The 55,417-nt window shown below is 65.3% G+C and carries 56 protein-coding genes, 1 tRNA gene and 2 pseudogenes (2 of these 59 only partly in view); 35 read left to right on the top strand and 24 right to left on the bottom strand.

The features are described from left to right. The 8 genes from ACFQZZ_RS26760 to ACFQZZ_RS26725 all read left to right on the top strand — a co-directional run. Positions 1-64 carry the final stretch of an MCE family protein gene (locus ACFQZZ_RS26760; protein ID WP_378686315.1) on the top strand. The gene continues 956 nt to the left of window position 1, outside the view, so only the last 64 of its 1,020 coding nucleotides appear in the window; the start codon falls outside the window, past its left edge; the stop codon is at positions 62-64. 1 nt (position 65) lies between these two features. After that, positions 66-1,334: an MCE family protein gene (locus tag ACFQZZ_RS26755; RefSeq protein ID WP_378686313.1), complete on the top strand. Its 1,269-nt coding sequence runs from the start codon at positions 66-68 to the stop codon at positions 1,332-1,334. Next, complete coding sequence (locus ACFQZZ_RS26750) at positions 1,331-2,584, top strand: MCE family protein (RefSeq protein ID WP_378686311.1); 1,254 nt, start codon at positions 1,331-1,333, stop codon at positions 2,582-2,584. Before ACFQZZ_RS26755 ends, ACFQZZ_RS26750 begins: the two co-directional genes overlap by 4 nt. Beyond that, positions 2,581-3,822 carry an MCE family protein gene (locus tag ACFQZZ_RS26745; protein WP_378686309.1) on the top strand — a complete coding sequence of 414 codons (1,242 nt, stop codon included), beginning with the start codon at positions 2,581-2,583 and terminating at the stop codon, positions 3,820-3,822. Before ACFQZZ_RS26750 ends, ACFQZZ_RS26745 begins: the two co-directional genes overlap by 4 nt. A gap of 131 nt (positions 3,823-3,953) precedes the next feature. Then, positions 3,954-4,712: a hypothetical protein gene (locus ACFQZZ_RS26740; RefSeq protein ID WP_378686307.1), complete on the top strand. Its 759-nt coding sequence runs from the start codon at positions 3,954-3,956 to the stop codon at positions 4,710-4,712. A gap of 12 nt (positions 4,713-4,724) precedes the next feature. Continuing rightward, on the top strand, positions 4,725-5,450 hold the full coding sequence (locus ACFQZZ_RS26735) for a hypothetical protein (RefSeq protein ID WP_378686305.1): 726 nt from the start codon (positions 4,725-4,727) through the stop codon (positions 5,448-5,450). Between the two features lie 428 nt (positions 5,451-5,878). Next, positions 5,879-9,388, top strand: a complete 3,510-nt coding sequence (locus ACFQZZ_RS26730) for a DNA-directed RNA polymerase subunit beta (RefSeq protein WP_378686304.1) — start codon at positions 5,879-5,881, stop codon at positions 9,386-9,388. Between the two features lie 105 nt (positions 9,389-9,493). Beyond that, entirely contained in the window at positions 9,494-13,447 is a 3,954-nt protein-coding gene (locus tag ACFQZZ_RS26725) for a DNA-directed RNA polymerase subunit beta' (RefSeq protein WP_378686302.1), read from the top strand. Between the two features lie 93 nt (positions 13,448-13,540). Here the strand turns inward: ACFQZZ_RS26725 and ACFQZZ_RS26720 are convergent, their stop codons facing one another. Continuing rightward, entirely contained in the window at positions 13,541-14,995 is a 1,455-nt protein-coding gene (locus ACFQZZ_RS26720) for an ATP-binding protein (RefSeq protein WP_378686301.1), read from the bottom strand. 336 nt (positions 14,996-15,331) lie between these two features. On the opposite strand from ACFQZZ_RS26720, the gene ACFQZZ_RS26715 reads away from it, so the two are divergent. Beyond that, complete coding sequence (locus ACFQZZ_RS26715; protein ID WP_378686299.1) at positions 15,332-15,802, top strand: PaaI family thioesterase; 471 nt, start codon at positions 15,332-15,334, stop codon at positions 15,800-15,802. Between the two features lie 71 nt (positions 15,803-15,873). Here the strand turns inward: ACFQZZ_RS26715 and ACFQZZ_RS26710 are convergent, their stop codons facing one another. Beyond that, a complete protein-coding gene (locus ACFQZZ_RS26710) occupies positions 15,874-16,884 on the bottom strand; it encodes an aldo/keto reductase (RefSeq protein WP_378686297.1) in 1,011 nt (336 codons plus the stop codon). Between the two features lie 100 nt (positions 16,885-16,984). Here ACFQZZ_RS26710 and ACFQZZ_RS26705 point away from each other — a divergent pair, with 100 nt between their 5' ends. Then, positions 16,985-17,842, top strand: coding sequence for a helix-turn-helix transcriptional regulator (locus ACFQZZ_RS26705; protein ID WP_378686295.1), 858 nt, complete (start codon positions 16,985-16,987; stop codon positions 17,840-17,842). A 76-nt stretch (positions 17,843-17,918) separates the two neighbouring features. On the opposite strand, the gene ACFQZZ_RS26700 is transcribed toward ACFQZZ_RS26705, so the two are convergent. The 3 genes from ACFQZZ_RS26700 to ACFQZZ_RS26690 all read right to left on the bottom strand — a co-directional run bounded on the left by ACFQZZ_RS26700 (position 17,919) and on the right by ACFQZZ_RS26690 (position 19,392). Next, on the bottom strand, positions 17,919-18,047 hold the full coding sequence (locus ACFQZZ_RS26700) for a hypothetical protein (RefSeq protein ID WP_378686294.1): 129 nt from the start codon (positions 18,045-18,047) through the stop codon (positions 17,919-17,921). Positions 18,048-18,290: 243 nt separating this feature from the next. Further along, a complete protein-coding gene (locus tag ACFQZZ_RS26695; RefSeq protein WP_378686293.1) occupies positions 18,291-19,175 on the bottom strand; it encodes an NAD(P)-dependent oxidoreductase in 885 nt (294 codons plus the stop codon). A gap of 94 nt (positions 19,176-19,269) precedes the next feature. Further along, a tRNA-OTHER gene (locus ACFQZZ_RS26690) sits at positions 19,270-19,392 on the bottom strand. A 139-nt stretch (positions 19,393-19,531) separates the two neighbouring features. Here ACFQZZ_RS26690 and ACFQZZ_RS26685 point away from each other — a divergent pair. Together ACFQZZ_RS26685 and ACFQZZ_RS26680 are read left to right on the top strand one after the other, a co-directional pair. Then, a complete protein-coding gene (locus ACFQZZ_RS26685; protein ID WP_378686292.1) occupies positions 19,532-19,864 on the top strand; it encodes an ArsR/SmtB family transcription factor in 333 nt (110 codons plus the stop codon). Then, positions 19,861-20,343, top strand: a complete 483-nt coding sequence (locus ACFQZZ_RS26680; protein ID WP_378686290.1) for an SRPBCC family protein — start codon at positions 19,861-19,863, stop codon at positions 20,341-20,343. The genes ACFQZZ_RS26685 and ACFQZZ_RS26680 overlap by 4 nt, the downstream gene beginning before the upstream one ends. An 82-nt stretch (positions 20,344-20,425) precedes the next feature. Here the strand turns inward: ACFQZZ_RS26680 and ACFQZZ_RS26675 are convergent, their stop codons facing one another. The 6 genes from ACFQZZ_RS26675 to ACFQZZ_RS26650 all read right to left on the bottom strand — a co-directional run bounded on the left by ACFQZZ_RS26675 (position 20,426) and on the right by ACFQZZ_RS26650 (position 24,151). Next, the gene (locus tag ACFQZZ_RS26675) at positions 20,426-21,415 is read right to left on the bottom strand and encodes a pirin family protein (protein ID WP_378686288.1); all 990 of its coding nucleotides are present in this window, start codon (positions 21,413-21,415) and stop codon (positions 20,426-20,428) included. Beyond that, a complete protein-coding gene (locus tag ACFQZZ_RS26670) occupies positions 21,412-21,723 on the bottom strand; it encodes a GNAT family N-acetyltransferase (protein ID WP_378686286.1) in 312 nt (103 codons plus the stop codon). Before ACFQZZ_RS26670 ends, ACFQZZ_RS26675 begins: the two co-directional genes overlap by 4 nt. Positions 21,724-21,767: 44 nt before the next feature. After that, on the bottom strand, positions 21,768-22,061 hold the full coding sequence (locus tag ACFQZZ_RS26665) for a putative quinol monooxygenase (protein ID WP_378686285.1): 294 nt from the start codon (positions 22,059-22,061) through the stop codon (positions 21,768-21,770). Positions 22,062-22,091: 30 nt separating this feature from the next. Continuing rightward, on the bottom strand, positions 22,092-23,105 hold the full coding sequence (locus ACFQZZ_RS26660) for an aldo/keto reductase (protein ID WP_378686284.1): 1,014 nt from the start codon (positions 23,103-23,105) through the stop codon (positions 22,092-22,094). A gap of 2 nt (positions 23,106-23,107) precedes the next feature. Then, positions 23,108-23,644 carry a MerR family transcriptional regulator gene (locus ACFQZZ_RS26655; RefSeq protein ID WP_378686282.1) on the bottom strand — a complete coding sequence of 179 codons (537 nt, stop codon included), beginning with the start codon at positions 23,642-23,644 and terminating at the stop codon, positions 23,108-23,110. Between the two features lie 138 nt (positions 23,645-23,782). Further along, complete coding sequence (locus tag ACFQZZ_RS26650) at positions 23,783-24,151, bottom strand: VOC family protein (protein WP_378686280.1); 369 nt, start codon at positions 24,149-24,151, stop codon at positions 23,783-23,785. A 58-nt stretch (positions 24,152-24,209) separates the two neighbouring features. Here ACFQZZ_RS26650 and ACFQZZ_RS26645 point away from each other — a divergent pair, with 58 nt between their 5' ends. Further along, entirely contained in the window at positions 24,210-24,413 is a 204-nt protein-coding gene (locus tag ACFQZZ_RS26645; RefSeq protein ID WP_378686279.1) for a hypothetical protein, read from the top strand. 59 nt (positions 24,414-24,472) lie between these two features. On the opposite strand, the gene ACFQZZ_RS26640 is transcribed toward ACFQZZ_RS26645, so the two are convergent. Then, positions 24,473-24,964, bottom strand: coding sequence for a SixA phosphatase family protein (locus ACFQZZ_RS26640; protein WP_378686277.1), 492 nt, complete (start codon positions 24,962-24,964; stop codon positions 24,473-24,475). A gap of 179 nt (positions 24,965-25,143) precedes the next feature. Between ACFQZZ_RS26640 and ACFQZZ_RS26635 the strand changes: the two genes are divergently transcribed. Next, a complete protein-coding gene (locus ACFQZZ_RS26635) occupies positions 25,144-26,814 on the top strand; it encodes an FAD-dependent oxidoreductase (RefSeq protein WP_378686276.1) in 1,671 nt (556 codons plus the stop codon). A gap of 60 nt (positions 26,815-26,874) precedes the next feature. Here the strand turns inward: ACFQZZ_RS26635 and ACFQZZ_RS26630 are convergent, their stop codons facing one another. Beyond that, on the bottom strand, positions 26,875-27,645 hold the full coding sequence (locus ACFQZZ_RS26630; protein ID WP_378686274.1) for an acyl-[acyl-carrier-protein] thioesterase: 771 nt from the start codon (positions 27,643-27,645) through the stop codon (positions 26,875-26,877). A 139-nt stretch (positions 27,646-27,784) separates the two neighbouring features. On the opposite strand from ACFQZZ_RS26630, the gene ACFQZZ_RS26625 reads away from it, so the two are divergent. Continuing rightward, positions 27,785-27,976, top strand: coding sequence for a hypothetical protein (locus ACFQZZ_RS26625; RefSeq protein WP_378686272.1), 192 nt, complete (start codon positions 27,785-27,787; stop codon positions 27,974-27,976). Between the two features lie 45 nt (positions 27,977-28,021). Here the strand turns inward: ACFQZZ_RS26625 and ACFQZZ_RS26620 are convergent, their stop codons facing one another. Both ACFQZZ_RS26620 and ACFQZZ_RS26615 read right to left on the bottom strand, forming a co-directional pair. Continuing rightward, positions 28,022-29,170, bottom strand: coding sequence for a transglycosylase SLT domain-containing protein (locus ACFQZZ_RS26620; RefSeq protein WP_378686270.1), 1,149 nt, complete (start codon positions 29,168-29,170; stop codon positions 28,022-28,024). Continuing rightward, positions 29,167-29,463: a type VII secretion target gene (locus ACFQZZ_RS26615; RefSeq protein WP_378686268.1), complete on the bottom strand. Its 297-nt coding sequence runs from the start codon at positions 29,461-29,463 to the stop codon at positions 29,167-29,169. The genes ACFQZZ_RS26620 and ACFQZZ_RS26615 overlap by 4 nt, the downstream gene beginning before the upstream one ends. A 162-nt stretch (positions 29,464-29,625) precedes the next feature. On the opposite strand from ACFQZZ_RS26615, the gene ACFQZZ_RS26610 reads away from it, so the two are divergent. Further along, positions 29,626-30,600 (top strand): NADPH:quinone oxidoreductase family protein, encoded by a 975-nt coding sequence (locus ACFQZZ_RS26610; RefSeq protein WP_378686266.1) that lies wholly within the window; start codon positions 29,626-29,628, stop codon positions 30,598-30,600. 82 nt (positions 30,601-30,682) lie between these two features. After that, entirely contained in the window at positions 30,683-31,792 is a 1,110-nt protein-coding gene (locus ACFQZZ_RS26605) for a winged helix DNA-binding domain-containing protein (RefSeq protein ID WP_378686263.1), read from the top strand. A 30-nt stretch (positions 31,793-31,822) separates the two neighbouring features. On the opposite strand, the gene ACFQZZ_RS26600 is transcribed toward ACFQZZ_RS26605, so the two are convergent. Beyond that, positions 31,823-32,347, bottom strand: coding sequence for an Lrp/AsnC family transcriptional regulator (locus ACFQZZ_RS26600; RefSeq protein ID WP_378686261.1), 525 nt, complete (start codon positions 32,345-32,347; stop codon positions 31,823-31,825). Positions 32,348-32,495: 148 nt separating this feature from the next. Here ACFQZZ_RS26600 and hppD point away from each other — a divergent pair, with 148 nt between their 5' ends. The 7 genes from hppD to tuf all read left to right on the top strand — a co-directional run bounded on the left by hppD (position 32,496) and on the right by tuf (position 39,626). After that, entirely contained in the window at positions 32,496-33,698 is a 1,203-nt protein-coding gene (hppD, locus tag ACFQZZ_RS26595; RefSeq protein ID WP_378686260.1) for a 4-hydroxyphenylpyruvate dioxygenase, read from the top strand. A 58-nt stretch (positions 33,699-33,756) separates the two neighbouring features. Then, positions 33,757-34,284 carry a DUF3558 domain-containing protein gene (locus ACFQZZ_RS26590; protein WP_378686259.1) on the top strand — a complete coding sequence of 176 codons (528 nt, stop codon included), beginning with the start codon at positions 33,757-33,759 and terminating at the stop codon, positions 34,282-34,284. An 11-nt stretch (positions 34,285-34,295) separates the two neighbouring features. Next, entirely contained in the window at positions 34,296-34,862 is a 567-nt protein-coding gene (locus ACFQZZ_RS26585) for a DUF3558 domain-containing protein (protein ID WP_378686257.1), read from the top strand. Between the two features lie 370 nt (positions 34,863-35,232). Next, on the top strand, positions 35,233-35,607 hold the full coding sequence (rpsL, locus tag ACFQZZ_RS26580; RefSeq protein WP_019049359.1) for a 30S ribosomal protein S12: 375 nt from the start codon (positions 35,233-35,235) through the stop codon (positions 35,605-35,607). Between the two features lies 1 nt (position 35,608). After that, positions 35,609-36,079, top strand: a complete 471-nt coding sequence (rpsG, locus tag ACFQZZ_RS26575; RefSeq protein ID WP_040739280.1) for a 30S ribosomal protein S7 — start codon at positions 35,609-35,611, stop codon at positions 36,077-36,079. A 138-nt stretch (positions 36,080-36,217) separates the two neighbouring features. Next, entirely contained in the window at positions 36,218-38,320 is a 2,103-nt protein-coding gene (gene fusA, locus ACFQZZ_RS26570; protein WP_378686254.1) for an elongation factor G, read from the top strand. Positions 38,321-38,435: 115 nt separating this feature from the next. Then, entirely contained in the window at positions 38,436-39,626 is a 1,191-nt protein-coding gene (tuf, locus tag ACFQZZ_RS26565) for an elongation factor Tu (RefSeq protein WP_378686252.1), read from the top strand. Between the two features lie 75 nt (positions 39,627-39,701). On the opposite strand, the gene ACFQZZ_RS26560 is transcribed toward tuf, so the two are convergent. Further along, the gene (locus ACFQZZ_RS26560; protein ID WP_378686251.1) at positions 39,702-40,253 is read right to left on the bottom strand and encodes a hypothetical protein; all 552 of its coding nucleotides are present in this window, start codon (positions 40,251-40,253) and stop codon (positions 39,702-39,704) included. Positions 40,254-40,447: 194 nt separating this feature from the next. On the opposite strand from ACFQZZ_RS26560, the gene ACFQZZ_RS26555 reads away from it, so the two are divergent. Both ACFQZZ_RS26555 and ACFQZZ_RS26550 read left to right on the top strand, forming a co-directional pair. Next, positions 40,448-40,675, top strand: coding sequence for a hypothetical protein (locus ACFQZZ_RS26555; RefSeq protein WP_378686249.1), 228 nt, complete (start codon positions 40,448-40,450; stop codon positions 40,673-40,675). Positions 40,676-40,754: 79 nt separating this feature from the next. Next, positions 40,755-41,844 (top strand): annotated as a pseudogene (locus ACFQZZ_RS26550) (elongation factor G); the annotation flags it as partial. 119 nt (positions 41,845-41,963) lie between these two features. Here ACFQZZ_RS26550 and ACFQZZ_RS26545 read toward each other — a convergent pair. Together ACFQZZ_RS26545 and ACFQZZ_RS26540 are read right to left on the bottom strand one after the other, a co-directional pair. Then, positions 41,964-42,392: a type II toxin-antitoxin system VapC family toxin gene (locus tag ACFQZZ_RS26545; protein WP_378686247.1), complete on the bottom strand. Its 429-nt coding sequence runs from the start codon at positions 42,390-42,392 to the stop codon at positions 41,964-41,966. After that, positions 42,361-42,579 (bottom strand): hypothetical protein, encoded by a 219-nt coding sequence (locus ACFQZZ_RS26540; protein WP_378686246.1) that lies wholly within the window; start codon positions 42,577-42,579, stop codon positions 42,361-42,363. Before ACFQZZ_RS26540 ends, ACFQZZ_RS26545 begins: the two co-directional genes overlap by 32 nt. Before the next feature lie 95 nt (positions 42,580-42,674). Between ACFQZZ_RS26540 and ACFQZZ_RS26535 the strand changes: the two are divergent. Continuing rightward, positions 42,675-42,803, top strand: a pseudogene (locus ACFQZZ_RS26535) (hypothetical protein); the annotation flags it as partial. 138 nt (positions 42,804-42,941) lie between these two features. Further along, positions 42,942-43,763: an alpha/beta fold hydrolase gene (locus ACFQZZ_RS26530; protein ID WP_378686244.1), complete on the top strand. Its 822-nt coding sequence runs from the start codon at positions 42,942-42,944 to the stop codon at positions 43,761-43,763. 7 nt (positions 43,764-43,770) lie between these two features. Here the strand turns inward: ACFQZZ_RS26530 and ACFQZZ_RS26525 are convergent, their stop codons facing one another. The 3 genes from ACFQZZ_RS26525 to ACFQZZ_RS26515 all read right to left on the bottom strand — a co-directional run bounded on the left by ACFQZZ_RS26525 (position 43,771) and on the right by ACFQZZ_RS26515 (position 46,036). Next, positions 43,771-44,934, bottom strand: coding sequence for a lipase family protein (locus ACFQZZ_RS26525; protein ID WP_378687097.1), 1,164 nt, complete (start codon positions 44,932-44,934; stop codon positions 43,771-43,773). 116 nt (positions 44,935-45,050) lie between these two features. Further along, positions 45,051-45,680, bottom strand: coding sequence for a TetR/AcrR family transcriptional regulator (locus ACFQZZ_RS26520; protein ID WP_378686242.1), 630 nt, complete (start codon positions 45,678-45,680; stop codon positions 45,051-45,053). After that, a complete protein-coding gene (locus ACFQZZ_RS26515; protein ID WP_378686240.1) occupies positions 45,680-46,036 on the bottom strand; it encodes an SPW repeat protein in 357 nt (118 codons plus the stop codon). The genes ACFQZZ_RS26520 and ACFQZZ_RS26515 overlap by 1 nt, the downstream gene beginning before the upstream one ends. Positions 46,037-46,278: 242 nt before the next feature. Here ACFQZZ_RS26515 and ACFQZZ_RS26510 point away from each other — a divergent pair, with 242 nt between their 5' ends. The 3 genes from ACFQZZ_RS26510 (at position 46,279) to ACFQZZ_RS26500 (ending at position 49,054) form a co-directional block, all read left to right on the top strand. Then, entirely contained in the window at positions 46,279-47,478 is a 1,200-nt protein-coding gene (locus tag ACFQZZ_RS26510) for an NAD(P)/FAD-dependent oxidoreductase (RefSeq protein WP_378686238.1), read from the top strand. A 9-nt stretch (positions 47,479-47,487) separates the two neighbouring features. Beyond that, a complete protein-coding gene (locus tag ACFQZZ_RS26505) occupies positions 47,488-48,249 on the top strand; it encodes a glutamate racemase (RefSeq protein WP_378686236.1) in 762 nt (253 codons plus the stop codon). 61 nt (positions 48,250-48,310) lie between these two features. Continuing rightward, entirely contained in the window at positions 48,311-49,054 is a 744-nt protein-coding gene (locus ACFQZZ_RS26500) for a DNA alkylation repair protein (RefSeq protein ID WP_378686234.1), read from the top strand. 96 nt (positions 49,055-49,150) lie between these two features. Here ACFQZZ_RS26500 and ACFQZZ_RS26495 read toward each other — a convergent pair whose 3' ends face one another. Then, positions 49,151-50,206 (bottom strand): 2Fe-2S iron-sulfur cluster-binding protein, encoded by a 1,056-nt coding sequence (locus ACFQZZ_RS26495; protein ID WP_378686232.1) that lies wholly within the window; start codon positions 50,204-50,206, stop codon positions 49,151-49,153. An 88-nt stretch (positions 50,207-50,294) separates the two neighbouring features. Continuing rightward, complete coding sequence (gene mftR2, locus ACFQZZ_RS26490) at positions 50,295-50,918, bottom strand: mycofactocin system transcriptional regulator MftR2 (protein ID WP_378686230.1); 624 nt, start codon at positions 50,916-50,918, stop codon at positions 50,295-50,297. A 292-nt stretch (positions 50,919-51,210) separates the two neighbouring features. Between mftR2 and mftA the strand changes: the two genes are divergently transcribed. The 4 genes from mftA to mftG all read left to right on the top strand — a co-directional run. Beyond that, positions 51,211-51,396, top strand: a complete 186-nt coding sequence (mftA, locus tag ACFQZZ_RS26485; protein ID WP_378686228.1) for a mycofactocin precursor MftA — start codon at positions 51,211-51,213, stop codon at positions 51,394-51,396. A gap of 14 nt (positions 51,397-51,410) precedes the next feature. Further along, entirely contained in the window at positions 51,411-52,982 is a 1,572-nt protein-coding gene (mftC, locus tag ACFQZZ_RS26480) for a mycofactocin radical SAM maturase (protein ID WP_378686227.1), read from the top strand. Between the two features lie 231 nt (positions 52,983-53,213). Then, a complete protein-coding gene (gene mftF / locus ACFQZZ_RS26475; RefSeq protein ID WP_378686224.1) occupies positions 53,214-54,614 on the top strand; it encodes a mycofactocin biosynthesis glycosyltransferase MftF in 1,401 nt (466 codons plus the stop codon). Between the two features lie 32 nt (positions 54,615-54,646). Next, on the top strand, positions 54,647-55,417 hold the 5' portion of the coding sequence (gene mftG / locus ACFQZZ_RS26470; RefSeq protein WP_378686222.1) for a mycofactocin system GMC family oxidoreductase MftG. 714 nt of this gene lie beyond the right edge of the window; 771 of the gene's 1,485 nt are visible here — the first part of the coding sequence; the start codon lies at positions 54,647-54,649; its stop codon lies off the right edge, out of view.

Genomic DNA, 55,417 nt, shown 5'->3' with positions numbered 1-55,417 from the left:
TCTGCCGGAGATTCCGGGCTATCGGCCGCCGGTGCGTTCTCTCGGCCCGCTGGAAGGTAACTGACATGGCGACGAGCTGGCGCGGTGAACCGTTGACCGCACTGCGGTCCTCCAGTCGCGGCACCAAGGTGGCTATCGCGTTGGTCGTGGTGGCGGCGCTGTTCGCGGCCGGGGTGCTGTGGTGGCTGTTCGACCGGATGACCACGACCAAAATCACCGCGTACTTCGATCGCTCCGTCGGCATCTACGAGGGTTCCGACGTGCGGGTCCTCGGGGTGCCGGTAGGCAGGGTCTCCTCGGTCGAGCCGCAGGGCGAGCAGGTCAAGGTCGTCATGGACGTCGACCGCAAATACGACGTGCCCGCCGACGCCAAGGCCGCGCAGATCACCCCCTCGGTGGTCTCCGACCGATTCATCCAGCTGACGCCGGTGTACACCGGCGGGCCGAAGATGGGCCGCACCGCGACCATTCCGCGGGACCGCACGGTCACGCCGGTCGAGGTCGATGAGCTGTACAAGAGCATCACCGAGCTGTCGGATGCGTTGGGCCCCAACGGTGCCAATGCCGAGGGCGCGGTGAACGAGCTGGTGCGCACCTCGGCGGCGAACTTGGCGGGCAATGGAGAGGCGCTGGCCAACAGCATCACTCAGCTCTCGCGGGCGGCGCGGTATCTGTCCGACGCGCGCGGGGACATTTTCGAAACGGTCAAGAACTTGCAGTCGTTCATCACGATGCTGGCCCAGAACGACTCGCAGGTGCGCCAATTCAACGTGCAGCTTGCCGATCTGTCCGGGTTCCTCGCCGACGAACGGCAGAACCTCGGTGAGGCCCTGAACCTGCTGTCGATCGGGCTCGGCGATGTCGCCAGGTTCATCGACAACAACCGCGACCTGATCGCCGACAACGCGCAGGCGCTGACCTCGCTGACCAAGACGCTCGCCGACCAGCGCGACGACCTGGCGGCCGCGCTGCCGGTACTGCCGCTGGCTTTGAGCAACCTGATCAACGTGCACAACGCCGAGTCGGGCACGCTCGACATGCGGGCCAACTTCACCGATCTGCAGGACCCGTTCGGTGTCGTGTGCAAGATGCTCGACCTCGGCAAGCTGATGCCGGGCGATCCGAAGTTCGAGGCCATCGGCAAGCAGATGCGCCCGCTACTCGAGCACTGCAAGGAGATCACCGACCAGATCACCGCGGGTGTGAAGACGCCGACGCTGATCCTGCCGTTCGGCATCCTCAGCAACGAGAACCAGCAGCGCGACCCGGTGCCCGGCACCGTTCCTGGTACCCCGTCCGACCAGCTTCCGCCGTCGCAGGGAGGTGGCCGATGAGCCGCAACAGGATTCGTTCGCATCGGCTGCGCCATGGCGTCGCGGTCGTGGCGCTGAGCGCGGTCGGCCTGCTGGTCGCCTCGTGCGCCTCCGACGGTATCTACAGCGTTCCGCTGCCAGGTGGCGCCGATATCGGTGCGCATCCGATGCGCATCGACATCCAGTTCGACGACGTGCTCGACCTGGTGCCGCAGTCCGCGGTGAAGGTCGAGGGCGTACCGGTCGGCCGGGTGGAGGAGATCGTCCTCGGCAAGGACCAGTGGACCGCGAGCGTGCGCGCCGTTGTGAACGGCTCGGTCGAGCTGCCCGCGAACGCGCGGGCCGAGGTGAAGCAGACGAGCCTGCTGGGCGAGAAGTTCATCGAGCTGTCCAAGCCCACGGCGGATCCGGACACGAAGAAGCTGACCAACGGCTCGGTGATCCCGATCGAAAACACCCGCTACGCCACCGAGATCGAGCAGGTACTCGGCGCGATGTCGTTGCTGCTCAACGGTGGTGGCGTCGCCTACCTGCAGCCCATCGTCACCGAACTGAATCGAACCATCGGCGGCCGCGAGGAGCGGGTGCGTTCGCTGCTCGAGCAGGCGAACACACTGATCGCCGGGCTGGACGCGCAGGTCGACAACATCACAAGGGCCATCGATGGTCTTGCCACGCTGAGCAGCCGGGTGGCCACCCAGACCGATCAGATCGGCAAGATTCTCGACGAGCTGCCCGAGGGCATCAAGATCCTCAATGAGCAACGCCCCCAGTTGATTTCGCTGCTGACACAACTGGATCGGGTCGGCCAAGCCGGCTTCGACGTGTTGAACACCTCGAAGAACGACCTCATCACCGATCTGCGCGCACTGCGGCCCACACTGCAGGAACTCGGCCGTGCCGCACCGGATCTGGTGACCGCGCTGCCGCTGGTGCCGACCTATCCGTTCCCCGACTCGTCGCTGGAGGGCACCTTCGGCGGCCAGGTGAACACCTGGCTTTCGGTGGATCAGCAGATCGGCGTCACGCTGACCAATCTCGGCGTCGGCATGGGTGATCCGGTGTACATCCCGCCGATCGGTCCCGCGGTGCCGGTGAATCCGACGAACCCGTACTACAACGGCAACGGCCCGCGACCGGGCTGGCCGACGGTGTCGATTCTGCCGCTGCCGCCGAACATGGCCTTCGCGCCCGCCAACGGCCCGGCACCGGCCTCCGATCCGCTCGGGGCGATTCTCGACCAACTCGGTGTGGGAGGTGGTCCGCGATGACCCGTCTGGTCCGCAACCAGCTGATCCTCTTCGTGGTACTCGCGGTGGTAGGCGTGGTGCTCGTCAGCGCCAAGTACATCCGCCTCGACAACATGCTCGGCTTCGGCCTGTACACGGTGAAGGTGGAGACGGCGCAGACCGGCGGCCTCTACAAGGGCGCCGAGGTGACCTATCGCGGCGTTCCGGTGGGCCGGGTCGGCGATCTGGAGCTCTCCGACACGGGCGTGGTGATGAACCTCGTCATCGACTCGAGCTCGCCGGACATCCCGGCCTCGGCCAAGGCCGTCGTCGCCAATCGCTCCGCCATCGGCGAGCAATACGTGGACCTGCAGCCCGATACCGATCGCGGCCCGTATTTGAAAGACGGTTCGGTGATCACTTCGGCGACCACGCCGGTGCCGATCGAGCAGCTGATCGCGAGTGTGGACGGCTTCACGAGCACGGTCGATCTCGACGCGCTGAACATCACCGTCACCGAACTCGGCAAGGCCTTCGACGGCAAAGGCGACGACCTACAGGTGCTCGTCGAATCGCTGAACAACTTCACCGCAACGTTCAACGAGACACTGCCGCAGACGATCCAGCTGATCAAGGACGGCCGCATCGCGCTCGGCACCCAGGTCGAACAATCCGGTGCCATCCGGGAATTCAGCAATGGCCTCGATCTGCTGAGCGCCCAGTTGCGCGCAAGCGACCCGGATCTGCGCAGGCTGATCGGGACGGGCACTGATGCGGGTGAGCAGATCGGTGCACTACTGAACGAGAGCGGTGGCGCACTGACCGAGGATCTGGCGAACCTGCGGCAGCTGCTGCAGTCCATCTCGCCCAAGTTCTACGCGCTGCGTCCGCTGCTGCAGATGTTGCCGCAGCTGTCCATCGGCGCCTCCTCGACCGCGCCGGGCGACGGCACCAGCCACTTCGGCCTGGTGCTCGAGGCCAACAACCCGCCCGCCTGCACACAGGGCTACGAGGGGACCACGGCCATCCTCGAGCAGATGAAGCGGGAGAACCCGGACTTCGACGACACACGCGACGAGTTCCCATTCAATCGGGACGCGAAATGCACTGTGCCCTTTGGTAATCCGACTGCGGTGCGCGGTGGGGAGCGGGCCGACCTCGCCGACCCGAGCATCGTGCAGCCGTGGGACTCCAACCCCAAGACCGATCCGGAAAAGCTGAACCTGAACCCGATCGCCGTCCAGATGGCGACGCTGCTGGGGGTCACGCCCAAGCGGTGACCAGGACCGACGCGGCTTCGCCGCGATAATTACTGACGTTAGGGTGTGCAGTCGTGAGTGAGCGCAGCGAGCGAACCATGGGCACAGCGCCACGGGGCACGACGGAACCGAGCGTCAGCGAGGTGCAGTTTGTGAGCCCCGATCTTTCCAAGGAAACGCCGGAACATACCGAGGCCGATTCCACGGAATCCGAAGCCGCGGCGGCTGCCCCTTCCGAGCCTGCCGCCGAGTCGCCGACCGCTGAGCCGATCGCGCCGCTGGCCGATTCCGTGCCTGCCGACACCGGCTCGGGTGGCCGCCCGCCGTTTGCCGTCAGTGTGGCCGCAATGGCTGCGCTTGTCATCGCGCTGGCGGTGGCGACCTGGTTCGGCGCGGGCTGGGTGCGCGCGGCCTACTTCACCGACGGCCCACGCGCCGAAGCGCGCGATGCCGCGCTCACCGATGCAAGACAGGCCGCGATCAACCTGATGTCGCTGGACCCGTCCGACGTGGACGGCTCCATCGAGAACATCGAGTCGTCGATGACCGGGCAGCTGCTCGACGAGGCGACCAAGGGCCAGCAACAGCTCAGGACGACGGCAACAGAGGCCAAGACCAAGCTGGCGGCGAAAGCTCTCGGCGCCTCGTTGACCTCGTTGAACTCCGAGCGTGACCGGGCATCGGCACTGGTGGTGCTACAGGTGACGCGCAGCGTGCCCGATGTCGCACCTGTCAGCTTCCGGCAGACCTGGACCCTGGATCTGATCAAGGTCGGCGACGTCTGGAAGGCGGAGCAGGCGAAATCGCTCGGACAGCCGGTGCCGCTGGATGCGCCGACGAAGGTCGACCCGGCCCAAGCGCAGGTGCCCGGTGCCCCGGCGCCCGCGCCCCCGATCAAGCCCGGCTCGTAGGAGGACCGATTCATGGCATCCAAACGACCCGTCAACCGGGTTACCCCTAGGAATCGGCCTGCTGCGGACCGTGCCGGGTCGCAGACCGCGGCTACGCGCCGGACCGGCGGCCCGCGCCGCGGCGCCGACGAGCAGCGCACCGCGAGTACCCGCCGCCCCCGGGTCGCGGGCAGCGTGGAGACCTCCGACCACGGCAAGCCGCAGCCGAACGCCCCGCGCCCGCCTCGGCGGCTCCTACGCCCCATGGGCTCGGGCTGGCGGTTAGTCCTGACGTGCGTCCTCGCGACGGCATTACTCACCGCGTTCGCTGTGCTCGCGGCGTTCCGGCCGGGCGTTGACGATTCCAACGAGGCATTCGTGAACACCAAGGCCACCGAGGAAGTGAGCGCGGCCGCCGAGCACGCGCTGCGCACCGTGTTCGCCTACGACGTGAAGCAGCTCGACGGCTACAAGGACGCGGTGCGTCAGGTCGTCACCGGGCAGATGCTCACCGACTTCGACAAGTTCGCCGACACCAACATCGCGGCCATAAAACAGGCGCAGACCAGCGCCGATGTCGAGGCCACGCCAATTGGAGTGACCTTGCTCACCGATGATCGGGCCGAGCTGATGGTGAACCTGGTCGTCAGCGCGAACAAGGACGGTGTCGCGCAGGAAAGCGCGTCCGGTCCGGTCGTGCTTCGCATGCAGAAAAAGGACGGTCGCTGGCTCGCCAGCGACATCGTCGATCGCAATTGAGCCGCTCAGGCGGGTGATCTTGTAGCGCGGCAGGCGATCTCGGTGCGGCCCTGGTCGATGCTGCCACTTGACGAGTTTCGCCAGACCCGTCACGCTATTCACAACAGCGGCAGCTGTCACAGTGGCTCCAAGCGCCCCGTGGCTCCCGGACGCAGCCAGCGATTCGGACCCGGCGCGTCAGCCATTTCGGTCACGGCGCGCCGCCACGCGGAGGCTCGTTCTGGTGGTACTTTGACACCTCGGCGTATATGGGTGTAGGTTTGGACGTTGCGCTGGCTGCCTCCTGTCCATACCTCGATTCGCACACGTAAGTTCCACCCTTCCGGTGTTACTTCCGCTGTTGCCTGTTCGGGTTTCGTTCGGGTTGTAACCAGCGGAATTCGTAGCAGACAAGCGACGGTCGCGGACCACCACGCGACGCGCGTGAGGTGCTGGAAGGACGCATCTTGGCAGTCTCCACCCAGACCAAGGCACTTGCCGGAATCCCCGGAGCCCCATTGAGGGTGTCTTTCGCGAAGATCCGTGAACCCTTGGAGGTGCCCGGACTTCTCGATCTACAGACGGACTCATTTGCATGGTTGATCGGATCGCCTTCATGGCGTGAAAAAGCCGCGCTCCGCGGTGACGGCGGGCTAACGGGGGGTCTCGAGGAGGTGCTCGAGGAGCTCTCGCCGATCGAGGACTTCTCGGGCTCGATGTCCCTGTCTTTCTCGGATCCTCGTTTCGAAGAGGTCAAGGCCTCCATCGACGAGTGCAAAGACAAGGACATGACCTACGCGGCGCCGCTGTTCGTCACCGCTGAGTTCATCAACAACAACACCGGTGAGATCAAGAGCCAGACGGTCTTCATGGGTGATTTCCCGATGATGACCGACAAGGGCACGTTCATCATCAACGGCACCGAGCGCGTCGTCGTTTCGCAGTTGGTGCGTTCGCCGGGTGTCTACTTCGACAACAGCGTCGACAAGAGCACGGAAAAGGACCTGCACAGCGTGCGCGTCATTCCGAGCCGCGGCGCCTGGTTGGAGTTCGACGTCGACAAGCGCGACACCGTCGGTGTCCGTATCGACCGCAAGCGTCGGCAGCCGGTCACCGTGCTGCTGAAGGCGCTGGGTTGGACGACCGAGGAGATCGTCGAGCGTTTCGGCTTCTCCGAGATCATGATGTCGACGCTGGAGAAGGACAACACCGCCGGTCAGGACGAGGCGCTGCTGGACATCTACCGCAAGCTGCGTCCGGGCGAGCCGCCGACCAAGGAGTCCGCGCAGACCCTGCTGGAGAACCTGTTCTTCAAGGAGAAGCGCTACGACCTGGCGCGCGTCGGTCGCTACAAGATCAACAAGAAGCTGGGTATCCACCTCGGCGAGCCGATCACCGCGTCGGTGCTCACCAAGGAAGACATCGTCACCACGATCGAGTACCTGGTGCGTCTGCACTCGGGTGATCGCATGATGACCGCGCCGGGTGGCGCGGAGGTTCCCGTCGAGGTCGACGACATCGACCACTTCGGCAACCGTCGCCTGCGTACTGTCGGCGAGCTGATCCAGAACCAGATCCGGGTCGGCCTTTCGCGGATGGAGCGCGTGGTCCGCGAGCGGATGACGACTCAGGACGTCGAGGCGATCACGCCGCAGACCCTGATCAACATCCGTCCCGTCGTGGCCGCGATCAAGGAGTTCTTCGGAACCTCCCAGCTCTCGCAGTTCATGGACCAGAACAACCCGCTGTCGGGTCTGACCCACAAGCGCCGCCTTTCGGCCCTTGGCCCCGGTGGTCTGTCCCGTGAGCGCGCCGGTCTGGAAGTCCGTGACGTCCACTCCTCGCACTACGGCCGCATGTGCCCGATCGAGACCCCGGAAGGCCCGAACATCGGCCTGATCGGTTCGCTGTCGGTGTACGCGCGGGTCAACCCGTTCGGTTTCATCGAGACTCCGTACCGCAAGGTCGTCGATGGCAAGGTCACCGACGACGTCGTGTACCTGACCGCCGACGAGGAGGACCGGCACATCCGTGCGCAGGCCAACTCGCCGGTCGACGTCGAGGGTCGCTTCCTCGAGGACAAGGTCCTCGTCCGTCGTCTCGGTGAAGAGGTCGAGTTCGTCTCGGCCGCCGAGGTCGACTACATGGACGTGTCGCCGCGCCAGATGGTGTCGGTCGCGACCGCGATGATTCCGTTCCTCGAGCACGACGACGCCAACCGTGCCCTGATGGGTGCGAACATGCAGCGCCAGGCGGTTCCGCTGATCCGTTCCGAGTCCCCGATCGTGGGTACCGGTATGGAGCTGCGCGCTGCCGTCGACGCGGGTGACGTGGTCGTCAACGAGAAGTCCGGTGTGGTCGAGGAAGTTTCCGCCGACTACATCACCGTGATGGCCGATGACGGCACTCGCAAGTCCTATCGGATGCGTAAGTTCGCGCGTTCGAACCAGGGCACCTGTGCCAACCAGCGTCCGATCGTGGATGAGGGTCAGCGGGTCGAACAGGGCCATGTGCTTGCCGACGGTCCGTGCACCGAGAACGGTGAGATGGCCCTTGGCAAGAACTTGCTCGTGGCGATCATGCCGTGGGAGGGCCACAACTACGAGGACGCGATCATCCTGTCGCAGCGTCTCGTGGAAGAGGACGTTCTCACCTCGATCCACATCGAAGAGCACGAGATCGACGCCCGCGACACCAAGCTGGGCGCCGAGGAGATCACCCGGGACATCCCGAACGTCTCCGACGAGGTGCTGGCCGATCTCGACGACCGCGGCATCATCCGTATCGGCGCCGAGGTTCGTGACGGCGACATCCTGGTCGGCAAGGTCACCCCGAAGGGTGAGACCGAGCTGACCCCGGAGGAGCGGTTGCTGCGCGCGATCTTCGGTGAGAAGGCGCGCGAGGTGCGTGACACCTCGCTGAAGGTGCCCCACGGTGAGTCGGGCAAGGTGATCGGTATTCGTGTGTTCTCGCGTGAGGACGACGACGATCTGCCTCCGGGTGTCAATGAGCTGGTGCGCGTGTATGTGGCGCAGAAGCGCAAGATCCAGGACGGTGACAAGCTCGCCGGTCGCCACGGAAACAAGGGTGTTATCGGCAAGATCCTCCCCACCGAGGACATGCCGTTCATGCCTGATGGCACCCCGGTCGACATCATCCTGAACACCCACGGTGTGCCGCGTCGTATGAACATCGGCCAGATCTTGGAGACCCACCTCGGGTGGATCGGCAAGGCAGGCTGGGACGTCGGGGCCGATGCGGATGGCGCGAACCGTCCGGATTGGGCCAAGGCGCTGCCGGAAGAGATGCTGGCGGCTCCGGCCGACTCCAACATCGCGACCCCGGTGTTCGACGGTGCCCGCGAAGAGGAGCTGACCGGTCTGCTCGCTTCGACCCTGCCGAACCGCGATGGTGAGCGCATGGTCGACGAGAACGGCAAGTCGACCCTGTTCGACGGTCGTTCCGGCGAGCCGTTCCCGTACCCGGTCGCGGTCGGCTACATGTACATCCTGAAGCTGCACCACTTGGTCGACGACAAGATCCACGCCCGTTCGACCGGCCCGTACTCGATGATCACGCAGCAGCCGCTGGGTGGTAAGGCGCAGTTCGGTGGTCAGCGCTTCGGCGAAATGGAGTGCTGGGCCATGCAGGCCTACGGCGCGGCCTACACGCTGCAGGAGCTGCTCACCATCAAGTCCGATGACGTTGTCGGCCGCGTGAAGGTCTACGAGGCGATCGTCAAGGGCGAGAACATTCCGGAGCCGGGCATCCCGGAGTCGTTCAAGGTGCTCCTCAAGGAACTCCAGTCCCTGTGCCTCAACGTCGAGGTGCTGTCTTCCGACGGTGCCGCGATCGAGATGCGCGATGGCGACGACGAGGACCTGGAGCGCGCGGCGGCGAACCTGGGCATCAACCTGTCCAGGAACGAAGCAGCCACCGTCGACGATCTGGCGAACTAGGCGGTCGGCCGGATGTCGTTCTTTTCGAACGGCATTCGGCCCCGCGTTCCACCAACTAGTGAACTTTTTGCTCGAATTCGACCCGAATAGGGGAAAGGAAGTTACGTGCTAGACGTCAACTTCTTCGATGAACTCCGGATCGGCCTGGCCACCGCCGAAGACATCCGGCAGTGGTCCTTCGGCGAAGTGAAGAAGCCGGAGACCATCAACTACCGTACGCTCAAGCCGGAGAAGGACGGGCTCTTCTGCGAGAAGATCTTCGGTCCTACCCGGGACTGGGAGTGCTACTGCGGCAAGTACAAGCGCGTCCGCTTCAAGGGCATCATCTGTGAGCGCTGTGGCGTCGAGGTAACTCGCGCCAAGGTGCGTCGTGAGCGGATGGGCCACATCGAGCTGGCCGCTCCTGTCACCCACATCTGGTACTTCAAGGGCGTGCCTTCGCGCCTCGGTTACCTGCTCGACCTGGCGCCGAAGGATCTGGAAAAGATCATCTACTTCGCCGCCTACGTCATTGTCGGCGTCGACGACGAGCTGCGTCACAACGAGCTCTCCACCCTCGAAGCCGAGATGGAGGTCGAGAAGAAGGCCGTCGCCGATCAGCGCGACGCCGATCTGGAGGCCCGTGCCCAGAAGCTCGAGGCCGACCTGGCCGAGCTCGAGGCCGAGGGTGCCAAGTCCGATGTCCGCCGCAAGGTCAAGGACGGCGGCGAGCGCGAGATGCGTCAGCTCCGGGATCGGGCCCAGCGTGAGCTGGACCGGCTCGAGGAGATCTGGACCACCTTCACCAAGCTGTCGGTCAAGCAGCTCATCGTCGATGAGGTGCTCTACCGCGAGCTGGTCGACCGTTACGGCGAGTACTTCACCGGCGCCATGGGTGCGGAGTCCATCCAGAAGCTGATGGAGAACTTCGACATCAACGCCGAGGCCGAGAACCTGCGGGAGACCATCCGCAGCGGTAAGGGCCAGAAGAAGCTGCGCGCGCTCAAGCGCCTCAAGGTCGTCGCGGCCTTCCAGTCCAACGGCAACTCGCCGATGGGCATGGTGCTCGACGCCGTTCCGGTGATCCCGCCGGAGCTGCGTCCGATGGTTCAGCTCGACGGTGGCCGTTTCGCCACCTCCGACCTGAACGACCTGTACCGCCGCGTGATCAACCGCAACAACCGCCTCAAGCGACTGATCGACCTCGGCGCGCCCGAGATCATCGTCAACAACGAGAAGCGGATGCTGCAGGAGTCCGTGGACGCGCTGTTCGACAACGGCCGTCGTGGACGTCCGGTCACCGGACCGGGTAACCGCCCGCTGAAGTCCCTGAGCGATCTGCTCAAGGGCAAGCAGGGTCGTTTCCGTCAGAACCTGCTCGGCAAGCGCGTCGACTACTCGGGCCGTTCGGTCATCGTCGTCGGTCCGCAGCTGAAGCTGCATCAGTGTGGTCTGCCCAAGCTGATGGCGCTGGAGCTGTTCAAGCCGTTCGTGATGAAGCGTCTGGTCGACCTGAACCACGCGCAGAACATCAAGTCCGCCAAGCGGATGGTCGAACGTCAGCGTCCCCAGGTGTGGGATGTCCTCGAAGAGGTCATCGCCGAGCACCCGGTGCTGCTCAATAGGGCACCGACGCTGCACCGTCTGGGAATCCAGGCCTTCGAGCCGCAGCTCGTCGAGGGCAAGGCGATCCAGCTGCACCCGCTCGTCTGTGAAGCGTTCAACGCCGACTTCGACGGTGACCAGATGGCCGTGCACCTTCCGCTGTCCGCGGAGGCGCAGGCCGAGGCCCGCATCCTGATGCTGTCCTCGAACAACATCCTGTCGCCCGCATCGGGTCGACCGCTCGCCATGCCGCGTCTGGACATGGTGACGGGTCTGTACTACCTGACCCGCAAGGTGGACGACGAGATCGGTCAGTACCAGGCCGCCACCAAGTCGGCCAACGAGCACGGCGTCTACTCCTCGCCCGCCGAGGCGCAGATGGCCGTCGATCGTGGCGAGCTGACCGTGCGGTCGCAGATCAAGGTGCGGCTCACCGAGCAGCGCCCGCCGCGCGAGATCGAGGCGGAGCTGTTCCCGGACGGCTGGAACCGCGGCGACGCGTGGCTGGCCGAGACCACCCTCGGTCGCGTGCTGTTCAACGAGTTGCTGCCCGCGGATTACGCGTTCATCAACGAGCAGATGCCGAAGAAGCGTCAGGCGACGATCATCAACGATCTCGCCGAGCGCTACCCGATGATCGTGGTCGCGCAGACCGTCGACAAGCTCAAGGACGCCGGTTTCCACTGGGCGACGCGTTCGGGTGTGACGGTCTCGATGTCCGACGTGCTTGTGCCGCCGGAGAAGGCCGAGATCATGGAGCGCTACGAGGCGCTTGCCGATCAGATCGAGAAGAAGTACCAGCGTGGTGCGCTCGATCACACCGAGCGCAACAGCGCACTGGTGAAGATCTGGCAGGAAGCGACCGAAGAGGTCGGTACCGCTCTGCGTGCGCACTACCCGCCGGACAACCCGATCATCACGATCGTCGAGTCGGGCGCGACCGGTAACTTCACCCAGACTCGTACCCTCGCCGGTATGAAGGGCCTGGTTACAAACCCGAAGGGTGAGTTCATCCCGCGGCCGATCAAGTCCTCGTTCCGCGAGGGCCTGACGGTTCTGGAGTACTTCATCAACACCCACGGTGCCCGTAAGGGTCTGGCCGACACCGCGCTTCGTACCGCCGACTCGGGTTACCTGACCCGTCGTCTGGTGGACGTCTCGCAGGACGTCATCGTGCGCGAGCACGACTGTGCGACCGAGCGTGGCATCGTCGTCACGATCGCGGAGAAGCAGGCCGACGGCTCGCTGATCAGGGACGCGCACGTGGAGACCTCCGCGTACGCACGCACCCTGGCATCGGACGCGGTGGACAGCAAGGGCAACCTCGTTGTCGCGAAGGGCGCCGACCTCGGCGATCCGGCGATCGAGGCGCTGCTGGACGCGGGTGTCACCGAGGTCAAGGTCCGCTCCGTGCTGACCTGCACCACCGGCACCGGCGTGTGTGCGACCTGCTACGGCCGCTCCATGGCGACCGGCAAGCTGGTCGACATCGGTGAGGCCGTCGGTATCGTCGCCGCGCAGTCCATCGGTGAGCCCGGTACCCAGCTGACCATGCGTACCTTCCACCAGGGTGGTGTCGCGGGCGAGGACATCACCGGCGGTCTGCCGCGTGTCCAGGAGCTGTTCGAGGCCCGCGTGCCGAAGGGCAAGGCTCCGATCGCCGAGGTCTCCGGCCGCGTGCGGATGGAAGACGACGACCGCTTCTACAAGATCACCATCATCCCGGATGACGGTGGCGAAGAGGTTGTCTACGACAAGCTCTCGAAGCGTCAGCGTCTGCGTGTCTTCAAGCACGACGACGGCACCGAGCGTCTGCTCTCGGACGGTGACCATGTCGAGGTCGGCCAGCAGTTGCTGGAAGGCGCGGCGGATCCGCACGAGGTGCTGCGCGTGATGGGCCCCCGTCAGGTGCAGATCCACCTGGTCCACGAGGTCCAGGAGGTCTACCGCTCGCAGGGTGTGTCGATCCACGACAAGCACATCGAGGTCATCGTGCGCCAGATGCTGCGTCGCGTGACGATCATCGATTCGGGTGCCACGGAGTTCCTGCCCGGCTCGCTCACCGAGCGTTCCGAGTTCGAGGCCTCCAACCGTCGCGTCGTCGCCGAGGGCAACGAGCCCGCGGCCGGTCGCCCGGTGCTGATGGGTATCACGAAGGCGTCGCTCGCGACCGATTCGTGGCTGTCGGCGGCATCGTTCCAGGAGACCACTCGAGTCCTGACCGACGCGGCGATCAACTGCCGCTCGGACAAGCTCATCGGCCTCAAGGAAAACGTGATCATCGGCAAGCTGATCCCGGCAGGTACCGGCATCAACCGTTACCGCAACATCACGGTGCAGCCGACCGAAGAAGCCCGTGCCGCGGCGTACGCGGTGCCGTCCTACGACGACACCTACTACAGCCCGGACAGCTTCGGCGCCACCACCGGTGCCGCGGTCCCGCTGGACGATTACGGTTTCAGCGACTACCGGTAATTCGGTAGCCCTGCAACAGCATTCGGCCCCCGTTCCGTTTCGGAGCGGGGGCCGATTTGCGTCCAGAACAGTTGATTTACATGCTGTGGTGAGTCACTTCGCGACGGAATAGAGAGCATTCAGGTCGATAAGAAGCGCCTGATCGGAGGTACGGAGGTGCTTATCGAAACCCGCGCCGCTGTAGCAGGTCAGCACGGTCGTGCTGGTGTCATATCCCTTGACCGACAGCAAGTCTCGCGCCCGCTGAAGTCGGTCCAGATGGCCGAGTGCCATTGTGCGATCCCATTTGACCTCGCCGAGCGACAGGATGCGGCGCGGACGTCCTGGTTCCTCCGGGGCCAGTACCGCGACATCGACCTGGATCTGCGTTTTCCGTTGCGGATCTTTCACCGTCGCGGCAGCGACCTGTCCCGGCAGTTCGCCGAAAACGTGCGGTTCCGCAGACATCGCCCAGTCGCGGCAGATTCCTTCGAAGTGCGGGCCGACCACTTGTGACAGAAAGGTGGCCTGCGAATTTCGCCATGCGGCTTCCTGATTGCCGCGTTCCAGCGGAGTCCAATGACGGCGCATGATCGCTTCGTAGAAGACGATGAGTGGTTCGGCGATTCGGTAGACCGGCTTTCCCTTGTTGAACGGATCGGTCTCGCGGACGATCAATTGGGCGTCCTCGAGCACTGACAGTGGGTGCGCCATATCGGTGGAGTTGCGCCCGATTGCACTCGCGATTCCACCACGCGTCGCGTTTCCGCTTGCGATAGCGCCGAGAACAGCGTGATACAAAGCCACATCGCGGATCTCGGTTTCCTCGGCCAGTAGGTACCGCGCCTCACGAAAGAGCGGAACCTGCGGGTTGAGCACCGTCCGCAGCACCCATGAGTCGAAGTCGGCGAGCGAGTCCGGGGCATCGCCTGCGACAAACTCGCGGCGGTAAGCGGGCGTGCCTCCAACGATCGAATGGACGAGGACCGCAAGGCGCGGATCGTCGATACCCCAGAACGAGCCGGATTCTCGATAGCCGAGTGGTTTGACGACCAGTTCCAGACTCGCGCGTCCCCGCAGCGGAGCATTGCCCGATAGCAAGCCGCCCATCACCGACATTGCCGACCCACATAACAGCAGCCGCGATCCGGCTTGACGCGCGTAGCCGCGCGGGTCGAGTGCACGCTGCAGCAGGGATGGCAGCGAGGGGGTCGCCTTGCACAGGTATGGGAACTCGTCGATGACGACGAGGCCGTTGCCGACGACCGCGAACAGCCGCTCGAGCGCCTCATCCCAATCCTTGAATGCGTACCGACCGCCACCCGCGTACTTCGCCACTGCGCGCCCGAATCTCTCCAACGCCTCCATCTCGGTGGCCTCGGTAGCGGTGAAGAAGAAGCCGCCGAGGACCTCTACCAAGGCATCGAGCAGGTAGGTCTTACCCTGCCGTCGGCGACCGCTGACGATGCCCAGCCGTACATCAGGGCTGGTCGATGTCGCAAACCGCACGAGACCGTCCCACTCTCGGTTTCGGTCGAACACCCGACTGGGCTTACGAGGCGCCGTCATAAGTATAACTATACTTCTTATAACTATAGTTATACAGAATATGCTCTCCGGGCATCCGGGCATCCGGGCATCCGGGCATCCGGGCATCCGGGCATCCGGCGTTCGCGCTCGTCGCCGAGGCAACGCGGGCGACCACCTATCTCAAAGGCCGGTTTCTCCGCGAGTCGGCCGTCGTGCACCAAACCGCGCTGTTCGCATCCAGGGCCTATGTGAGCCGCTCGTCAGGTCCGGGGCCGGGCTGACTGGAGCGCCGATGCGTCCATTGCATAGACAACCGCGACAGCCCCAGGTATGAAAGTAGAACGCGTTTCAGTTTTATGGCTGGTGGGAGGTTCGATGGACAGCGCAACCATGGGCGATCTGGTGATGGCCGGGTTTCAGAAGCTGGGGTTCATCCAGTACACCGGTATCGAAGGCGTGGAGTTTGGCCCCGGCCGCAATGTTGTGTCTATCGCGCCGCGCACCGAGCACTTCAACCACAACGGTGATCTGCATGCCGCGGTGTTGTTCGGACTGGCGGAGACGGCGGCGATGGGTGCGTCCATCTCCGGCATTGTCGATCTGATGGGGGAGACGTTCATCGTCGCGAGGGACGGGCGGATCGAGTATCTGGCGCGGGCGAAAGGTGATGCGGGGCCATTCCTGGCGACGTCGGAGGTGTCGGCCGAAACCCTCGGGAAGGTCCGTGCGGATATCGCGGCCCGCGTCGCGATCGAGCTGGAGGTTCCGGTGAGCATTACCGACAACGCGGGAAAGGTCGTCGCCGCAGCGGCATTCACCGCTGTTATTCGCCCGAAGCGGTCATAGGCCGGGACGGCCGCGTGCCACCAGGAGGGTGCGATCACCGGCGATGAATGCGCATCCTCCCGATGTTCGGCTCAGCGCTCGCTGTCGAGCAGGGCCATCTGAGCGGTGGCGTAGCGGTCGCCCGCGATCTGATCGGCGGGTATCGCCGCCTCGATGACGGCCAGATCCTCGGCGCTGAGCCGCACATCCAGTGCGCCGACGGTTTCCGTCCAGCGCTCGCGGCGGCGGGCGCCGATGATCGGGACGATGTCCGCGCCGCGGGTCAACACCCAGGCGATGGCGAGCTGCGCCACCGAAACATCCTTCTCCGCAGCGATTTTCGCGAGCGCATCGACCAGTTTCAGGTTCTGGGTGAGGTTCTCGCCTTGGAAGCGCGGGCTGTGGGCGCGGAAGTCGTTCGCGGCGAATGTCATTTCCCGGCGCACGCTATCGCTGAGCAGGCCACGTGACAGCACGCCGTAGGCAGTGATGCCGATGCCGAGTTCGCGAGCCACGGGCAGGATTTCGGCCTCGATACCGCGGGAGATGAGCGAGTATTCGATCTGTAGATCGGCGATCGGATGCACGGCGGCGGCCCGGCGGATGGTGTCGGCACCGACCTCGGACAGCCCGATATGGCGGACGTAGCCTGCCTCGACGAGTTCGCCGATCGCGCCGATGGTGTCCTCGATCGGGACGTTCGGGTCGAGGCGGGCGGGGCGATAGATGTCGATGTAGTCGACACCGAGGCGTTGCAGGCTGTAGCCGAGGAAGTTGCGCACCGCGGCGGGTCTGCTGTCGAAGCCGTCCCAGGTGCCGCCGGGGCCGCGCAGCGCGCCGAACTTCACGCTGAGCACCACATCCTCGCGGGGACGCTCGGCGATGGCCTTGCCGATCAGCATCTCGTTGTGACCCGCGCCGTAGAAGTCGCCGGTGTCGATGAGGTTGGCGCCGGCGTCGAGTGCGGCGTGGATGGTTGCGGTCGATTCGCTGTCGTCGGCGGCGCCGTACATGCCGGACATACCCATCGCGCCGAGGCCGATACGGCTGACGGCCGGTCCGGTGCTGCCGAGTTGCGTGGTGGAGATCTTCGTTGTCGTCATGGGATAAGCGTGATGCCCAGGCAATGGTTGCGGCAGAGATCGTTTATCGGGGGAGAGGCGATCCCTGGCTCGCGGCCGCTGGTTCGGGGACAGTGGAGGCATGGACCGATCCGGATTGGCCGACTTCCTGCGCCGTCGCCGCGAGCAATTGACGCCGGCCGACGTCGGCCTGCCACCGGGGGTCCGGCGTCGCACTCCCGGACTGCGCCGGGACGAGGTGGCATTGCTGGCCGGTATGTCCACCGACTATTACACCCGGCTGGAGCAGTCGCGGGGTCCGCGTCCGTCCACCCAGGTGCTGGCGTCGCTGGCGCGGGCATTGCGTTTCAGCAGCGACGAGCGAGACCACCTGTATCACCTCTGTGACCACGCGGCTCCCGGCGGCGACCTCGGCGACAAGCACGTCGGACCCGGCTTGCTGCATGTGCTCGCCAAACTGGACGACACGGCCGCCACGGTGATCACCGACCTCGGCGAGGTACTGGTGCAGAACCGGATGCACACGCTGCTGTTGGGCGATCTCGGAAATCGCCGCGGCATGCAGCGGTACTACGCATGGCGCTGGTTCACCGAGCCGCGGTCCCGGTCCATGTTCCCGGAGGACGACTGGGATCGGTTGAGCCGCAACCATGTTGCCGACCTGCGGGCGACCGCGGCGCGCCGGTCCGGTGACGCCGATGTCACCGAATATGTGCGCAAACTGCGTTCCGCGAGTGCGGAATTCGAGCGGCTCTGGAACGAACACGAGGTAGCGGTGCGGGTCGCCGACACCAAGCGGATCCTGCATCCCCAGGTCGGCCTGATCGACACCATCTGCGAAACGCTGCTGACACCGAACGCCGCCCAGCGCCTGCTCGTCTATTGGCCGCGTCCCGGCACGGATGCCGCCGACAAGCTGGATTTATTACGCGTCATCGGAACCCAGACCCTGGTGTCCACCGACGACATCCACGGATGACTCACGTGGTTTTGATCGCGCAGCCGTGGATGGCGTAATCGGCGCCGTGGATCGGGGGCGCGTGATTCTGGCTGCCTCAGCGCTGTAGTTCGTCGGTGAGTCGTTGCAGGTATCCGGCGAACCTGCGCCGATCGTCCGCGTTCCAGGTGGCGGTCAGCCCGGTGGCCGAGCCGACAGGTCCATTCGTTCCGGTGCAGGTCAACAACGACCTCACCCTCGATTTCGACGATCGTGGCCCCGTCGAGCCCGGTCACTACGGTTTCCTCGTCGACGATGACACCTTCGACGCGGTATTGCGGTGGCTCGAGCATGGCCCGCGGTGGAATACGGCTCCGGGCCGGAGCATGGCCGGGACCGCTCGATCAACCGTCTCGCCGGTGGGCGCGGGGTCTATGTGCACGCCCCGACGGTCACAGCTACGAGCTCTTCACAGCGGTCCCGTAGGTGCTCAACCCTTTCTGAAGTGGTCTACCAGGCGGGAGTAGCTGTCGTCCGCATGACCGCTTTCGACCGCGTCCGCGACGAGAGATCTGGTGTAGCCAGGGAATTCGGCGTCGATGCCGCGGGATTCGCTCTCGCGCACCAGGTCTTCCAATGAGGGCAGGTGGTGCTTCAGCGCGCCGAAGGGGGTGGCGTGCTCGCCGCTGTCGATCTCCTCGGCGAGGAACGGTAGGAACGCGGTGAGGTTGGATACCGCTGGACCTGCGTTGGTGAGGAATTGTTTCGTATCGATGCCTGCATCCGACAGCAGGGCGGCGGCGTGCAGGAATCCGTTGAGGATTCCCCACATGGTGTCGTGCACTGCCATTCCGTACAGCGCGGGCACTCCGGCATCGCTGGAAACCAGCCGTCCATTGCCGCCGAGCAGCGCCAGCGCGGAACGGTAACGGTCGTAAGCGGTTTCGGAGCCGCCGAAGAACAGCACGGATTCCCGCTGGCCGATGCCGGGTGCGATGGTCATGATCTGCCCGTGCAGGTACTCCGCGCCATGCTCGGTTGCCCAGTCGGCCACTGCCCTTGCCTCTGAAGAGGTTCCATCGGTCAGGTTCACTACGGTGCGTCCGGCGATCACATCGGCTGCCGACTCCAGAATGTCGCGCGCGACGGCATTGCCCTTCACATTGACGACCACCAACTCGCTCGCCTCGACCGCGTCCCGCGCCGTAGCTGTTTTATGTGCGCCGTTGCGGACCGCCGAATCCGCTCTTCCCGGCGTGCGATTCCACACCGCGGTCGGATGTCCGCCGCCCACAAGGGCATTCGCCAGTGCGGAACCCATTTCGCCCAATCCGAGTACTGCCACTGCCGCTCGTTGTCCGGACTCGCTCGTCATCTCGCATATCCCTTCGTAGTCGGTCGAGCCCCCACGCTAAGAGCTCAACCCCACTCGAGGTCAACATTCGATTGCGGTGCGACTTCTCGGCGGATGCGGCGACCGGCGGGATTCGAACCCGCGGACGGATCGGAGCAGGTCCGCTCGTCTCCATCAAACCGGTACTCGAGGTTCCTTCGAGTACCGGTGTGCATTGGGCCGCTCTGCCACGGGCCGCATCCTGCGGGATTGCGCGATCCCGCTGGCGACATCCTATGAATCGACCACGCCAATTGCCCAACGGTTTTTCCGTGCGAGCGGTCCGACCTTCGGGCAGGGCATTGACAGGGTCGCCAGGCAGGTTAATACTGAACTAGATGGTTCAGTATGACTTCCTCGACGAGTCGTTCGGGGCGCTGTCGGATCCCACTCGACGCGGGATCCTGCAACACCTCGGGTATGGGCCCGCGTCGGTCAGTGAGTTGGCTGAGCGCTTCGAGATGACCCTCACCGGCATCAAGAAGCACATCCACCTGCTGGAGGCCGCGGGCATGGTTGTCACGGAGAAACGCGGACGGGTCAGGTATTGCAGGCTCGGTGCGAATGTCTTCGATCGCGAGTTGGCGTGGATGCAGGAACATCGGCGCACGGTGGAAGCCCGGATGGACCGTCTCGGCGAATTTCTCGAGCGAACGGAGCACGACCAATGAGCACGGACACCACAATCGGCGCCACGATTACCACTCCCTTGGATCGTGAGATCCACATCGAGCGGATCTTCGACGCGCCCCTGGACCGAGTGTGGAACGCCTACAGCCGGATCGAGCAGCTGGTCCAATGGTGGGGCGGCGGCGACCGTTTCGACGTGGAGCGCTGGGAATTCCGCAAGGGCGGGCACTATCGCTTCGTCCAGCATTCCGACGGTGAGGTCCACGGTTTCGAGGGACGATTCCGCGAGGTCACCCCGAAGGAGCGGATCGTGCAGTCCTTCGAATGGGACGGCATGCCCGCCCATATCGCCATCGACAGCACCACTTTCGTCGATCTCGGCGACGGCCGGACGAAGGTGGTGACCGTCAGCCAGTACCACACCCCGGAGGAGCGCGACGGAATGCTGCAGTCCGGTATGGAGATCGGGCTCAACGCGAGCTACCGGGCGCTGGACGCGTTGCTCGCCAAGGGCGCCTGAAAAGCGCGAAAGGTCTTCCTGCGCCAAGCGATCCGGCCCCGCCTCGTCGATCGAGGCAGGGCCGGATTGTCGAACGGCGAATTCAGGTCCGAGCCGGGCCGATTCGCCGCTTGCGCGGCTTCAGATGCAGCCCGGGCAAGGGCGGCGCCGGGATCCGCTGCTCGGGCGGGTGGCCCGCGATATCGGCGAAACGCTCGACATTCCGGTTCTCCCAGTCATTTCGAGCCGTAACGATGTCTTCGTGACTGCGGCCGACGAAGTTCCACCACATCACCAGATCCTCGCCGAACGGTTCACCGCCGATCAGCGCGAAATGCGCGCCGCTGGTACTGGTGAGGGGCAATTCGGTGCGCCCGGAGCCCAGGTATAGCAACGGGCCCGCGCTGACCTCGGCCGCCGCGGCCGTGACGGTTCCTTCGATCACCATCAACGCGTATTCGAAGCCGGGTTCGAGCGGAAGCGTTGTCTCGGTGCCGGGCTCGATCCGCACGTCCGCGGCGACGATGGGCGTGTAGGCGATCGCCGGTGAAGTGCGATCGCCGAGCGAGCCGATCAGCACGATGGCCCGTACCCCGGGCGCTTCGTAGACCGGCAGTTCGCGATGCTGCTCGAAATGCGGTTCGATCCCGGTTCGGTCACCGGGCAGTGCGATCCACAGCTGCAGCCCGTGCCCGGAATGCGCGCCCGCGACCTTGTATTCCGAATGCGCGATGCCACGGCCGGAGGTCATCAGGTTCAGCTGACCCGGCTGGATCTCCACATCGGACCCGACCGAGTCACGGTGCCTGATCCGGCCGTCGAACGGCCACGTCACTGTCTGCAGACCGATATGCGGGTGCGGGTCGATATCGGGCGACGCACCCGTCTTGGTGACGGTGGGCGACCCGAAATGATCCAGGAAACACCAGGCTCCGACCGTCGGCAGATCGCGTTGCGGCAGTACGCGTTCCACGAAAACGCCGCGGACGCCGCCGAGCGGCACTTCGCGAGCCGGGAAGAACTCGGTCACCGGACCCGGGCACGGTCCCGCCTCACACAGTGCTTCCTCGGGATGCGGATCGAGATCGCTCACCGGGTGATGCCCTTGCCGACCACGTGTTCGTCGTACTGCGGGTGCTTCTCCAGGTAGGCCTTGATGAACGGGCACAGCGGCCGGATCACGCGACCACGCGCGATGACGTCCCCGACGGCCTGCTCGGCGAGGACGCTGCCGAGGCCCTTGCCGGAGAAGGCACCGTCGACCTCGGTGTGAATGAACACCGTCTCGTCGTCGTGCTCCTCGAACTCGCTGAAACCGGCGAGCTCGCCGCCATAGAAGACCTCGTAGCGGTTCTTCTCGTCGTTGCGGACGACCTTGCTCTCCGGGCCCGATTCGGTCATGTTCGCCTACTCCTTCCGCGTGTACCGGGTGGGGGTGTTCTGGTTCAGGAGATTTCGCTGAACCGCCGAATCTGGAACGGCTCGGCCAGGATTTCCTGCAGCTCCGCGGCGCCCTGTTTCAGATGCGGCGTTTGGAAATGCGCCGCGAGAGCGGCCTCGTCGACCCACTCCTCGAGCAGCACCATCCGACTGGCATCGGTCGGGTGCAGGTAGAGCTCGTAGCGCAGGCAGCCTGCTTCGGCGACGGTCGGCGCGACCAGGGCCTCCAGCGTTTCGCGCAGGTCGGCCTCCCGTCCCGGCTTCGCGGTGAATCGGACATTGAGCGTCAGCGTGGACACAGATGAACTCCTGATCTGTTGTGCGGGGCGTTATTCCCGGCCCGCGGAGGTGAAAGTCATGTCCATGTACCGGTTTCCGGCCACCTTTCCGGCGATCGGCTCCAGCGTGGCGAGCTCGTCGGCGGTCAGCGCGATGGTCGCGGCTGCCACGTTATCGGTCAGCCGGGTGCGGCTGCGGGTGCCGGGGATCGGAACCACCGACAATCCATGCACCGCGGCCTGGGCATGCACCCAGGCGAGCGCAACCTGTGCGAGCGTGCTGCCGCGGGAATCCGCGATGGCGCGCAATGGGGCGAGCAGTTCGGCGTTGTGCGCCGCGTTGTCGCCGGAGAAGCGCGGCATCGTCTGCCGGAAGTCCTTGGCATCGGTCAATTCGCCCGCATTGGCAAAGGATCCGGTCAGGAATCCGCGCCCGAGTGGCGAGTACGGCACGAACGTCACGCCGAGTTCCGCGGCCGCGGGTACCGCGGTGCGCTCGACATCCCGGGAGAACAGCGACCATTCGGACTGGACCGCCGCGATCGGGTGAATCGCATCGGCCGCACGCAGTTCGTCGCCGGTCACCTCGGACAAGCCGAGAGCGCGCACTTTGCCCTGTGCGACCAGTTCCGCCATCGCGCCGACCGACTCCTCGATCGGTACCTCCGGATTACGGCGGTGCATGTAATACAGGTCGATGGCGTCGACACCGAGCCTGCGCAGGCTGGCCTCCACCGCGTCGCGGATATAGGCGGGGGAGTTGTCGATGCCGCGATAGGCGGGATCGTCCGCCTTGCGGACGATCGCGAACTTGGTGGCAAGCACCACCCGGTCCCGATTGGCTTTGACGAAATCGCTGAGAAATTCCTCGTTGTGGCCCGAGCCGTACACATCGGCGGTATCGAAGAGGGTGACGCCGAGTTCGAGCGCGCGATCCAGCGTCGCTCGTGATTCGGTGAGGTCGGAGGGCCCGTAGAACTCGCTCATCCCCATGCAGCCGAGCCCCTGCGCACCCACTCGGATACCGCTGCGGCCCAACGGGGTGGTGGGCAGCGTGGCGTTCATATCTAGATCCCTTCGCTGTTGTGCGTGGCGAGGAATGCCGGTCGGATCGCCGAGGTTTTGCCCTCGTAAACATCGATCTTGTAATCCAGCACGGCCACGGTCTGTCGAAGTTCATCGATCTTGGCGAGTACCTCGGCGCGAGTGTTGCGGAACATCTCGAGCCGTTCCGGGAACGTCGAATCTCCGGCCCGCACCAATTCGGCGTAGCGGACCATGTCCGCCACCGACATGCCGGTGGTGCGCAGCCTGCCGATCAGCGTGAGCCACTCCAGGTCGCGTTCGCTGAACCGACGCTTCCCGGTGTGATCGCGCCCGATGTAATCCATCAGCCCGATTCGCTCGTACCAGCGCAGTGTGTCCCGGCTCAGCCCGGACCGTTCGGCGGCATCACCGATCGAGTACCGCGGCTGCTCCCTGTCACTTATCGCGACGGTACCGCTAGCGACTGCTTGCAGGTCGCTCGAAACAGCGCCGCTAGCGACTGCTTGCAGGTCGCTCGAAACAACACCGTTGCCATCCTGACGTGCGGTTTCAATCACTGCACTCGCCCTTCTCGTTGAACACCGACGACGCTACTCACCTGGAGTGCACTCTAAGCAAGCCCTACTTTTTCGAGGAGTCGGAACGTCGTCGAACGAGCGGTGCGGGTTGCGCCGGGGAGCGAAAGGGTCGACGGTTCAGTCGCGCTTCGGCAGTTCCTGCACGGCCCACTTATTGCCGTCGGGGTCGGCGAAGAAGGTGAAAAGACCCCAGCCCATGTCCTTGACCGGTGTCGCTTCCACGCCGGCCGCGACCAGCTGTCGATAGGCCTCTTCGGCGCTGGCGACGACGACCTGCATGCCCTCGACGCTGCCGGGCGCGGCCTCGGAGATGCCCGTGCCGATACAGATCGAACAGCCGGACCCTGGCGGGGTCAGCTGGACGAAACGGATGTCATCGGTGGGCCTTTCATCGAAGTCGGCATTGAAACCGATCTTCGTGTAGAAATCCTTGGCCCGGTCGACGTCGGTGACCGGAATGGCGACAAGCTCGATTTTCCAATCCATGTCCTGAGCATCCCACCGAGCCCCGACAAAGTCCGGGTTTCGCGCCTACCCTGGGGGCATGCCAGGTAAGAACATAGATCGGGTCAGGGCGCGTTCGGCCTGGGCCACGGTCAAGGAAAGCCCGGTGATCACCGCCGTCGCGGTAGCGCCGTTCGTCATCGCGCTCGGTCTCGTCTGGTGGCTGGTCGGCGGGTTCGCCGCCTTCGTGCTGCTGGTCGTGCTCGGCGTTGTCGTTGTTGTCGGCGGCAAACTGCTGCACTGACATCGTGGCCGCCGCCGTTCGGTGGCGGCAACCCGGCCCAGCAGCTGGACCGGTGCTGGTCAGCGCGGAATGTGGAAGCGCACCAGCTCACCGGTGCCCGGGTCGACGTCCGCCCACGGGCGGTCGAATTCGAGCACCGCGAGTGCCGAGGTGGGGAACTTCCTGCTGAGGTCGACCGCCTGCGTCGAGTCGCGGTTACTCGCGAGCTCCCATGCCGTCCACGGCATTCCGGGCGCGTGCCCGACCACCAGCAATGTCGAGACATCGTCGTCGCTGAGCTGGACCAGTTCGATGAGGGTCCGCGGGGATGCCTCGTAGATACCGGACTCGTAGACGACCGGTGCGTCGATCCAGGTGGCGGCCAGCGTTTCCCGGGCGCGTTTCGCGGTCGAGCACCGCACCGCATCGATCGGCGGCTGGGTATCGCGCAACCACTGCCCGGCCAGGCCCGCTTCGCGCTGTCCGCGTGGAGCGAGCGGGCGTTCGTGGTCGGCGACACCGTCCGGATAGGCCGATTTGCCGTGCCGCATGAGGATCAGAGTCCGCACCATAGGGATACCGTAGGGCCTCCGGTCGAGAGGCCTGAACCACACTCGAGGCAAACTGAAAGCGGCGTCACAACGCGGCGCCCTGCGGGACACCCCCGCGGGTCCGCTGTCGTGACGTTATCGCCCACCTTCAACCACTGGGTGGCCTACAGCCCACGCACATTTTCGAGGATCTGCACACTATGGCCTACGTAATCACGCAGCGTTGTTGCAACGACGCCAGCTGCGTCTCCGAGTGCCCGGTCGATTGCATTCGTCCCACACCGGATCAGCCGGAGTTCGCGACGACCGAGATGCTCTACATCGACCCCGACACCTGTATCGACTGCGGTGCCTGTGTCGACGCGTGCCCGGTGGAGGCCATCTTCCCCGAGGACGATCTGACCGCGTCGCTAGCCAGGTATAGCGACATCAATGCCGCGTACTTCCAACGGCATCCGCTCGAATCGAACTTCGATCCGATCGTGACGCCCGCACGTCCGCCGAAGGATCTGGGTACCTTGCGCGTCGCGATCGTCGGTGCCGGACCCGCGGCCTGCTACGCGGCCGACGAGTTGCTGCGCCGCGCCGACGTGGAGGTCGAGATGTTCGACCGGCTGCCGACGCCGTGGGGCCTGGTGCGCGCGGGCGTTGCCCCGGACCACCCCGGCACCAAGACCGTCTCGGGCCTGTTCGAGTCCGCGTTCCGTCGGGAGACGCTGCAGTACTACCTCAATGTCGAGGTGGGCACGCACATCAGCCACGAGGAACTGCTGGCCCATCACCACGCCGTGGTGTACGCGGTCGGCGCGTCCACCGATCGCCACATGGGTGTTCCAGGGGAGGACCTGCCTGGCAGCCATTCGGCGACCGAGTTCGTCGCCTGGTACAACGGCCACCCCGATTACACGGACCGGCAGTTCGATCTGTCCGGTGAGCGCGCGGTGATCGTCGGCAACGGCAACGTGGCGCTCGACGTCGCGCGCGTGCTGACCGTGGACCCCGACGAGCTCGCCAAGACCGATATCGCCGACTATGCCCTGGACGCGCTGCGCCACAGCAACATTCGCGAAGTGGTTGTACTCGGCAGACGTGGTCCGTTGCAGGCGGCATACACCTCGTCGGAGTTCCTGGCGCTGGCCCACCTGAAGGGTATCGACATCATCGTCGACGAGGCCGATCTGACACTCGACGCGGGCAGCCGAGCGCTGCTGGACGATCCGAAGATCGAGCCGTCGCTGCGGCTCAAATACACCCTCGCCGAGGAGTACGCGGCCGGTCCGCGTAATCCGGCCAATAGGCGGATCGTCTTCCGCTACCTGGCCTCGCCGACCGCGCTCACCGGCGCCGACCATGTCGAGGCGGTCCAATTCGTGCACAACGAATTGGTCGAGGAGGGCGGCCAATTGGTGGCGCGGGCGACCGACCGCACCGACAGTCTGGACGCCTCGCTGGTGCTGCGGTCCATCGGTTACCGCGGCCAGCCGGTCGGCGGACTGCCGTTCGACGAGCGCAAAGGCGTGGTGCCCAACGAGCACGGCCGTGTGCTCGGCGAGGACGGCACCCCGCTGCCCGGTGTCTATGTCAGCGGCTGGATCAAGCGCGGTCCGCGTGGTGTCATCGGCTCCAATCGCATCGACTCCGAGGAAACCGTCGAGCAGTTGATCGCCGACTTCACCGCGGGCAAACTCGCTGTGCCGCAGGCCGATCGGGCCGCGCTGAAGGCGCTGCTCAGTGAGCGGCAGGCCGATCTGGTCGACCGAGAAGGCTGGAAGGCGATCGATCAGGCGGAGAAGTCCGCAGGCAAGGCTTCGGGCCGTCCGAGGGTCAAGTTCACCACCCGCGAGGACCTGCTCAAAGCCGCTCGCGGCTGATCCACGCGAACGCCGGTCGAATCCGCCTCGGATTCGACCGGCGTTCGCGTATCCGTCGTGTCAAGGCAGCGGCATGATGCGGACCACGGTGGTGGTGGTGCCGCCGACGACGAACCACAGTCGCAGCACGGGGCTGCCGGACCGGTCGCCCGGCTCATAGCGGCTGCGCACCGTCACGTGCTGGCGCGCGAGCACCGGCGCCACGTACTCGATCACCGCGCGGTGTGGCGCCGCGACGAGCTTGGGATACTCGACGAGGAACTGCTCGACCGCCTGCCAGTAGCAGGCGTTGTTGACATGGTTGTACTGGTCGATATCGGTGGCGCGGACCGGGAACGGCATGTCCGTGTCGGACTCCGCGGGTGTGGTGTCGGTGAGATACGGCCGCCACCGCAACCGGTGCTCGGCGGTGGTCTGCGCGAGATACGCCAAGCCCTCGTCGCTGATTCGCGCGGGCATATTGTTCGACTCGCTGATATTGATCCAGAAGCCCTCTGTCTCGATCAGCCCGCCGTTTGCGCTGGTCACCCGCACCCGCATGTTCGTCCACCTGGTCGACATGCTCGAACACCATCGCAGCAGCTGCACCCTGTCGGGCCAGAGAATCGGCCGGATCACATCGATGACAGTGCGCCGGACAATCCAGTTCGGATCGGTCCGGTTGAGAAACGTCTGCTCGAGCTGTTCCCCGGCGATATCGTGCAGATAGCGGGCAACCGCATCGAATCGCAGGCGGTTGTACGGATCTACATCGCCAGCCCGGATGGGCCACGCCGAAGCAAACCCCATGCCCTCCTGGGGAAGCGGGGCGAGTGGCTGTTCGAGTGACACTGGTGCTCCTCGCGCTGCACGTTGTGCCGCGTTCTCTTGCGGTGCTTGTTCTGAGATGACTTTACGGGTCGTACATCACACCCTCGCGTCGAGCCGCCCGTACTCCCGCATATGTCGCCCCCGCAGGCAAAATGGGCCCATGACCGACTCCGACCTCCCCGGGAAACTCGGAAAACCCGCCGAACGAGCCCTCGCCGCAGCCGGAATCCAGCGCCTGTCCGACCTGACCTCATGGACCGAACGCGACCTCGCCGCCTTGCACGGTGTCGGCCCGACCGCCATCACCAAGCTCCGCGCCGCCCTCGCGGCACGCAATCTGACCTTCGCCTGAGGCTAACGGCCGTGAACCACGAATCCGCAGTGCGGGCGTGGTACATCAGTAACCCTGATACGCCCCGCCACTATTGACGGCCGCCACACCCGGAACATTGGCGAGCGAGCCATAACGGTCGATCGCGTACCGCGTACCGGCGATGATGTTGTCGACCGGATCGTAAATATTGTCGTGGCCCGGCGCCTTGTACGCGTTGAACGTGCTGTCGATGGTCTGCATCAATCCTTTGGAGGGGTGACCGGCCGCGGCGTTGCTGTCCCACTCGTTGACGATCAACGGATTGCCGCCTGACTCGTGCTCGATCATCATGGCGAGCGCTCGCTCATCGATCTGATCGGGACTGTATCCCATCGCGATCAGCTTCTCTTTGGCCTTCTTGATCCATTCCGCGACGTCGCCGGTTGGCATCGGCCCGGTCGGGGAGCCCGAACTGGTCGGGGAGCCCGAACTCGGGCTGCCGGTATAGGGCGTTCCCGAAGACGAATTGGAGTTGCCGCTGCTGTGATTGCCGCCCGTCGCGTAGTTGGGCTTATTCGAGGCGGCGGGGGTCGCGGTACCGGTCGCGGCGGGTGCGGTCGGTGTCGGCGCCGGTGTGGTGCCCGACTTCGGTTCGCCGAGGGCGTCATATGCGGCCTGGAGATTGCCGACGGCCTGGGCGACTTGGGTTTTCGCTTGTTCCGCAACGGCTTCCGCCTGCTGCAGTGCGTTGGTGATGTCCATCTGCCAGGTTGCCGCGTCCCGCAGAATTCGCAAGGACTCGTCCACGCGCTGCTGGCCGTTCATGAGGGCGCAGACCTTGGCGATCCGGTCGTCGGCGGTGACGGTGCCATTGGGCTCGACCTTGAAGCCGGGCACAGCTTCCGCACCGTCTGGTGTTGAGCTCGGATTGGTGGCAAGGTCGCGCAGTTGCAGCACCTTGGTCTTCGCGTTGTTCAAGTTGTCCACCTGGGAGGTGAACGCGGTGTGGAGGCCTTGCAAGGCGGTGCTGACCGTGCCTGCCCGCGTCTGTTCGGTGTCCATTCGCGTATTCGCCGCGGTTGCGGCGGCGCCGGACCACGCCAGTGCACGGGTCTTGTCGGATCCGTCCTTGACCGCGCCGTCGAGTTTCGTCGCGATCCCCGCCGCGTGGTCGCCCGCGGTGGTCAGGTGGTCGGGCTCCCACTTCTCGACGTCAGGAATGGTGAGGGTCATGGCACCTGCAGTCCGATCGTGCGGAGTTTCGCGGCGAAGTCGTCTTCGGTCAGTTCGTACGCGCCCGCCGCATTGTGCATGTTGCTGGCGACGGTCGTCAGGCGCTCGCCGATCCGCAGTAGGCAACGGTTGACCACGTCCGTCGTTTGCGCGACGGCACCACCGAATTCGGTGCCGGGCAGCGCATTGCTCGCGACGCCGAAGCCTGCCCCCGCGTTGAACTTCTGAATGTTGTCCGCTTCGGTGCCAAGGTTTGTCGCGAACGATTTCAGCGTGTCCGGATCGACCTGCATAGGAAATCCCCCTTCCCGCCCGACCATAAGTCGCGGCCAGCATAACAAAATCGGGCCGTCCGGACAGGTGCCCCGAAGCGCCTATCGGGCGGTGGCAGTTTAGGTTGGGTCACAGCGTCGTCGGCGAGTTCCGCGTCGGCGAGTGGACAGAGAGGTCGGCACATGCGCGCAGCCCAGGTCAGCAAGTTGGAAGGGCCGGAAGCGGTCGAGGTCGTCGAGATCCCGGAGCCAGCGGGGTATCCGGGGGGCGTGGTCATCGACGTGCACGCGGCGGGGGTGGCCTTTCCCGATGTGCTGATGACGCGCGGGCTGTACCAGATGAAACCGGAGTTGCCGTTCGTCGTCGGAGGCGAGGTCGCGGGCATTGTTCGTGAGGCGCCGGAGGGCGCGCACGTCGAGGCGGGTGACCGGGTGGTTGCGCTGACCCTGCTCGGCAATGCCATGGCCGAGGTAGCTGTCGCGCCCGCGCAGATGGTGTTCCGCTTGCCGGACAACGTTTCGCTGGAGGCCGGGGCAGGCATCCTGTTCAACGATCTGACCGTGCACTTCTGCCTGCGCAACCGCGGCAGACTGGCCGCGGGCGAGACCGTGCTCGTGCACGGTGCCGCGGGCGGCATCGGCACCTCGACGCTGCGGATGGCGGTCGCGCTCGGCGCGGGCCGGGTAATCGCGGTGGTCAGCACCGAGGAGAAGGCGGCGGTGGCCCGCGCCAACGGCGCCACCGATGTGGTGCTGACCGAGGGCTGGCTCGCCGCGGTGAAGGAACTGACCGGTGGTCGCGGTGTCGACATCGTGATCGATCCGGTCGGCGGCGACCGTTTCACCGACAGCATCCGGTCGCTGGCCTCGGCGGGCCGACTGCTGGTCGTCGGTTTCACGGCTGGGGAGATCCCCACGGTCAAGGTGAACCGGCTGCTGCTCAAGAACGTCGAGGTGACCGGCGCGGCCTGGGGTGAATGGGTGATGACGCACCCCGGTTATCTGACCGAGCAGTGGGCCGAGGTCGAGCCGCTGCTCGCCTCCGGCAAGATCGCGCCGCCGGACCCGGTGCTCTACCCGCTGGAGCAGGCCGCCGCGGCGGTCGCGTCACTGGACAACCGCACCGCCACCGGCAAAGTCGTCGTCACGCTGCGCTGAGGCTGTCGGTACTCATAGAATCGCTGCGCGATGCCGGCCCACCCGTCACCCGACCGCCACCCCTTCATAGAATCGCTGCGCGATGCTGTCTAATCGGGTACTGAACCGAACCCTGCTCGCCCGCCAGCACCTGCTGGAGCGCTCGTCGCTGACCGTGCCCGAGATGTGTGACCATCTCGTCGGGCTGCAGGCACAGGACTCACCGCCGCCGTTCGTCGGATTATGGAGCCGCATAGCGGATTTCGATCCGGAGACGGTGTCGACGGGTCTGGAGGATCGCTCGCTGGTCCGGATTACCCTGATGCGCGGCACCATTCATCTGGTCACCCCGCCGGATGCGCTGCGTATCGCACCGCATATCCAACCCGAGCTCGAGAAGATCCCTTTCCGTAAGGGTTTCAACTTCGGCGCGATGGTCGGGTTGGATCCGGATGAGGTACGCGAGCACGGTGAGGCCGCGCTCGGTGCGGAGCCGATGTCGGCGGCGGATCTGCGTGCCGAGGCCGCGGCGCTGTATCCGGATCGCGATGCGGGCGCGGTGCTGCAGACCTGGCTGTACCAGCTGCCCGTGCTGCAGACACCGCCGCGCGGCAAGTGGAAGGACAGCAGCAGGCCGATCTGGTCCCGGGTCGAGCCATGGCTCGGCGCGCCGCTGGATCCCACATATCCGTTGTCGGAGTTGATCTTTCGCTATCTGCGTGCCTTCGGCCCTGCCAGCACCATGGATATGCAGACGTGGTCGAAGCTGACCGGCATGAAGACCGCCGTCGAACAGCTCGGCGATCGCCTGCGCACCTACACCGACGAGCGTGGCCGCACCCTCTACGACGTCGCCGACGGTGAACTGGCCGATGCCGATCTGCCCGCCCCGGTCCGCCTGCTCGGCTGGTACGACAATGCGATTCTTTCGCACCAGGATCGGACCCGAATCGTCCCCGACCGCACGGCCCCGCCGCTGCGTGCCTTTGCCACCCAGGTGTCCCCGGTGCTGCTGGACGGCTACCTGGCCGGGTTCTACAAGATCTTTCCGGAAAAGGGTGTCGCACGGTTGCGCATCACCCCGACCAGGAAGTGGTCGGCGGCGGAGCGTCCTGCGGTTGAGGCCGAAGCCCATGCGCTGCTTGCGTTTCTGGAGGCGGACAGCGAGCCGCGCGTCGAAATTCTGGATGTGCATGCCGATCTGCGTCCCTGACCAGGACGCGGCAACGCGCCGTTTGCCTGCCTACCGCTCGTGGGTGTCGCGGTAGGCAGGGGCCTTGGTGGTGCCGGTGGGGGTCAGGGTGCGCAGCAGTGGCAGTGTGCGGCGCGGGATCACCGTCGACAACACGATGACGCTGTGTGAGCGCACCACAGAGCTCGTCCGGTCGATGCTCAGCAATACCGATTGCAGGCCGGCGTGCGAGTCGGCGCCGATCCGGCACAGCACATCGCCGGACCCGGTGGTCGCGTATGCCTCCAGCACGCCGGGAATGGCCTCCAACTCGGCGGCGACCGTGTCGAGCGCGCCCTGTGCGATCTCCAGCGTGACGAAGGCCTCGACATCGAAACCCGCTGCGGTGACATCTATTTGCGGATCGTAGGAGGCGATGACGCCGGATTCCTCCATCCGTCCGATCCGGGACTGGACGGTGGCCCGTGCGACCCGAGTGCGGCGCGACAGTTCGAGGATGCCCGCCTTCTGATACTCGTGCATCGCGGTCAGGATGGCGAGATCGAGTTCGTCGAGTTTTGCCGGCGTGTGCGACATGTCGGCCTCCGTTCGTGGCGCGGGCTGTGCTCGATGATGCTATTCAAATTGTCCAGCATCCGGGGGGACTTGCTAGCCGAATTCGCCAGAGTGTCTATCGAAATTCGCCGCTATTGCCTACCGGCATGGGTGGCGATTTCCTTGGATCATGACCATCGAGAACCTGCCGAATTCCCGGCCGACGGCCCTACCCACCGACGGTGAGCTGCGCAGGCTCGTCGGGCTGGTCGAGCACGACGACAGCGTCGATCCCTTCCCCGTCATCGGCTGGGATGCCCTGGTCTGGGTGGTCGGCAACGCGACGCAGACCGCGCACTTCCTGGAGTCCGCCTTCGGTATGCGGCTGGAGGCCTATTCGGGACCGGAAACCGGCAATCGCGACCACAAGGCGTTCGTGCTGCGCAGCGGCGCCGCGCGGTTCGTGGTCAGCGGCGCGGTCGATCCGGACAGCCCGCTGGTCGCCCACCACGACCGGCACGGTGACGGCATCGTCGATATCGCACTCGAGGTGCCGGACGTGGACCGATGCGTCGACTGGGCGCGCACCCACGGCGCGACGATTCTGGTCGAACCGCACGACGAGACAGACGAATTCGGCACGGTCCGCTCGGCCGCGTTGGCCACCTACGGCGAGACAAGGCACACGCTCGTCGACCGTTCCAAGTACTACGGGCCCTATCTGCCCGGCTATGTCGCCCGCCGGTCCAACTACCAGCCGCGCGCGGGCACGCCGGTGCGACTGTTCCAGGCGATCGACCATGTCGTGGGCAATGTCGAGCTCGGCATGATGGACCAGTGGGTCGAGTTCTACCGCCGCGTCATGGGTTTCACGAATATGGCCGAATTCGTCGGCGATGACATCGCGACCGAGTATTCGGCGCTGATGAGCAAGGTCGTGGCCAATGGCAATCACCGGGTGAAGTTCCCGCTGAACGAGCCCGCGGTGGGCAAGAAGCGCTCGCAGATCGACGAATACCTCGAGTTCTACCGCGGACCCGGCGTGCAGCACATCGCGCTGGCCACCGGCGACATCCTGACCTGCGTAGACACCCTGCGCCGTGAGGGCGTCGAATTCCTGGAGACGCCCGACACCTACTACTCCGACCCCGAACTGCGTGCCCGCATCGGCCACGTCCGCGTCCCGGTCGATCAGCTGCAGCGTCGCGGCATCCTGGTCGACCGCGACGAAGACGGTTACCTGCTGCAGATCTTCTGCAAGCCACTCACCGATCGCCCGACGGTCTTCTTCGAACTGATCGAGCGACACGGCTCACTCGGCTTCGGCAAGGGCAACTTCAAGGCATTGTTCCAGGCGATCGAACGCGAACAGGAAGCCCGCGGCAACCTCTGAGGCCTACGCCCACAGTCGTATCCGGCCGTGTCGAGTGCCGATAGGTAGAGTTCACGGCATGCGGATCCCGTCGGCAATCGTCATCGGCACGGCTTTGGCGTTGGCACTGTCGGCATGCGGATCGGGCGGCGACTCCGACTCGGAGAACACGCCGCTACGGCCGCCGCCGAAGGTGGCGTCGTTGGGTCCGTTCGCCGGTGAGTGCGGCCATGTCACCGACGACGAGGTCCGCGACATCGCCGGCTTGTCGCAGATAACGCGGGTGTTCAAGAACTCGGTCGGTTGCAATTGGGAATCCGCCGGGCAGGGTTCGACCAGCGTCACCTTCGCCGCGTACCGGGGCAGCCCCATCGAACGGGAAAAGGCGTGGGTGACCACCCAGGGTCGCGGCGTGGAGAAGATCGAAGTCGGTGGCCGCGTCGGGTTCCAGGCACTCGAGCCCAACAGCTCGGTGTGTGATCTGGCTGTGCAGCTCGACGACGATTTCTTCGAGTGGTCGATGTCGTTCGGACTCTTCGCGGCGACAGGCAATCCGTGTGACCGGATGCGCAAGCTCGCCGAGTTGACCGTGCAGCGGCTGCAGTGAGGGAGAACGCGATGAATCTTCGTGCTGGTTCGACAGCTCGTGGCCTGATCGCCGCGATAGCCGTGCTCGGTGTCGCCGTGTCGGTCTCGGGCTGCGGGCGGACCGTGCCGGGATCCGCGCATCCGGCGGGTTCGGGAACGGGTTCGTCGGTCAACACGAACTTCGACAAGCTGTTGCGCGAGTGCGACGTCGTCTCGATGGATCAGATCGGAAATGCGGTGGGCGATGGCGCATTCGCAGAGCCGTCATTCTACGGCGCGGTGTGCATGTGGGACGTGATCAGCGCGCCGGGCGGTAACGCCATGGTGACCCTGAACTGGTATGAGGTCGGCTCGCTGAACAACGAAAAGACCACCAACGACAAACTCGGCTACCTCACCAACAACATCACCGTGCAGGGCCAACGGGCGCTGCAGACGCGACGTCCCAACGATCCCGACTCCTGCGGTGTCAGCGCCAGCGCGGCCGACACCGGGATCATCGGCTGGTGGATCAACTACCGTCCCGGCTCCGGTCACCCCGACCCGTGCGTCGGTGCGCAGAAACTCCTCGAGTTGACGTTGAATCTGGCCAGGTAGACTCACCGTTGCCGAACCGAGTGTCGTGGTGGTAACTCACCCCACTTTGACCCTGTGTCGAGACCACGAGTATCGTGGATCGCTGTGCCCGGAAGCATGCGGGCAAGTTCGTGCGTGGACGTAAGCCAGCGAAAGCGGCTGACCTTCCTGGCGTGCCCGGAAAACCGGTCCTGCGCCGCGCACGACACGCCCGACCTCGGGACGCGAGAAACGCGGCTGGGCGTGCGGGTGAAAGCTCGATGACAGCGGCGTGAACGACGGGCCCGGAGGCGGTAGCTTGCGTGACCACGGAGGGCGCCGAGAACGCCGCCAACTGAACACAGACATGAAGTTCCAGACACCGCGTTAACTAATTAAGGAAAGCCGGTCTATGCCAACCATCAACCAGCTGGTCCGCAAGGGTCGTCGCGACAAGGTCTCCAAGACCAAGACCGCGGCCCTCAAGGGGAGCCCGCAGCGCCGTGGCGTGTGCACCCGCGTGTACACCACGACCCCGAAGAAGCCGAACTCCGCGCTGCGTAAGGTCGCGCGTGTTCGCCTGACCAGCGCGGTCGAGGTCACGGCCTACATCCCGGGTGAGGGCCACAACCTGCAGGAGCACTCGATGGTGCTCGTGCGTGGCGGTCGTGTGAAGGACCTCCCCGGTGTCCGCTACAAGATCATCCGTGGCTCGCTCGACACCCAGGGTGTGAAGAACCGCAAGCAGGCCCGCAGCCGTTACGGCGCCAAGAAGGAGAAGAGCTGATATGCCACGCAAGGGCCCCGCACCCAAGCGTCCGCTGATCAACGACCCGGTCTACGGGTCGCCGCTGGTCACTCAGCTGGTCAACAAGATCCTGCTGGACGGCAAGAAGTCCACCGCCGAGCGCATCGTCTACGGCGCGCTGGAGCAGGCGCGCGAGAAGACCGGCACCGATCCGGTCGTCACCCTCAAGCGCGCGCTGGACAACGTCAAGCCCGCACTCGAGGTCAAGCCGCGTCGTGTCGGTGGCGCCACCTACCAGGTGCCCGTCGAGGTCCGTCCCGGCCGCTCCAACACCCTGGCACTGCGCTGGCTGGTCAACTACTCGCGGGCTCGCCGTGAGAAGACCATGGTCGAGCGTCTGGCCAACGAGCTTCTCGATGCCAGCAACGGCCTCGGCGCTTCGGTGAAGCGTCGCGAGGACACCCACAAGATGGCCGAGTCCAACCGGGCCTTCGCGCACTACCGCTGGTGACGTCTGCCCGGCCCGTCGTTACTGGGTCGGGAGGCACAGCCGGATGCGGCACTTACCTGCCGCTTCCGGCGTTGACATAGAGACGACCACAGGGTCGTCCCCGAAAATCCCAACTAGCTACGAGCGGGGAAGATTTCCGTGGCACAGGACGTGCTCACCGACCTGAACAAGGTCCGCAACATCGGCATCATGGCCCACATTGATGCGGGCAAGACGACCACAACTGAACGCATCCTCTTCTACACCGGCATCACCTACAAGATCGGTGAAGTCCACGATGGCGCTGCCACCATGGACTGGATGGAGCAGGAGCAGGAGCGTGGTATCACCATCACCTCCGCGGCCACCACATGCTTCTGGAAGAACAACCAGATCAACATCATCGACACCCCCGGGCACGTCGACTTCACCGTCGAGGTGGAGCGGTCGCTGCGCGTGCTCGACGGCGCCGTTGCGGTGTTCGACGGCAAGGAAGGCGTCGAGCCGCAGTCCGAGCAGGTGTGGCGTCAGGCCGATAAGTACGACGTGCCGCGTATCTGTTTCGTCAACAAGATGGACAAGCTCGGTGCGGATTTCTACTTCACCGTGCAGACCATCAAGGACCGCCTCGGCGCCAAGCCGTTGGTCATCCAGCTGCCGATCGGCGCTGAGGACACCTTCGAGGGCATCGTCGACCTGGTCGAGATGAACGCCAAGGTCTGGAAGGGCGAGACCAAGCTCGGCGAAGAGTACGAGGTCGTCGATATCCCGGCCGACCTCGCGGACCAGGCGGAGATCTACCGCCAGGAGCTGCTGGAGACGGTCGCGGAGTCCGACGAGGCGCTGCTCGAGAAGCACTTCAGCGGCGATGAGCTCACGATCGATGAGATCAAGGGCGCCATCCGCAAGATGACGGTCAACTCCGAGCTCTACCCGATCCTGTGTGGCTCGGCGTTCAAGAACAAGGGCGTGCAGCCCATGCTCGACGCCGTGATCGACTACCTGCCGACCCCGCTGGACGATGGTGGCACCGACGGCCACGTCCCGGGCAAGGAAGACGAGATCATCCACCGGGACGCCAGCACGGCTGAGCCGTTCTCGGGTCTGGCCTTCAAGATCGCCGTGCATCCGTTCTTCGGCAAGCTGACCTACGTGCGCGTGTACTCGGGCAAGGTCGACTCCGGCGCCCAGGTCATCAACTCGACCAAGGGCAAGAAGGAGCGTCTGGGCAAGCTGTTCCAGATGCACTCCAACAAGGAGAACCCGGTCGGCGAGGCCGTGGCCGGCCACATCTACGCGGTCATCGGTCTGAAGGACACCACCACCGGTGACACTCTGTGCGATCCGCAGAACCAGATCGTGCTCGAGTCCATGACCTTCCCGGACCCGGTCATTCAGGTCTCCATCGAGCCGAAGACCAAGTCCGACCAGGAGAAGCTGGGCACCGCGATCCAGCGTCTCTCGGAAGAGGACCCGACCTTCTCGGTCAAGCTGGACCAGGAGACCGGCCAGACCGTCATCGGCGGCATGGGCGAGCTCCACCTCGACATCCTCGTCGACCGTATGCGTCGCGAGTTCAAGGTCGAGGCGAACGTCGGCAAGCCGCAGGTGGCCTACCGCGAGACCATCACCAAGAAGGTCGAAAAGCTCGAGTTCACCCACAAGAAGCAGACCGGTGGCTCCGGCCAGTTCGCGAAGGTCATCATCGCCCTCGAGCCGTTCGTCGGCGAGGACGGCGCGACCTACGAGTTCGAGAACAAGGTCTCTGGTGGTCGCGTTCCGCGCGAGTACATCCCTTCGGTGGACGCGGGTGCACAGGATGCCATGCAGTACGGTGTGCTCGCGGGCTACCCGCTGGTGAACCTGAAGGTCAGCCTGCTCGACGGCGCCTACCACGACGTCGACTCGTCGGAAATGGCCTTCAAGATCGCCGGCTCGCAGGCCCTGAAGGAAGCGGCCCGTAAAGCCGGTCCGGTGATCCTCGAGCCGCTCATGGCGGTCGAGGTCATCACGCCCGAGGAGTACATGGGCGATGTGATCGGCGACCTGAATTCCCGCCGTGGCCAGATTCAGGCCATGGAGGAGCGCAGTGGTGCCCGTGTCGTCAAGGCGCTGGTTCCGCTCTCGGAGATGTTCGGTTATATCGGTGATCTGCGGTCGAAGACCCAGGGCCGGGCGAACTACTCCATGGTGTTCGACTCGTACGCGGAGGTTCCGGCCAACGTGTCGAAGGAGATCATCGCCAAGGCGACCGGCGAGTAGTACTCGATGGGGCAAGTGCAAGACTTGCCCCATCAGCCGGGAGTCAAGCACAACCCCCATTTAGTAACCGCACTGCTGCAACTGCACGCACCAACAAGTCCAGGAGGACACCACAGTGGCGAAGGCGAAGTTCGAGCGGACGAAGCCGCACGTCAACATCGGCACCATCGGTCACGTCGACCACGGCAAGACCACGCTGACTGCAGCGATCACGAAGGTGCTGGCGGAGAAGTTCCCGGATCTGAACGCGGCGTTCGCGTTCGACCAGATCGACAAGGCGCCGGAGGAGAAGGCTCGTGGTATCACGATCAACATCTCCCACGTCGAGTACCAGACGGAAAAGCGCCACTACGCGCACGTCGACGCTCCGGGACACGCTGACTACATCAAGAACATGATCACCGGCGCGGCCCAGATGGACGGTGCGATCCTGGTGGTCGCCGCAACCGACGGCCCGATGCCGCAGACTCGCGAGCACGTGCTGCTCGCCCGTCAGGTCGGTGTTCCTTACATCCTGGTCGCACTGAACAAGTCCGACATGGTCGACGACGAGGAAATCCTCGAGCTCGTCGAGATGGAGGTCCGCGAACTGCTGGCCGCCCAGGAATTCGACGAGGACGCGCCGGTCGTGCGTGTTTCCGGTCTGAAGGCGCTCGAGGGCGACCCGAAGTGGACCGAGTCCATCGTCGAGCTGATGAACGCGGTCGACGAGTCCATCCCGACTCCGGTTCGTGAGACCGACAAGCCGTTCCTTATGCCCGTCGAGGATGTGTTCACGATCACCGGTCGTGGCACCGTCGTCACCGGTCGTATCGAGCGCGGCATCATCAACGTGAACGAGGAAGTCGAGATCGTCGGCATCCGCGAGAAGGTCACCAAGACCACCATCACGGGCATCGAGATGTTCCGCAAGCTGCTCGACAACGGCCAGGCGGGCGACAACGTCGGTCTGCTGGTTCGTGGCATCAAGCGTGAAGATGTCGAGCGTGGCCAGGTCGTCGTGAAGCCGGGCACCACCACCCCGCACACCGAGTTCGAGGGCCAGGCCTACATCCTGTCCAAGGACGAGGGCGGCCGCCACACGCCGTTCTTCAACAACTACCGTCCGCAGTTCTACTTCCGTACGACTGACGTGACGGGCGTTGTGACCCTGCCCGAGGGCACCGAGATGGTCATGCCCGGTGACAACACCGAGATGTCCGTCAAGCTGATCCAGCCGGTCGCCATGGACGAGGGTCTGCGCTTCGCGATCCGCGAGGGTGGCCGCACCGTCGGCGCCGGTCGCGTCACGAAGATCGTCAAGTGATTCGCTGAATCGCTGAACAAACGGCGCCGCCCCGAAAGGGACGGCGCCGTTTGTGTTTTCGCCTGCGGGCGGTGGCTATGAGTTGGCGCGAGCTTGCGTCAGCCGATGCTCTAGTTCGGCGATCCGCTGTCGGTACTCGGCGAGCTCGTTGAGCCGGCCCGCCATCTCGTCGGTCAGTTGTGCGATCCGGCCGAGGTACCGATGTGCGGGCCGGTCGATCCAATACGCTCCGGTCCGACCGTGTTCGATGGCGAGTCGGATGTCGGAGGGCGCCACCCCCGCAGCCGCGGCGTCCGCCGCAGCCGCTTCGAGAGCGGACTCGAATTGCCGTACCCGCAGCTGCTCCGTCTGATCGAGACCACGCACCGCGGCGAACGCGGCGACGCGGGCGAGTTCGGCAGCCAGATCCTGAATCTCCCTCAGGTATCCCGCATTCTGTGCGTCCTGGACGGCGAGCAGCTCGTAGTCGTGATTGATCGGGGCGGCGCGTATCCGATCGGGAATCAATGCGGTGCGTAGCTGCATGTCGTTGCCGAACACAGGAACTCGTTCAGGCGGGGAGGAATTCGGCTTCATCCGCTTCGTCGGCACGGTGTACTCGGCGCCCTCGGCGTACGTGTTCGTCATCGTGAGTCGACCTCACATTTCGTGGCCGCGTGGGATCAGTACCGCGGCCGGACCCGCACTTCCCCTACGCCCCGTGACCCGTGCTCGGACCGTGGGCCGCATTCCTGCATGGCGGATATCCTGACCGCTCGGGTGCCAGATTGTCGCCGAGGGCTATCCCCACTGCCGAGAAGTCAATCCTTTGAGCGGAATTCATGTGCCAGGCACCTGGTCGGCATCCACTCGGCAACCGCACCGTCTGGACATCCGCCGGCGACGTACTCGGCGCGATATTCGGTGGACGGCGGATGGGCGAAGCGGTACACATGGAGCATGTTTCCCTCGGGTCCGCGATCGCGGTAGTTGTCGGCAGAGCGTCCTTCGGCGTGCTGGCCGCGCCGCGTGATCCGATGCTCGTGCCGTCACCGGAACGCACCAACTAGGCGAGCGTCAGTTTTCTGACGAAACTAGTTGAGGGAGTCGGTGATTACCGTGACACGTGGTGTGCTCGGCAATCTGGATATGGTTCGGAATATCGGCATCATGGCCCATATTGATGCGGGTAAGACGACGACCACCGAACGGATACTTTTCTATACCGGCGTCACCTACAAGCTGGGCGAGGTGCACGATGGCGCTTCGACGATGGATCGGATGGTGCAGGAGCAGGAGCACGGGATAACGATCGCCTCGGCGGCAACCACCTGCTTCTGGAACGGATTCCAGCTCAACATCATCGATACCCCAGGGCATGTCGATTTCACCGCGGAGGTGGAGCGGTCGCTGCGCGTGCTCGACGGCGCGGACGCGGTGTTCGACGGCAAGGAAGGCGTCGAGCCGCAGTCCGAGCAGGTGTGGCGTCAGGCCGATAAGTACGACGTGCCGCGAATTTGTTTCGTCAACAAGATGGACAAGCTCGGTGCGGATTTCTACTTCACCGTGCAGACCATCAGGGACCGTCTCGGTGCCGTGCCGCTGGTGATCCAGTTGCCGATCGGTGCGGAGGAGACTTTCGATGGCGTCGTCGACCTGGTCGAGATGAATGCCAAGATATGGTGCGGTGAAACGGAACTCGGGGAGCGGTACGAGGTCGTCGAGATCCCGGCCGAGCTTCGAGCGCGTGCCGAGCACTACCGTGCGGAGCTGCTGGAGGCCGTCGCCGAGTCGGACGAGGCGCTGCTGGAGAAGTTCCTCGGCGGCGCGGAACTGTCCGTCGCGGAGATCAAGGGCGCGATCCGTCACCTGACGGTGAATTCCCGTGTCTATCCGGTGCTTTGCGGTTCGGCGTTCAAGAACAAGGGCGTGCAGCCGATGCTCGATGCGGTGATCGATTACCTGCCGACGCCGCTGGACGGTGGCGGTATCGACGGTCACGCGCCGGGCAACGCGGCGGAGATCATCCACCGCGCGGCCGACGCGATGGCACCGTTTGCGGCGCTGGCGTTCAAGATCGCCGCCCATCCATTCTTCGGCGAGCTCACCTACATCCGGGTGTACTCGGGCCGGGTCGAGGCCGGCGCGGTGGTGATCAATTCGGGCAAGGGACGAAAGGAGCGTTTGGGCAGGCTGTTCCAGATGCACTCGAACAAGCAGACCCCGGTCGGCGTGGCCACGGCGCAGGTGGCCTACCACGAAACGATCACCACAGCCTCTTGGCTGCGTCCGGAAGATGTCCCTGCATGCCTTGCGTTCGAGGCGACCGAGACCGATCATCCGATTTGCCAACTGCCATCAGGGGAGCAGTTTGAAGGCGCTTGTGTGCCGGGGCGTCACGGCGTGAAAATGACGGTGGTCTAAGGTCGCGACTTCTGTCAAGCCGAGACGTTCGGAAATCGCGATCACTGATGCATCGGTTACACCGAGCGGGAATCCTCGGTACTGCGCCATCAACTCGGCCATACGGACCACGTCGGTTGTCGTGATATCGACCTGTGTCAGGTCGCCTGCCGCTATTGCCTCGACGATGTTGATTTCTGCGGTCGGGCCGACGTACTTGCAGATCAGGTAGCACGCTTCGGTTACGACGTATGGCGTGACCAGTAGCTCGTCTGTCCGACTGTCGAGCAGCTCGGCGCAGCGGGCATGGTCGGTGTCCCGGCGATTCAGGTAAGCGACGAGCGGGCCGGTGTCAACGATCAGCATCGGTTTCGCCGAACTCATCACGCAGAACGTCTTTGGCGCGCGCGCCGAGGTCAGTCGGAGGACCGTCGAACGTTCGGAGTACAGAGAATCGGCCAGATTTCGGGCGGACCAGCCGCAGCACGTGCTGGCGCACCTCGTCGGCTTGGCTGGGATCCAGCTGTTCGATGAGCGCGTGTAACTCGGAATAGTTGTGCGCGGCGGTCACCGCTTCATGCTACGGCAAGCGCTGTCCCTGCGGTTATGTCCAGGTTGGCCGGGCACCAGACGCTACCGCTCCGGTTGATCCAGAGCGATGCGTTATTCGGTTGCATCGGTGATCTGCGGTCGAAGACCCAGGGCCGGGCGAACTACTCCATGGTGTTCGACTCGTACGCGGAGGTTCCGGCCAACGTGTCGAAGGAGATCATCGCCAAGGCGACCGGCGAGTAGAACGCAGCGGCGCCGCTCCGGAAGGGGCGGCGCCGTTTCGTCGTTCATCTCACAGTCGACATCACCTCGGAGGTCATGGACTTCACCCGCATTCCGACGCACTGTCGTAGGTAGAGATCGCGACGATTCGGAGGATTCATGGCCAAGAACGCGCAGCTGGTCGAGCTCGACGTCACCGAGGGCACGCTCGAGCACGGGTTGCCGTACCTGGCGCTAGGTTCCGGGCGGCCGCTGGTGTTTCTGCGGTGGTTCACGCCGGACCATGCCAACCCGCGCGGGTTCATGCGCTACTCGGAGATCAAAACGTTGACGCCGCTGGCCGAGCACTATCGGGTCTATGCGGTGAACCGCGCGCCCGGCATGACCGAGGGGACGACGATGGCTGATATCGCCACCCAGCACGCGGCGGCGCTGCGGGCCGAATTCGGCGGTCCGGTAGACGTTCTCGGTGTTTCCTCGGGTGGTTCGCTCGCGCTACAGCTGGCGGCGGACCATCCCGGCTCGGTGCGCAGGCTGGTGATCGCCTCCTCGGGTTACCGTCTGGAAGACCACGCGCGTAAATCCCAGATGCGCTACGCGACGGCGGCGGCCGAGGGGCAGCGCGCGCTGCACCATATGGCCCCGATCGCCGTCTCCTCGCCGATCCTCGGGCGCCTTACCGCGGCGGCCATGTGGGTGGCCGACCCGTGGGCACGTCCGAAGAATCCCGCGGACACCCTCGCTTTCGTCCTGGCCGAAGACGTCTTCGACCTCGGCGGCCGGCTCGGCGACATCACCGCGCGCACCCTGGTGATCGGTGGCGACCGCGACAGCGCGTACTGCACAGCGACATTCCGGCACACCGCCGACGGCATCCCGAACTCCCGCCTGGTCATCTACCCCGGCGCGAGCCATATGGGAGCGATCAAGCACTCGCGCTTCGCGCCGGACGTCGCTGCCTTCCTCGATGCCGATCGGTAGCCGCCGCTCAACAGTTGGTCGGTGCGGGTTCGCCGCGGAAACGGGCGTCCAGCCAGGCGACCGCCGCGGGGATGCCGAGGACGGCGGCGGAGAGGTGCTCGGGTGAGAGGTTGACTTCGGCCTGTAGTCGAACGCCGGCCGCGCAATAGCGGCGGTTGGTATTGACGATCGAGTCGACCGGAATGAGCGGGTCGCTCGGTGAATGCCATTCGAATATGGGTGTTTTCGGCACACCGTCGAACAGTTCCAGGCTGTTTTCCTCGATGACGGCTCGCGCGTTTCGATCGCCGACGAGCGACATGTTGCTTGCGAAATCGCGGGCGCTGCGCCACGCGCCGGCGACGAGAAGGTCATTGGTGCAACCGTTGGCCAGCAGGGCGCGGGCTTCGACTCCGCGTTGATTGAGGTGGTCGCTGATCGGGAACCTGTCCGGATATTCCCGTTCCAGCCCGATAGCCGCCGCCATAAGCAGCCCGAACGCCGGATGTGGATCGAGATTGACACCTTCCAGCATTTTCACCATGTTCATCGGCACGCCGCCTGCCGCGGCGCCCGCGATATCGAGTTCGGGTGCGTATCGCGGGGCGAGTGCGGCGGCCCATGCGGTGGCCATGCCGCCACCGGAATAACCGGCCATCGCGATCCGGCTGTGCTGCACGCCGAGTTCGGGAACCTGACGCACCGCGCGAATTCCGTCGAGGGTGATCTGGCCGCCGAGTCGCGCCGCACCGTAGGCGAAGGTCGGCCCGAGGTGGTCGGGCAGGGCGATGCTCCAGCCATGCAGCAGCAGCCCGTTCAGCACCGCCGCCTCTTTGATCTGCAGGTTCGGATCGTTGGAGTAGAGCTCCCTGGAGACTGCGCATTTGGTACCGAGCGCATTGATGATGTGCTGGTAGGACAGCAGCGGCCCGTCTGGGGGACGGCCGCGCGGTGTCAGCACCGTGGTCGTCGCCGCGATCGGCAGCCCACGGGAATTCGTCGAGCGGAATTTCACCAGCGTGACGTCCGTATTCGGGAAGACCAACAGCGGTGGCAGCGCCTGCGTTGCGAGCACCGCACCCGGCCTCTTTTGTGCGATATCTGCCGGTGTGGCGTAGAAGGGATCGGGATCCGGGGTCGGGTATATCGGTACGGCCGGAGCCGAGCCCGTACCGATCAGAATTGTCGCTATCGCGCCGACAAATAAGCCGGTCGTTGATGTGCCGCGCCTGATGTGACCGATGTGCACAGAAGAACTCTTATCACGGCCTTTCCCCGCAAAAGAGAAGGCGAGCCCTTTCAGACTTGTCAGCCGAGCTGTGTCATACCCGCGGCGACGACTTGCGCCACATTCAGGAGTTCGTCCTTTGTCGGCAGCGGCAGGCCGTCGAGCGCATGCAGGCGGTCGGTGCTCGCGATCGCGAACATGGCCGAAACCCAGGCGGCCGCGCACGCCCGCAGAGTGCCTTGCTGAACCGGCACGGGGGCGCTTGCCTGTAGAACTCGGGCGGTGATATCGAGCATTTGGTCACGCAGGTGGCGCAATTGGCGCCGGACGTCCGGATGCGTGTCGGCTTCGCGCCACATGATGACGCGCAGTACCGAGGAATGGTTGTCGCGCAGATTGAGCGCGGCATCGAGATTGACCAGGCTGGCGGCCGGATCGCCGGGTGTGACCACCGTGCCGATGTCGTCGATCGGATGGTTGGGCACCCGTTCGGCCATCAGCGCCGACAGGATCGAATCCTTGGTCGGGAAGTAGTAGAAGACGAGCCCCTTGGGGACACCTGCGGCGCCGGCGATCGCGGCCGTCGCGGTGGCATCGAATCCCTGTGCCGCGAAAAGCCTTTCGGCGGCATCCAGGATGAGCTGCCGGGCGTCACCGTCCACCTTGGCGCTACGGCGACGCCCCGCTCGATGCGGTTTCGGCATCTGCATCAGTGGTGCGGAACCATGTCGTGCAGACGGGCCGACATTGCGGGCAGCGCCGCGATCGCGACCACTACCGTCACTATCCCGACTACCCATGCGGTCCAGGATGCGCCGCTGTACCCGGTGAAGTCCATTGCCCATGGGGAGATGAACAGCAATGCGCCGAACAGACCCATCGCGTAGTCGGTGGCCTGCATGGCGGGCCGGTAGATCTGCGCGAGCCCGGCGAGTGCAATCAGAACGCCCAAGACGATCAGTGACCACTGTCCGTTGTCGTTCGTCACCACCCAGAGGGGCGACAGCGCGGCAAAGACTCCCAGCACGACGGCCAGGTAGTCCTGTGTGCGACTTCCGGTGAACATGGTGTGCCTCCTCAGGCTATGGAATGTTCTCCTGCCTTCATTCAACTCTGATTGACCGCCCGATCAATATCGATACGGACACGATTGCGCACCGATCGTCCGAGGTCTTGCCTGGTCGGCGAAGTGACGGCCCTCACTGTGAGCCACGACCAAGCGGAAGTTAGGGTGAGCTGCGTGTCACCTTCAGTTACGGATGCCAACTCAGCCCGGCGACTGCCCGGCCGCACCGAAGGAGAGGCCGCATGAACAGGCCGATCGTGATTGTCGGCGCAGGGCTGGCCGGCCTGCGCACCGCCGAGGAACTGCGCCGCGCGGGATACGAGGGTGAACTGATCCTCGTCGGCGAGGAATCGCGGCTGCCCTACGACCGCCCGCCGCTGTCCAAGCAGTTCGTGCGCGGCGAGACCGATGACACCACGCTGCGGCCCGAAGAATTCTTCGTCGAGAAGAAGATCGATCTGCGCCTGAACACCGCGGCGGTCGGCGTCGATACCGCGGCGCGGCAGGTGGCTCTCGCCGATGGCGGCACGCTGGACTACGACCAACTGATCATCGCGACCGGTCTGCGGCCGCGCCGTCTGCCGGGGCTACCCGATCTGAAGGGCGTGCACGTGCTGCGTGGGCATGCCGACGCCGCGGCGCTGCGCGCCGAATTATCCGATGCCGGTACGGCGCTTGTGGTGGGAGCCGGGTTCATCGGCTGTGAGCTCGCGGCCAGTTTCCGCGCGGGTGGGGTTGCGGTGGTGCTGATCGAGCCGCAACCGACGCCGCTGGCCTCGGTGCTCGGCGAACAGGTCGGCGAGTTGGTCGCCAGGATGCATCGCGCCGAGGGCGTAGATCTGCGCTGCGGCACCGGCCTGGACACCTTCCTCGCCGACGATGCCGACCGGGTGCGTGGCGCGAAGCTTTCCGATGGCAGCGTGGTGTACGTCGACCTGGTGGTCATCGGGGTCGGCTCGCGCCCGGTCACCGAATGGCTCGCGGATTCCGGCATTGCGCTCGCCGAGCCGACGGCAGGCGGCGGCGTGCTCGCCGACGAGGTGGGTCGCACCTCTGTCGAGGGTGTGTGGGCGGTCGGCGATGTCGCCGCGTGGTTGCACGAGACCGGACAGCGCAAGCGCGTCGAGCACTGGACCAATGCGGGCGAGCAGGCGAAACTGCTGGCCTGCGCGCTGCTCGGCGCCGAACCGCCGACCGCGGCGCGGGTGCCGTACTTCTGGAGCGACCAGTACGAGGTGAAGATTCAGGCCCTCGGCACCCCGAGCGCCGCCGACGATGTCCACATCGTCTCCGACGACGGCCGCAAGTTCCTCGCCTACTACACCCAGGACGGCAACCTGACCGGCGTGGTCGGTGCGGGCATGACCGCACAGGTGATGAAGGCGCGAGCGAAAATCGCGGCGGGTGCCCCGGTGGCGGAGCTACTCGGCACAAACCAATAAGTTGTCTGTGTGATCGTCGCGCTCATCGATTCCGGCCTCGGGTTGCTGACCACAGCCGCCTGGCTGCGCAAGCTACGACCGGATGTGGACCTGCTGCTGCAACTGGATCCGGATGGCGCGCCGTGGGGCCCGAAGCCTGAGCAGTGGACGATCGACCGGGTGGTCGATGCCGCTCGTACCTCGATCGAGCTCGGCGCGGAGGTGATCGTGCTGCCGTGCAATACCGCCAGTGTCACCGCGCTGGAGCAGGTGCGCGCAGAGGTCGGCCGCGATGTGCCGGTGATCGGCACCGTGCCCGCGATCAAGCCCGCGGCCGCCGTCTGCTCGTCGGTGGCGGTGTGGGCCACCGCGGCGACCACGGCCAGCCGCTACCAGGCCGATCTGATCGCCCGGTTCGGTGGGGACGCCGATGTCGTCGGCGTCGCCTGCCACGGGTTGGCGGATGCCATCGACGCGGGTGATCTCGTCGGAGCCAAGGAGTCGATCGCGCGGGCGGCCGAGCAGACCCCCGCCGGCGTCGAGGGCGTAGTCCTCGGCTGCACCCACTATCCGCTGGTCATCGACGCGATCCTCGCCGCGCTGCCCGACGGTGTTCGTCTTTTCGACAGTGCGCAAGCCGTTGCCGCGCAGACGATCCGGCGGATGGATGCGCTCGGTCGACCCAGCACCGGAAACGGTGCGGTCCGCGTGCTGAACAGCGGCCGTCCCGGTGATCTGCCCGCCAGCGCCGCCGCTTTCGAGTCGGGCCGGATCCTGGGCGCGCTGGGCTGATGCCGCACTGAGACGCCATTCGACTCCGCTGGTCGGCAGGCTGTACACGGGAGGTTTGCTGATGACGACAGGTGCCGGGACCGCCGCGCAGGTACGGGCGGCGCTGGCGGAGGTGGCCGATCCCGCCGATGCGATCCATTTGCAGCGGTTCTTCAAAACCGGGCCGGGGGAGTACGGCGCGGGCGACGTCTTCATCGGCGTCCGGGTGCCGGTGACCCGCTCGATCGCGAAACGCTTTGCGACACTGTCGCTCACGGAGATCGACACGCTGCTCGACAGTCCGGTGCACGAAGAGCGGCTTGCGGCGCTTGTCATCCTCAACGCCAGGTTTGCCGCCGTGTCCAAGCCGCGCGCCTTCGACGACAAGGCCCGCGCCGCGATATTCGAGCTGTATCTGGCCGCGGTCCGGCGCGGCCGCGTGAACAACTGGGATCTGGTCGACGCGTCCGCGGAGCACATCATCGGTCCATGGCTGCTGGACAAGCCCCGCGATCTGCTCTTCGAGCTGGCCGAGGCCGAATCGCTGTGGGAGCGTCGAGTCGCCATACTGTCGAGCTTCGCATTCATCAAAGCGGGGGACGTCACGACCACATTCGAGCTGTGCGAGCAACTGTTCGCCGACCGCCGCGACCTCATCCAAAAGGCGCTCGGCTGGATGCTCCGCGAAATCGGCAAGCGCATCGACGAGCAGCTGCTGACCGACTTCCTGGACAAGCACGCGTCCGAGATGGGCCGCACCGCACTGAGTTACGCCGTCGAACGCCTCGCCCCCGCGCAACGCGTCGCCTACCGCGCAGCACGCTGAAACAAAGGAAGCCGCAACTCACACCCACCGCGGAGCGAGTCTTACGAGCGACCGTTCGCGAGCCTTCGGGGCCGCGCCGCAGGCGCTGCCAAGAATTCAGAACTGGATTTTCAGGTGGTCGGTGACCGGCCTGGCCTGGCAGCCGAGGATGTAGCCGTTGGCGATGTCTTCGGGGTCGAGGATTTCGGAGTTCTCCATCTCGACCTTGCCCTCCAGCACAGTGCAAGCGCAGGAACCGCATTCGCCTTCCTGGCAGGAGTAGGGCACATCGAGTCCCTTGGCCAGCATGATGTCGACCAGGGTCTGCTTGCGCGGCCAGGACAGCTCGTGCACCTCGCCGTCGAGTTCGACCTCGACGGTGGCCGCGCCTGCGGCTTCCTCATCGCTGACCTCGACCGGCGCCTGGTCGGCAAACGGGTCTCCGGCCAGGGAATTGAACACCTCGGCATGGGTGCGCGAGCGCGGCACATCGAGCCGGGCGAGCGCGTCGTGCACGCGGTCCATGAATGGTTTCGGCCCGCACATGAAGGCGTTGTAGCCGGCGTAGGGCGACACCAGGGTGGCCAGCGCGTCGGGTGTCGGCAGGCCCTGCAGGTATTCCAGCCAGTGGATCACAGTGAGCCGTTGCGGATGCTTGTCCGCCAGCTCGCGCAATTCGCCCGCGAAGATGACCGATTCGTGGTCGCGGTTGGCGTAGATCAGCACGATCTTGCCGTTGCCCCTGGCCAGCGCCGATTTCAGGATGGACATCACCGGGGTGATGCCGCTGCCCGCGCCGAACAGCAGCATGTCGTCATCGAGGTCCTTGGGCGTGAAAACGCCTGAGGGCGGCAGAACTTCGATCTCGTCGCCCGCTTTGACGTTGTCGCACACCCAGTTCGACCCGTAGCCGCCGACGGTGCGCTTGATGGTGACCTTCGGCCGGTCGTCGGTGTATGGCGAGCTGGCCAGCGAATAGCAGCGCGCCACCGACCCGGTCAGGTCGCTCGGGATGCGCAGCGTGAGGAATTGGCCGGGCTGGTAGTTGAAGCGTTCGCGCAATTCTTCGGGCACGTCGAAGACCAGCGAGCAGGTGTCGACGGTCTCGGTGATGACCGCGGATACCCGCAGCACGACCGAGCGCGAGCCGTGTGGAACTTCAACGGTGGTCATGGCGTCCTCTCGAACGTGGCGCGGCCGGCGCGTGCCGCTAGCGACTGGGTGCAGGTCGCTCGTGACAAAACTAGAACGTGTTTCAGTTTCATCGTACGTCGGTATTCGGCTGACGGACAAGCTGGGCCTCCAGACCGGCTACCAACACCTCCATGCCGAAGTCGTACGCGTACTTCCCACGCAGGTCCGCCATGTACTTGGTGGCGCGCTCCACGGCATCGGGCAATGCCACATCCGACAGCGGCGCGCGATCCCTCGGGTTCACCCGGCTGCGGCCGAACAGATAGGTGTGGATCGTCGCGTAGGCGGCGAGCACATTGCGATCGGTGAAGCCCGCTTCGAACAGGATCTCCATCAGTGCGGCGATCAGGTCGAGCTGTTTGCCGAGCATCTGCTCGATCAGCACATCCCCGAGGCCGGGATGCTTGCGCAGCTTCTCATCGATCTGGTCGATGAGATCGCGCAGCCGCTGCTGCCACGGCCCGGATTCGGGCGGTGGCTTGCGAACTCCGGTCAGCGCCGCGGTGGCGACGAGGTCGAGCAGTTCCCGCTTGTCGGCGACGTAGTAGTACGGCGCCATCGGTGAAACGCCGAGTTCGCGAGAGAGTCGCCGCATGGACAGCTTCTCCACGCCGTCTTCGCGGACCACCCGCAGCGCGGCCTCGACGATCTCGGACTCCGACAGAGTATTGCCGCCCCCACTCGCCTGCATTCGTCCGACTCCCATGCCACCTCTACCACCGCGGGCATCGATCGCCCGTCACGTCCTGTTCAGCTGCTTGCCACCGAAAGTCTAGAGCGCGAGCCTGCGGGCCGGTCGGTGCACGTGCGCCACGGCTCGCGGGCCGGACCGGTCGGGGCGCAGTGTCCACTGAGTGGGACGTTCGGCGCCCACCTCGACCGATTGGGTAGAACCTGTTCCATTTTGTCAGTGTATGACGTTATCGTGTGAGCGCGGGTACATCGGGTAGCCGTGGACATCGATCGCCATCTCGGAGGTAGCCATGCCGGAATACGGATCGCTCGGAAAGGCCGCTAGCGACTGCTTGCAGGTCGCTCGAAACGGCACCGACACCGACAGCACCGGACCGGTCACAACGGTCGATGCGCGGTCGAGCGAGGAAGCGCCGCTGGTGGAGGAAACCCTCATCGAAGAGGTCTCCATCGACGGTATGTGCGGCGTCTACTGAACGGCGGAGCGACCATGCTCGATCTCGATACTCGTTGGGAGCTGCACCCGAGGGTGGCGCTGCGGCCGGAGTCGTTCGGCGCGCTGCTCTACCACTTCGGCACGCGCAAGCTTTCCTTCCTGAAGAACCCGCAGATCCTCGAGATCGTGCGGTCGCTGCCGGGGCACGCCTCACCGCGTGCCGCGCTGCGGGCGGCCGGTCTGTCGGATGACGCCGCCGGACCCTATGTGCGGGCACTGCGGCAGCTGGCCGACTCGGACATGATCACGCCCGCGCCGCCGGGCAGCGCACCGGAAGTGTTGCGGCACAGCTCACTCGCCGCACCGGCGGCGCAGGCCGAGCGGCCGGCCGCGGGCGTGGCCCCGGCGTCGACCGGTGCGGTACGCCTGATCGACCGATTCGAAACCGGTCTTGCCGCGCCGATCTGCCTCACCTGGGAACTCACCTACGCCTGCAACCTGTCTTGCGTGCACTGCCTGTCCTCCTCGGGCAGGCGCGATCCGCGCGAGCTGAGCACCGAGCAGTGCAAGGCGCTGATCGATGAGTTCGAACGCATGCAGATCTTCTACGTGAACATCGGCGGCGGCGAACCCACTGTGCGCCCTGACTTCTGGGAACTGGTCGACTACGCGACCGCGCACCACGTCGGAGTGAAGTTCTCCACCAACGGAGTTCGCATCACGCCCGAGGTCGCCGCGCGCTTGGCCGCCAGTGACTATGTGGACGTTCAGATTTCGCTGGACGGCGCGGACGCCGAGGTCAACGACGCCGTGCGTGGACCAGGGTCTTACGACATGGCGATCAGGGCGCTGGACAACCTGGCGGCGGCCGGATTCTCCGACGCCAAGCTCTCGGTTGTCGCGACCCGCCACAACATCGCTCAACTCGATGAATTCAAGGCGATCGCCGACAAGTACGGCGCCACACTGCGTTTGACCCGGCTACGACCGTCGGGGCGCGGCGCCGACGTCTGGGACGAACTGCACCCGCTCCCGGAACAACAGCGGGTGCTGTACGACTGGCTGGTGCGCAACGGCGACGGTGTGCTCACCGGCGACTCGTTCTTCCACCTGTCCGCGTTCGGCGCGGCGCTGCCCGGGCTGAACATGTGCGGCGCGGGCCGGGTCGTCTGCCTTGTCGATCCACTAGGCGACGTGTATGCCTGCCCGTTCGCCATCCACGACCGGTTCATGGCCGGAAATGTGGTGGCGGACGGCGGTTTCCGCGCGGTGTGGCAGGACTCGGAGCTCTTCGCGGAGCTGCGTGAGCCGAGCGGTGGTGGCGCCTGCTCCGGCTGCGCCCACTACGACTCCTGCCGAGGCGGCTGCATGGCGGCGAAGTTCTTCACCGGCCTGCCCGCCGACGGCCCGGACCCGGAGTGTGTGCAGGGCTACGGCGAGGCGGCGCTGGCCGACACCGGGCGGATGATCCCGCGCTCGTCGGTCGACCACTCGCGGCGGACCGCTCCGCGCAAGCCCGGTTCGCGCAAGTCGGGTCCGATTCCGCTCACGCTCTCGGTATCTCGGCCCCTCGTCACGCCGGAACGGCGCCCGTCGCGCGCCTGCGACGAGAGTCCGCTGACATGATGCCGGGCCGGTAGCCAGCAATGCGCTGTCATGTCGCTCGGGAGTCGCTGTCGATCGGACCCGCGAAGATTGCCACTCCGTTGCCGAGTGTCCGGTTTCGGTCGCCAGCGACCCCTCGGCAACACTCTGCGACAAGGGTTGCCGGCCCGCTCGGGCGGATTCACACGGAATTCTGTCCTTTTTTCCGAGTGGATGATGCTTGTGCGCGAATCTCCGCCTAGCATGCCAGGAATGCGCAATGATCGCCTGCCCGACGGGTTCGGGGTGCGGATCGATCCACGGGTACGCGCATACTCCGGGGGACGCATACTGATCGGCGGTTCGCCCGCCCGGTTGCTGCGGCTTGCCCCGGAGGCCGCCGAGATGATCGGCGACGGGTACCTGGAGGTCACCGGCCCCAAGTCCGCCGTCGTTGCCAGACGGCTGCTCGACTCCGGAGTCGGCAATCCGCGTCCCCGGCTGCTGCCGTCGCCGGAGGACGTGACCGTGATAGTTCCGCTGCACAACAACGCCGATGGTCTGGTCCGATTGCTCGCGGCACTGCGCGGGCACAACGTGATCGTCGTCGACGACGGCTCCGATCAACCGGTCCGCATCCCGAGCAACCGGGGCACCCGATGCCGGGTGACCGTGTTGCGCCACGACCACAAGCAGGGGCCGGCCGCGGCGCGCAATGCCGGGTTGCGGGCCGCGACAACCGACTTCGTCGCCTTCCTCGACTCAGATGTCGTCCCGCGCAGCGGCTGGCTCGAAGTGATGCTCGGGCATTTCAGTGACCCGGAGGTCGCGCTTGTCGCGCCGCGGATCGTCGCGCTCGATCCGGAGTCGAACACACTGGCCCGCTACGAGCACACTCGCTCCTCGCTCGATCTCGGCCGCCGCGAGTCGGCCGTGCAGTCGCGCGGGCTGGTGTCCTACGTGCCGAGCGCGGCGCTGCTCGTGCGGCGCAGGGCGCTGCTGGCCGAGGGCGGCTTCGACGAGTCGATGCAGGTGGCCGAGGACGTCGACCTGTGCTGGCGACTGGAGCGGGCGGGCTGGCGGCTGCGGTACGAGCCCGCCGCGCATGTCGCGCACGACCATCGGATTTCCTTCCGCGCCTGGTTCGGTCGAAAGCTGTTCTACGGCACCGGGGCCGCACCGCTCGGTGCCCGGCATGCGGGCATGGTGTCGCCGCTGTCGGTGCCGTCCTGGACGGTGGTTGCCGCCCTGCTGTTCGCCACGCTGTCGAAGTGGGGCCTGTTCGGCGGGCTGGTCACCCTCGTCACCGCGCTGATCCGACTACGAAGGGTCTTCGCGGAACTGGACAACTCGACTCGGATCGCCGCCATATACCTGTCGCGTGGATTCTTCGCGGGCCTTTGGCGTTTGGCTTCGGCGATGTGTCGGCACTATTGGCCGGTCACCATGCTGGCCATGCTGGCGTCGCGGCGAATCCGGCGGATCGCGGTGACCATGGCCGTCGCCGACGGCCTCGCCGACTGGTTCACCCATCGCGACGCGGGCGGGCTCGATCCGTTCCGCTACGTGGCCTACAAGCGGATGGACGACATTGCCTACGGCAGCGGGCTGTGGCTCGGCGCATTTCGTGCGCGCAGCCTGGAAGCACTCAAACCCACTACGCCGTCCAGCTGATTCGGACCGCTGATGCTGTGATGTTGATGTAGATGGTGGACACTCTGATCGTCGGCGGTGGTACGGCCGGCTGTGTACTGGCGGCCCGGCTGAGCGAAAATCCGGACCACACTGTGTGCCTGCTCGAGGCGGGTTCGGTGTGGACGACGGCGGCAGAGATACCCACCGAGCTGCTGGACGCCGCGCATCTGCCGGTCGATCCTGGCTCGCCATGGCTGTGGACCTACCCTGTCACCCTCGCTGCCGAAGAGCTGGGCAGCGCTGTTGTGGGAAACATTGTGCGCGGCAAGGTGATCGGTGGATCCGGAGCGATCAACGGCGGCTACTTCGTGCGCGCCACCGCGGCGGACTCCGCCGCATGGAGCAAGGAACTCGGCGCATCGACCGCCTGGTCCTTCGAGGCGGTAATGCCGGTCTATCGGCGACTGGAGCACGACCACGATTTCGGTGACCGCCCCTGGCACGGCCGGTCCGGGCCGATGCCGGTGCGCCGAACGTCCGCGCCCGTGCCACTGAGTGTCGAGTTCGCCGCCGCGTGTGCCGCGGCGGGCGTCCCCGCGATCGCCGACCTGAACGCGCCGCCGGGCGCGGGCCCCGCCACCGGAGTCGCCCTCGTGCCATGCAGTGTCGAGGACGGCAGGCGGGTCAGCACCGGATCGGCCTACCTGCTGCCCGCACTGTCGAGACCCAATCTCACCGTTGTCGGCGAAATATTGGCAACCCGCATCAGATTCCGTGGCACGCGCGCGGTCGGAGTGGAATACCTGCGCGATGGTGCGACCGGCACCATGTCGGCCGATCGG

The organism is Nocardia sp. GCM10030253, from assembly GCF_042675075.1.
Lineage (GTDB): Bacteria > Actinomycetota > Actinomycetes > Mycobacteriales > Mycobacteriaceae > Nocardia.
The sequence above is the reverse complement of the archived record's forward strand: the minus strand, read 5'-3'. Positions and strand labels throughout refer to the sequence as shown.

What these genes read in the sequence shown, in the direction of transcription:
- ACFQZZ_RS26755 (WP_378686313.1), top strand. Translation starts at nt 66, where the DNA reads ATGGCGACGAGCTGGCGCGGTGAACCGTTGACCGCACTGCGGTCCTCC.
- ACFQZZ_RS26750 (WP_378686311.1), top strand. Translation starts at nt 1,331, where the DNA reads ATGAGCCGCAACAGGATTCGTTCGCATCGGCTGCGCCATGGCGTCGCG.
- ACFQZZ_RS26745 (WP_378686309.1), top strand. Translation starts at nt 2,581, where the DNA reads ATGACCCGTCTGGTCCGCAACCAGCTGATCCTCTTCGTGGTACTCGCG.
- ACFQZZ_RS26735 (WP_378686305.1), top strand. Translation starts at nt 4,725, where the DNA reads ATGGCATCCAAACGACCCGTCAACCGGGTTACCCCTAGGAATCGGCCT.
- ACFQZZ_RS26720 (WP_378686301.1), bottom strand. Translation starts at nt 14,995, where the DNA reads ATGACGGCGCCTCGTAAGCCCAGTCGGGTGTTCGACCGAAACCGAGAG.
- ACFQZZ_RS26715 (WP_378686299.1), top strand. Translation starts at nt 15,332, where the DNA reads ATGGACAGCGCAACCATGGGCGATCTGGTGATGGCCGGGTTTCAGAAG.
- ACFQZZ_RS26710 (WP_378686297.1), bottom strand. Translation starts at nt 16,884, where the DNA reads ATGACGACAACGAAGATCTCCACCACGCAACTCGGCAGCACCGGACCG.
- ACFQZZ_RS26705 (WP_378686295.1), top strand. Translation starts at nt 16,985, where the DNA reads ATGGACCGATCCGGATTGGCCGACTTCCTGCGCCGTCGCCGCGAGCAA.
- ACFQZZ_RS26695 (WP_378686293.1), bottom strand. Translation starts at nt 19,175, where the DNA reads ATGACGAGCGAGTCCGGACAACGAGCGGCAGTGGCAGTACTCGGATTG.
- ACFQZZ_RS26685 (WP_378686292.1), top strand. Translation starts at nt 19,532, where the DNA reads ATGGTTCAGTATGACTTCCTCGACGAGTCGTTCGGGGCGCTGTCGGAT.
- ACFQZZ_RS26680 (WP_378686290.1), top strand. Translation starts at nt 19,861, where the DNA reads ATGAGCACGGACACCACAATCGGCGCCACGATTACCACTCCCTTGGAT.
- ACFQZZ_RS26670 (WP_378686286.1), bottom strand. Translation starts at nt 21,723, where the DNA reads ATGACCGAATCGGGCCCGGAGAGCAAGGTCGTCCGCAACGACGAGAAG.
- ACFQZZ_RS26660 (WP_378686284.1), bottom strand. Translation starts at nt 23,105, where the DNA reads ATGAACGCCACGCTGCCCACCACCCCGTTGGGCCGCAGCGGTATCCGA.
- ACFQZZ_RS26650 (WP_378686280.1), bottom strand. Translation starts at nt 24,151, where the DNA reads ATGGATTGGAAAATCGAGCTTGTCGCCATTCCGGTCACCGACGTCGAC.
- ACFQZZ_RS26645 (WP_378686279.1), top strand. Translation starts at nt 24,210, where the DNA reads ATGCCAGGTAAGAACATAGATCGGGTCAGGGCGCGTTCGGCCTGGGCC.
- ACFQZZ_RS26640 (WP_378686277.1), bottom strand. Translation starts at nt 24,964, where the DNA reads ATGGTGCGGACTCTGATCCTCATGCGGCACGGCAAATCGGCCTATCCG.
- ACFQZZ_RS26635 (WP_378686276.1), top strand. Translation starts at nt 25,144, where the DNA reads ATGGCCTACGTAATCACGCAGCGTTGTTGCAACGACGCCAGCTGCGTC.
- ACFQZZ_RS26625 (WP_378686272.1), top strand. Translation starts at nt 27,785, where the DNA reads ATGACCGACTCCGACCTCCCCGGGAAACTCGGAAAACCCGCCGAACGA.
- ACFQZZ_RS26620 (WP_378686270.1), bottom strand. Translation starts at nt 29,170, where the DNA reads ATGACCCTCACCATTCCTGACGTCGAGAAGTGGGAGCCCGACCACCTG.
- ACFQZZ_RS26615 (WP_378686268.1), bottom strand. Translation starts at nt 29,463, where the DNA reads ATGCAGGTCGATCCGGACACGCTGAAATCGTTCGCGACAAACCTTGGC.
- ACFQZZ_RS26610 (WP_378686266.1), top strand. Translation starts at nt 29,626, where the DNA reads ATGCGCGCAGCCCAGGTCAGCAAGTTGGAAGGGCCGGAAGCGGTCGAG.
- ACFQZZ_RS26605 (WP_378686263.1), top strand. Translation starts at nt 30,683, where the DNA reads ATGCTGTCTAATCGGGTACTGAACCGAACCCTGCTCGCCCGCCAGCAC.
- ACFQZZ_RS26600 (WP_378686261.1), bottom strand. Translation starts at nt 32,347, where the DNA reads ATGTCGCACACGCCGGCAAAACTCGACGAACTCGATCTCGCCATCCTG.
- hppD (WP_378686260.1), top strand. Translation starts at nt 32,496, where the DNA reads ATGACCATCGAGAACCTGCCGAATTCCCGGCCGACGGCCCTACCCACC.
- ACFQZZ_RS26590 (WP_378686259.1), top strand. Translation starts at nt 33,757, where the DNA reads ATGCGGATCCCGTCGGCAATCGTCATCGGCACGGCTTTGGCGTTGGCA.
- ACFQZZ_RS26585 (WP_378686257.1), top strand. Translation starts at nt 34,296, where the DNA reads ATGAATCTTCGTGCTGGTTCGACAGCTCGTGGCCTGATCGCCGCGATA.
- rpsL (WP_019049359.1), top strand. Translation starts at nt 35,233, where the DNA reads ATGCCAACCATCAACCAGCTGGTCCGCAAGGGTCGTCGCGACAAGGTC.
- rpsG (WP_040739280.1), top strand. Translation starts at nt 35,609, where the DNA reads ATGCCACGCAAGGGCCCCGCACCCAAGCGTCCGCTGATCAACGACCCG.
- ACFQZZ_RS26560 (WP_378686251.1), bottom strand. Translation starts at nt 40,253, where the DNA reads ATGACGAACACGTACGCCGAGGGCGCCGAGTACACCGTGCCGACGAAG.
- ACFQZZ_RS26555 (WP_378686249.1), top strand. Translation starts at nt 40,448, where the DNA reads ATGTGCCAGGCACCTGGTCGGCATCCACTCGGCAACCGCACCGTCTGG.
- ACFQZZ_RS26545 (WP_378686247.1), bottom strand. Translation starts at nt 42,392, where the DNA reads ATGAGTTCGGCGAAACCGATGCTGATCGTTGACACCGGCCCGCTCGTC.
- ACFQZZ_RS26530 (WP_378686244.1), top strand. Translation starts at nt 42,942, where the DNA reads ATGGCCAAGAACGCGCAGCTGGTCGAGCTCGACGTCACCGAGGGCACG.
- ACFQZZ_RS26520 (WP_378686242.1), bottom strand. Translation starts at nt 45,680, where the DNA reads ATGCAGATGCCGAAACCGCATCGAGCGGGGCGTCGCCGTAGCGCCAAG.
- ACFQZZ_RS26515 (WP_378686240.1), bottom strand. Translation starts at nt 46,036, where the DNA reads ATGTTCACCGGAAGTCGCACACAGGACTACCTGGCCGTCGTGCTGGGA.
- ACFQZZ_RS26510 (WP_378686238.1), top strand. Translation starts at nt 46,279, where the DNA reads ATGAACAGGCCGATCGTGATTGTCGGCGCAGGGCTGGCCGGCCTGCGC.
- ACFQZZ_RS26500 (WP_378686234.1), top strand. Translation starts at nt 48,311, where the DNA reads ATGACGACAGGTGCCGGGACCGCCGCGCAGGTACGGGCGGCGCTGGCG.
- ACFQZZ_RS26495 (WP_378686232.1), bottom strand. Translation starts at nt 50,206, where the DNA reads ATGACCACCGTTGAAGTTCCACACGGCTCGCGCTCGGTCGTGCTGCGG.
- mftR2 (WP_378686230.1), bottom strand. Translation starts at nt 50,918, where the DNA reads ATGCAGGCGAGTGGGGGCGGCAATACTCTGTCGGAGTCCGAGATCGTC.
- mftA (WP_378686228.1), top strand. Translation starts at nt 51,211, where the DNA reads ATGCCGGAATACGGATCGCTCGGAAAGGCCGCTAGCGACTGCTTGCAG.
- mftC (WP_378686227.1), top strand. Translation starts at nt 51,411, where the DNA reads ATGCTCGATCTCGATACTCGTTGGGAGCTGCACCCGAGGGTGGCGCTG.
- mftF (WP_378686224.1), top strand. Translation starts at nt 53,214, where the DNA reads ATGCGCAATGATCGCCTGCCCGACGGGTTCGGGGTGCGGATCGATCCA.